The organism is Paenibacillus lactis, assembly GCF_017873605.1.
Taxonomy (GTDB): domain Bacteria; phylum Bacillota; class Bacilli; order Paenibacillales; family Paenibacillaceae; genus Paenibacillus_AQ; species Paenibacillus_AQ lactis.
The window spans coordinates 57,672-115,342 of the sequence record NZ_JAGGKI010000012.1 but is presented as its reverse complement, the minus strand read 5'-3'; the positions used below and the strand labels follow the sequence as shown (position 1 = coordinate 115,342).

The window sequence follows — 57,671 nt, the reverse complement described above, 5'->3', positions numbered from 1 at the left end:
CAGGACTGGAGCTTCGACAGCCGGTCGCTTTCGCTCTGGAGCTCTGCCCGTTTGGCCTCAAGCTCCATATAGCGGATATGGCGCTTACTAAGATCCTCCAGATCCCGCTCTGCCCTCGCTTTCGCCTGAAGGGCCTCCTCGTCGGCCGAACGGGCAGACGCAAGCTCCGAGCTGCACAGCTGCCAGTCCTCCTCATTGTAGGGGCTCGCTCCAAGCTTCTGCATAACATCGCCGAGCCGGACCGTCCATTCCCGCTGTCCCTCGCGATGCGCTTTGACGGCTCCGGAGATCCGTTCGATTTCTTCGCCAGTCAGACAAGCGTCCCGAACGTCGCCCTCCGTGGCGAACGGCGAAGCGCCAAGCTGCTTCTCCCAAGTCAGCTTCGCTGCCTCATGGTGCTCCTCCGCGGAGCGGGCGGCCTGCCCGGCGATGGCTGCCTCTTTAGCGGCTTGCTGCGCCGCTTCCTCGGTCTTCCGGCGCTGCATTCTGGCCTGCTCGGCGGCTTCTCTGAGCTGCTTCAGCCTGGAGCGGCACTCCTGGATCAGCTCCTCGGCCGAGCGGTCTCCGATCCATACGGACAGCCGCTCTTCTTTCTCCTTCAGCACTTCCGCCTTGCCTTCCCGCTGGGTGTCCGCCAGAATGAGGTTTTTCTCGAGCTCGCGCAGCTTGCCCTCGAGCTCTTGCACGGCCTGCTGCTTCTGCTCCAGAAACGGAACGCTTCGCTCAAGTCCCTCCTTGATCTTCTCGGCTTCGGCATCGCTGGCCTGCATATGCTTGAAGCGGATTTCAGCCTCCTCAAGCGGCAAATCCGGGCGGGTGCCGGACCACGCCTTGACGATTTCGGCGGCTTCAGCTTCCAGTCCGGCAAGCTTATCCCGAAGCTGCCGGACGGACAGGGCTCTGCTGTCCACGGCCGCCCCCTGCTTCGCCAGCTCTTGCCGGCACTGCAGCAGCTGCTGCTGCAGCTTCGAAGCATCGTTACGGCACTGCGCCATCGCAGCCGCTTGTGAATCGGCGGCCTGCTCAAGCCGCTTGGTCTCTTCTGCAAGCTGCATCAAGTCATACGGCGGGCGGGTATCCGGCACGGCGGCTACAGCCGCTTCGAGCATGCTGCTGCCTGCCTCGTCGTGGACGGCCTCCAAAGCGGCCGCCCCGCCCCCTTGACGGGCTGCCGCTTCGGCACCGATTTGCCGGAGCAGCGCCTCGCTCTCGCTCAGCTGCTGCCTTAATTGCATGCGAGTCTCCTGAATTCGATGCATGACATCATTCAGCTGCTCCATCGCCTCATCATCGGAAGCCTCGCCTTCAGCAGGCCGCGCGGCCGGATGGGGATGGTCCTTGCTGCCGCATACGGGACAAGGTTCGCCCTCCCGCAGCTCGGCAGCCAATGAGAGCGACAGCGCATGAAGCTCCCTCTCGCGCCGGGCTCCCTCCATCGACTTGCCCAGCGCGGATGCGGCCGCCGCGATACGCTCTGCCGCTGCGGAAGCTTCAGCGGCGCTGCTCTTTACATGATCAGCGTGGCCTGCCAATCGAGCATGGTGCTGCAGCAGCTCCTGCTCCTGAGACTCTAATTCTGCCAGCTTCAGGCGCAGCTCCTGCTCGGAGCCCTCCTGCTCCTTCAGTTCCTGTCCGGCCTGGGCCTTCAGCTTCTCCACGGCACGCAGCGATTGAAGCTGCTGCATCGCTTCATGCAGCGCCTGCCGGTCCCCAGAGCGCGTCTCAAGCCCCTTCAGCTGCTCCTGAAGCTCATCCCTGCGGCTCCGTCCGCGAAGAAGCAGCTCCTGCTCCTTCTGGAGCTGGGCATTCACTTCCTCCAGCTCCTTCCGGAGCGCTGCCCGAAGCTCGTCCAGCCTCTTCAGCTCTTCGCGCAGGGAATCCCGCTCCCGCTGCAGCAGAACGGCCTGGCCCAGCTGCTCCTCACGCTGCAGCAGCTTCGGTTCTTCAGCCGCAAGCGCGGCCTGGGCCGCTTCATCAGCCTCGGCGGCCTGGGCGGCTGTCTTTTGCATAACGTCCGCCTGGGCCGCTTGCGCTTCGGCCGTACGCCGACGCTGCTCCCACTGTCTGCCGGTCTCGCGCCAGGCCTCAAGCGCAGGAAGCACCGCCGCTGCCGCTCCGGTCAGCTCCAGCTTGCGCTCAAGCAGCCGAATTTCTTCTTCATGCGCCGCAAGCTCATCCAGCTTGCTCTGAAGCCGCTGTCGCTCCAAGTCCAATTCCCGGAGCTTGGACAGCGACTCGTGACGCTCCTGGATCGACTGAAGCCGCCGTCTCGATGCCTCGGCGTGCTTCTTGGCATGCTCCAGGGCCAGCTCTGCCTCCGCAAGCGCCTCCTTGCCTGCACTTCCAAGTCCCTGCTGCTCGGCCTCCACGGATTTCAAAACACCTTCCGTTTCCTTGACCCTTCGACTCAGCTTGATCGCAAGCTGATCGCCGTACCGTTCAAGGTGAAACAGGCGCTGCAGCATTTGTCTGCGCTCGCTTCCCTTCAGCGACAGAAATTCCGCAAACTTGCCTTGAGGCAGAACGACCGCGCGGGTAAAGTCATCCATTTTCAGGCCGATTTTTTCCTCAACGCAGCGCGTGACTTCCGCCAGTTTGTCCGCCATGACCTGTTCGCCGTCTGCGGTGACGTGTATGAACCGGCTGACCGTATTGCTGATCGACAGCTCATTAACCCGCTTAAACCGCCGTTCTACCCGGTAACGCTCCGACCCGGCCGGCGAGCTGAGCTCAAACGTAAAGGACACAAACAAGCTGTCCTCCGAATAATTCATGATGCCCTGCGTGCCGTTGACCGCACGCTCCACCTTGCCGTACATGGCAAGCGTGATGGCATCGAGCAGCGTCGATTTCCCGCTGCCCGTCGGGCCGAATATGCCGAACAGCCCCATTTCGCACAGCGCTTCAAAATTAATCTCCTGCGGGCTGCGGTAGCTCTGCAGACCCGACAGCTTCAACAAAACCGGCTTCATGCGCCGCTCACCTCCGCCGCATCCTGATCTTCCTCTTCGACCAGCTCCAGAAACAGCTGAACCAGTTGATCCTCCGGTTCTGCCCCGCCGGTCTGCCTCTGGTAGAACTTGCGGAACAGATCGGGCAGCGGAATACGCGAGCGCTCGATCTCAAGCTCCAGCGCCTCCATCTCCGGATAGACCGGCCGGATATGTACGATACCGTCCCTGCTTTTGCGCAGACGCTGAATATCCGCAAGCCCCATCGCCTCCGTCAACGTAATTTCCAGATCGATGAAAGCATTGGCGTCCCGGTCCTCATCCAGCCACCGGTACACTTCCTCCAGCCCGCCCTTCGCTTTCCATCTGACTAAAGGCCTGCCGCTCGTAAGGAACACTTCCTCGATGACAGGGCTGCCTCCGGGCGCAACGTCGATCATCGTGACGGACTTCGCCTGCCCGGCTTCCGAGAAGCTGTAGGCCAGCGGTGAGCCGCTGTAGCGGATCACCCCTTCCCCTTTTACAGCCTGGGCCCTGTGAAGATGTCCGAGCGCGGTATAGGACGCTCCCACGGCCAATGCCGACGGATCGACCGTATATGCGCCGCCGACTTGAATCGGACGCTCCGAATCGCATTCCACACCGCCAAGCACATAGATATGGCTCATCGCAAGGTTTACCGTGCCCGGCGTAAACGCATGGGCCAACCGCTTCATGAGCATGCCGACCCGCTCGCTGTATGCGCGGCGCAGCTGATCCTCATCCCCGTCCAAGGCGAGCAGCTCATTGAGCCTCGCTTCCGACGGATAGGGCAGAGCGGCGATTTTGGCGGTTTCCCCTGTTCGTGCAGACACGGTGGTGACAACATCGGAGACGGGCATGCCGATCAGCGTGATCCCCCGGTTCGATACGAGCGGCGTAATCGAAGATACGCGCTCCGGCTGGTCATGATTGCCGGCGATGACGACCATGGGTCGGCCGCCTTCCGTCAATCTCGCCGCCGCATCGTAGAACAGCTGCTCCGCCGCTGCGGGCGGATTGACCGAATCATACACATCGCCGGCCATCAAAATCAGATCGGCCTGTTGATCATCCGCAAGCTGAACCAGCTCCTCCAGAAACCGCTCCTGCTCCGCGAGCCGGCTCCGGCCCTCCAGCGTCTTGCCCAGATGCCAGTCCCCCGTATGCAAAATGCGCATCGCTGCATCTCTCCTCCCCCGATATAAACATTCTTTTTTGGTACCGTCAAAAGGGTTTAAAGCCCTTAAGCAAACCATAAAATCATTGCTTTATAAAATAATAAATAATTCCTTCACCGTGCAAAGCTCGGCTCGATCATACGCAGACCGATACCGCTAGATAAGTCTCGGCGCAGCCCCAGCACCTTCGACATTTTAAAACAAACAATCAGTAATGGCTCAGTATCGCTTTCGTTCGGTCAACCGGTGCATGGACCATGACCATATCCGAAAGGGCTGACGCCGTGTAGACTGAATTTCAGGAAACCGCATAGCCGCCAAAAAGTTTATATCCTAACCGCATGGCCCCCGTCAAAAAAGTACAGCCACTTCTCATGCACAGGCTCGCCCAAAATATCCTCCAGCGCCTTCGCATACAGCTCCAATTGAAAACGGTACTGTTCCGCAAGCGCCTGAAGGCCTCCCCGGTGCTCCAGCACCCGGTCCGTTTTGTAATCAAGCAGCACCAGCCTGCCTTCGCGGCGGAACATGCAGTCGACGACCCCTTGAACCAGCACCGTCTCATCCTGGAGCAGCCGGACATCCGGCCGGTCCGAAGCGCCCTGCGGGGACAGCTCCTCGAGAAAGGCAAGCCCCTGATAAGCATCCGCAGCAGGCAGCGCATAGGAAAACGGCATCTCCCGCCATACCTCCTCGGCTGCCAGCAGCTGCTGCCCCACCTCGCTTTCAAACAAGCGGCTGATATCGGATGGTTCCACGGCTGCAGCCTGCTCAGGAGTAATAATCTTTCGCTGAACCAGATCAGCGATCAGAGCTTCGGATTCGTGAAGCCGTCGGCCGGTCGGTTCTTGCGCTTCCACATCCGCAGCTCCGGCCTCTCTTTCTTGGAAATTGCCAAGAGGCAGATGCTGCATCAATGTATGATAGACCGTCCCGCGTTCGGCAGGGGTCAGCTTTTGCGCCTCCATAAATTTCGGGCGGCGAAGGTTCAAAGTAAAGGCGGCCGATGGATAGCCGTTATGGTCTGAATCCGGCGAATACGCTGAAATGCCCGCAAACAGCCCCTCCTGCGCGCCGCGCCTAACCGCCCGCTCCTCAACCAAGTCGAGCGACGGCTCTTCCTGCATCGCCAGCAGCTTTTTCATCTCCGTGACGGACGTCTTCGCCGAGATACCGCTCACGGCTTCATAAGGGTAGACCCAAGACAGCTTTCGATTAACGGCTTCCCGGCTTTCTGCATCTTTGCCGCCTGAATCTGCATCAGCCTCCTCGATCGGCACCGGCTCAAGCCGCTGCACGGCCTTCATCCGTTCAAAACGCTCCTGTCCGCGATCCCCCTCTTCATCGATCACGATGCCCGGCGGCTCCAGCAATGACTCCGGCGTCTCGACGGCGAAGATCCAATCGGATGGATCCTTCGACAGAGCAGCGCCTTCGCTGTTCACCGGCAAACCTGCAAGCTCGCGAAGCTGGCCTGCGGACGGGTGGCGGATGACCGCCGGACCGATCCAATCCAAGTAGCTCCGGCCTCTAGCCAGCAAGTAGTCGGGCAGCAGGAGCTCCGGATGGCTGTCGGCCTGGGCCCAAGCCCCTGCCCGTTTCGACAAATCCTTCACCGTGCCGACCAGAATCATTTTCTCCTTCGGACGGGTAAGGGCCACATACAGCACCCGCATCTCTTCGGCCAGCAGCTCCAGCTGGGATCGGCGTCGGATCGCCAGATTCGGCAGGGTCGGATAGGTGACCCGCATGTCTTCGTCCACGAATTTCGGACCAAAGCCCAGCTCCTTGTGCATCAGAAAAGGCGCGTTCAAATCCTGCTGATTGAAATTTTTGGACACCCCGGCAACGAACACGACCGGGAACTCCAGTCCCTTGCTCTTATGGATCGTCATCAGCCGTACCGCATTGCCATGACTCTCTGCCGAGCTCGCTGCCCCCAGATCGCAGCCTCGCTCCCGCAGACGGGAGATAAAGGTCAGAAAGCGGAACAATCCCCTCGAGGAGGTATCCTGCTCATACCGAACCGCCCGGTCATACAATGCCGTTAAATTCCCCTGGCGCTGCTTGCCTCCGGGAAGGCCGGAAATCCAGTCCAAATACCCTGTCTCGCTGTATATACGCCAGATGAGGTCGCTTAGCCCGCCCTGACGAGCCTCCTCCCGCCAGCGCTGCAGCCGTCCCATGAACAGGTCCAGCTTAAGGCCGAGCTCCGGAGAAATGTCAGCCACGGCTTCTGGATCAGCGGATGCATTTAGGGCGCTTACCCCGGTCACGAGCTCATGTCCGGCAGCCGCCTCGGCCAGCCCCTCCAGCTCCTCTCCCAGGCTCCATGCGCCGTCCACCAGCCCCGATGCCGGGGATGCCGCTGCGGACGGTGTTCTGCGGACCGCGCAGGCAGCCTTCAGCGCGTCATAATAAGTTCCTTTGGCGCAGAGGCGGACCTGGGCCAGCTCCTCCTCGGTCAATCCGACCAGCGGCGAGCGCAGCACGGAAGCGAGCGGGATGTCCTGCCTGGGGTTATCGATGACCGCAAGCAGCGAGAGCATGATCTCGACTTCCGTTGCCTGAAAATATCCTTTATTCTGCTCTCCGACGGCGGGAATGCCCGCCAGGCGGAGCTCTTCCATCATTAAAGGCGCCCAGATCATGGCCGAGCGAAGCAGGATGACCATATCGCCATACTCCACCGGACGCATCGATTTGAGCGATTTATCATAAATCATGAGCGGCTTGCCGGTTTCCCCGATCATCTGGCGGATTCTGCCGATGATCGCCCTTGCTTCAAGCTGGGCCGTCTCCATCTCGGCGGCCTCAAGCTCAAGACCTGCGCTTTCGTCGTCATCAGCCGACTCCCCGCTCTCCGGATCGGCGCTGCTTCCGCTTCGGTCAATCAGCAGCAGCTCCGGTTTATAAGGGCTGCCGCCCTCGCCTTCCTGTTCCGGAAACGAGGCGCCGCAAACAAGCTCGGCCCGCGAATCATAGGCGATCTCAGCCACGGACTCGTTCATGATCTGCCTGAACAGCATGTTCACGGCATCCACGACCTCCATGCGGCTGCGGAAGTTGCGGGCCAGATCGATCCGGATTCCCGCGAGGCTTGTTTCCTCGCCGGCATCGCCTGCGCCGTAGCTTTTGTATTTATCCAGGAACAGTCCCGGCTCCGCGAGGCGGAAACGGTAAATGCTCTGCTTGACGTCGCCGACCATAAACCGGTTCCCTGGCGCTTCGCGGGAAATGAGGCGGACGATGTCCTCCTGCACGCTGTTGGTATCCTGGTATTCGTCCAGGAGCACCTCGTCGAATTGCTGCCTGTATTCCATTGCAGCATCCGAAGGCAGCATGCGGCCCGGTTCGGAATCGGGATGCCGCAAGATATGAAGGCAGTAGTGCTCCAGATCATTAAAATCGACCATGCCTTTGGCCGCTTTCGCTTCGCGGTAGCGTTCGCCAAAGAGAATGACCGTCTCGGCAAGCTCCTTCATCAGCGGCGCGGCCGTTTGGAGCTCCCGCAGAAATTCGCGTGCCGGCCGGCCGAATAAGGCGCCCTTTAGCTCATTGACGGTTTTCTTCGCTTGCTCTCTCAGCTCCTTGACCTGCTCCTGGAGCTCGGGAATGATCTCGGCCTTGCGGATCGATTTCAGCTTGCCGAAGGAGGCGTCGCGGAAAGTTTCGTACAGCGATTCCCACGGAGAGTGTTGAACCGCCTCAAGCAGGGAGCCGACAAGCGCCGCGTCTTCCTCCAAATTGTCGGCGTACGCCGCCGGTCCGCCCGGCTGAAGCGCAATCGCCCGCGCTTGCTCCAGCAGCCCGGCTGCTCCGCTTAACGCGAGCCGGGCATCCGCCAGGATGCTGTGCACCCACGGCGTCCGGCCCAGCTGTTCCGTATCCTTCGCCTCGAAGCTGGCGGCCGTATCCCGCAGCCAGCGCTCCGGCCACGGATGGCTCCGTGAAAAATCGTAAAGCCGCTGAACAAGCCGGTACAGCGCATCATCCGTCCGTTCGCCGCTGAACCAGTCGGCCAGCCGCATGAAGTTGCTTCCGGGCTCACCTTCCGATTCCCCGTACTTTTCTTCGAACAGCTCCTCCAGCAGCTCCTGACGCATCAGATCGGCTTCATGCTCATTCAAAATCCGGAAGCCGGGGTCGAGCGGAATCAACTGGTAATATCGGCGGATGACCTCCATACAGAAGGAGTGCAGGGTCGTGATGGACGCCCTGCCGAGCAAAGCCAGCTGGCGCCGAATGTGCTCATTCTCGGGATCCAGGTCCAGCTCCCGTTCCAGCGCCTCTCTGATCCGCTGCCGCATTTCAGCCGCGGCGGCTTTGGTGAAGGTCGCGACAAGCAGGCGATCCACGCTGAATCCCGACGACTCGTCCAGGATTTTGCGAATGATCCGTTCGACGAGCACCGCCGTTTTGCCTGAGCCTGCCGCTGCCGCGACCAGAATATCGTCGCCGGAGCGCGCAATGGCTTTCCATTGATCGTCGCTCCACATGCTGCCCTCTGGCTTAGCCATCATGTTTGCCACCGGCTTCCTCTCCTTTCATTTGTCCGAGCAGATCCCATACTTGATCCCGTCCCGGCTTGCCGAGCAGCTGATATTGACTGCCCTCAATCGTATCGTCGAATTGGCACACCGGCCGATAGGCGCAGTATGTGCATGCTGTTTCCTGCTGGATCCGGTACGGCTCGATCGCCACATCTCCCCCGGTAATTCGCGAACCGATGGTCGTCATGTTGCGGCGAACCGCGGCTAACAGCGTCTCCCACTGTTCTGGGGTTGCGACGGCCGCGCTGCTGTAGAAGCTGCCGTCCGCCTTCACGGCAACCGGAAGAATCGCGGAATGACCCTTTTCCAAATAAGAGTCCATGAGGGATACCGCTTCGCGGTCTGCAAGCAGCAGCCCCTTCATCTTATACCGCTTCAGCAGCTCCTCCGCTGCCGCCTCCGGCGTCATGCCGTTAGCCGACTGCAGCACCGGATCATGGACGTGGAAATACAGCGTGCCTGCCGGCAGCGCCTGTTCCCCGATCCACAGCTCCGCATAGGTCAACAGCACGTCCAGATAAGTCAGCATCTGCAAGGATAGTCCGTAGTACACCTCGTGCAGACGGAGATCCTTCTGGCTCGATTTGTAGTCAATCACCCGAAGCATGACGCCATGCTCGCCCCGGGCCATGTCGACCCGGTCAATCCGTCCTACGACCTCCATTTTCACCCCGTTATCCAGCTCAAAGGTAAGGGGAGGCAGCGGCTTGCCGGGACCGAAATCAAGCTCAAGGCCGACCGGCTCGAACTTGCCGCGGCGCGCCTGCTCGCCCAGAATGACAGAAGCTCGGCCGACAATATTCTTCAGCTTTCGCGAGATGTAGCCGTAGCGTTTGGAGCTCAGCAAAATTTCGCCCTGAAGCATCGGAGCCAGCCGGTCCACGGTCTGTTCCGCTTCGCGCAAACACTCCTCGGCCGTCAGGTCGCCCCAGCTTCGATGCTCCGATTGAAACTTCACCGCCATCTGGCTTAAAGCTGCATGGAACAGCTGGCCGATGTCCGGAGCTTGCAGACGGTAAAGCTGCCGTTCCCGCAGCTTCAATCCGTGGGACGCAAAATGCGAAAACGGGCACGCAACGAAGCGTTCCATCCGGGATACGCTTGTCGCAAGCCTTACGCCGTACAGGCGCCGGCTTGTCTTCTCCGTCAGATTTCGCCCTTCATTGCGATAGGTTAAAGAGGACAGCATTACGCCGAGCCGCGTCTTCCATTCCGGCTGGCCGGCGAACCAATTATAAGCATGCCACCAGAGGTCTGGGAGCTCCTCTCCGTTTCGCCAATCCCGCAGCCGGCTGGTCAAATAAGCGATCGTCTTCCCGGGCCGGGTCACGTATCCCGCCTGCTCCTCAGGGGATTGCCCGGCATGCGGCCGAGATGCGAGCGGCCCCTCGCCGATCTGAAACATCAGCTTCAAATGGCGGATCACCTCGGATGGGAGCAGCGTCTTGCCCTCATCGTCCGCGGCGGGATAGCTGACCCACAGCTGCATGCTGGCCGTAGTCAAAGCATTATAGATCAGGAAGCGTTCGTCCAGAAGCCTCCTCGATATGGTCGGGGCAAGCTCCAATCCGCGCTCCGCCAGGCCGCTGCGCTCCTGTTCCGTCAATATCCCGTCATCCTCAAACTGCGCCGGGAGCACTCCGTCGTTCACCCCGAGCAAAAACGCATATTTAACGCCACCCGTCCGCGTCCGATCCATGCTGCCGATCAGCACCTGATCCAGCGACGGCGGGACGAGGGCCATCTTCAATTCCGTGAGCCCGGTATCCAATATACCGGCGAACAGCTCGGTGCTGAGCTTTTCATCCCCCATCATCTCCACGATCTGATCCAGCAGTCCCAGCACAGCCCCCCATACCTGGCGGTGCTCCCTCGCCTCTTCGGGACGGCCGGCCTCAAGCGCCGCTCTGCTCAGAAGCTCCAGCTTCTCCGGCACATCCGCTTCCTCCAACAAGCGGAAGACGGCCGTACATTGCTCGCGGGCGGTTGCCGCCTTCTTCAGACGCTTCTCAAATGGATGCAGGACTGACGCAACGGCAGCCCTGGCATATTCAATACGCTGCAGCTCTTCCGTACCGCGGGCTTTCGTTTCCCCTTCCTCCAGCGAGAGGCTGGGCGCACCCTTCCATGGGCGGCCATCCGTCCAGCGGGAGCCCTGAATGCCTGAAGCCAGCACGTGATTCTCGAGGCGGTCCATATCTTCCCGGGACAATGAACCGTCAAGCGGGAGCAAAAGATCGGTCTTGACGCAGCGGAAGACGTCCTCGTACCGCCAGCGGCGCAAGCTGACATCCAAAGCCGAGCGGACAAACTCCACCACCGGATGGTGAAGCTCGCTCCGTTTCTGATCAAGGAAATACGGAATGCCATACTCCCGGAACAACGGGCCGATCAGATGCTCATAATCGCCCAGGTTGCGGACGAATACCGCCATATCCCGGTACCGGGCCCCTTCTTCCTGCGCCAGGCGGAGCATCTCCCGGATCGCTCCCTCGATTTCGGCGCGGCGATTGGCGGCTGCATAGAGCCGCAAGCCATCCGCTTGCGTGCCCGCCTCTCCCCGCCAGCGCATTCTCCTGTCATAGCCGCGCTCCAGATGGGCCAGCACCGGTCGTTCACTGAAACGGGGAGGGACTTCCGGCGCAAGCATGCGGTGCTCGGTATCCGCGCCCAGCTCGTCCGCGATCCCTTTTAGCTTTATGTACGTGCTAGCCGTAGGATGGAACAGGTCCAGCTCATGGGGAATGCCCCCTGTTGGATAAGGCTTGTCCAAGGTAAGCGCAATCGTCACCTGTCTTGCATGGGCCAGCAGCTCGCGGATGACTCGATATTCCTGGGGAGTGAAGCCGTGGAAGCCGTCGATCCAAATATCCGCATGGCGAATATAGTCCGAATCCGCAATGCTTTCGGCCAGCGTCGCAAGCGTGTCCTCCTCGTCCATATAGAGTCTCGATATTTCCAGCTCGTAATCCCGAAAGATAAGGGCGATTTCCTTCAGCTTACGCTGAAGCATCGGAGGCCCCCCTGTATGGGAAGTCAGCAGCTCAAGCTGTTCCTCCACGCAAGCGGCGTCGATGCAATACCGCTTCATTTCGGTATACAGCTCGCTGAGCTTGCCGACAAAACCGAGCTGCTCGCCCGAAGGGCCGAATAGCTCCAGCTCCTCCTTGCGGCGGCGAAGGATTTTGTACAGCAGCATCCGCTTGCCTTCCTCGCTGATCGCCACCTTGGCTGCTCCGCCGGTCTCCTGCATGACCCGGTAAGCCAAGCGGCGCAGGCTGAGCACCTGGGCCCTAAATATGCCCTTGATGCCTCCTGTGTTCACCAGCGCATGCTCCGCCTCGAACGATCCCTGTTCGGGAACGATCAATATCATCGGGTTGCCCTGGGGCGATTCCTCCAGCCTCCGGCTCATCTCTTCACGAATGGCCGTGCTTTTTCCGCTGCCCGACCGGCCGATTATAAATTGCATCCTCATCTTCGCCTCAAGCCTCCTTCGCCTTTTCCGACAGTTTACATGCAGGGGAATTCCTATGGTTCTATGAATCTGCCTTCCATCATGAGAATCCGCGCCTGCTATCTATTGAAATTTCGTATACATTTGTTGGAGTTTCCAGTCTTATTGGGAATGATGTAATCCGGTTTTTACAGACTCTTTTCCCCTTACCTTGCATCCTTTCGTTTTCAGTTCATCGCCTCGCAATTTGCGAATCTATCACCAGGATGCTGATTAATAGTATAGCATAAGCGGCGGCGGAAGGAACATACGTTTGGATTGTATTCCCAGTGGAGACGGCAACGACAAAAGAGCCTGTTCCAGCACAGCTCCTCACTGCGCTAAAACAGGCCCCGGTTCCTCTATGTCAAGATCACCTACAGATTCGTCTTGCTCCGCACTTCAAATACCGCAAATTTCAGATAGTGTCCCTCATCGACGCCCAGAATTTGCGGATGATCCTTGCCCGCGGCGCGCCACTCCACCAGCCGCAGCACCTTGCCGGCATCCCTGGCCGCTTCCTGGATCGTCTCCAGGAACAGATCCGGACGCATATGATACGAGCAGCTTGCCGTCACCAGATAACCGCCCTCGTTAACCAGCTTCATGCCGTGCAGGTTAATGTCCTTATAACCCCGGCAGGCTCCCTTGACCGCTGATTTCGTTTTGGCAAAGGCCGGCGGATCGAGAATAACCACATCAAAGGTCCGTCCCCCACCTGCCGTTAGCGGCTTGGACGTGTCCACCTTCTGGTCCGCCTGGGCGCGCTGCTGCCGCTCCTCGACTCCCTTTACCTGATTGCGCAGGTATTGGAAGGCGTCATCCACCACGAATTCCACCCGGTCCTGGAACCCGTTGAGCTCGACGTTTTCCCTCGCGCTCTCAATCGCATGCTCCGAGATATCCAGGCAGGTCACTTTCTTGGCGCCATACTTACAGGCATGAAGGGTGAAGCTCCCGGTATGGGAAAAGCACTCCAGCACCGTCGCGCCGTCCCAATACGGGAAGCTGACCGCCTTCCCGCTCTTGTTAACCGGCACGGTCTTGGTCTCTCCGTTCTCCTCGATCGTTTGAAGCGAAATGCCGCTGCGAATGCCCCAGCCGGTCATCAGCGGCTTGATCGAAGCCCGGTTTTCACGCTGGTCGAAGAAATAGCCGGTCTTCTGCCCTTCCCAGGTATCCACCTTGATCGACAGCCCGTTCTCCGTAACGACGACGTGACGGGGACAGTCTCCATACAGCGGACCCTTGCGCTGCTCCAGCCCCTCAAGCTCGCGGACGGACACATCGCTGCGCTCATAAATTCCTCTCGGCTGCATGACCCGGACAAGCGCGCCGACGATCTGGTCGCGGCGCTTGTCCATGCCCAAGGTTAACAGCTGCACGACCAGCACGTCCGCAAAGCGGTCAACGATCAGCCCAGGGAGAAAGTCGGCTTCGCCATAAACGAGACGGTAGGCATTCTCGCCCTCGATAAACCGTTCCCTGTGTCTTTTGCATTCCTCAAACCGGGCGGCGAAGAAATCCTCGTCCATCCGTTCGATCGGCTGATGCGACACGATCCGCACCGTAATTTGCGATTGCGGGTTATAATAGCCGGCCGCCAAAAACCGCTCCTGATGATTCAGCACCGAAACCAAATCGCCCGGGGCAGGATCGCCCGTGACGGAGGCAATCTCACTCTTGTATACCCAGGGATGTCCCTGCTCCAATCTTTTCTTTCGACTGCGCTCCAAAATAACCGATGGCACTAGTAGTTCACTCCTTATGTGATATCCCTGGCGGCAATTCATTGGCATGCATGTCCGCCCGGGGTCATATACGTATTAACAAAAACCTCGATCCCCAATTCGAAAAAAAGGAGAATCGCATGCTATCCTCACTCTGGTTTCCCATCTGCTACGGCCTCGTTCTGTTCCTGTTCGGCATGAAGGTGATGGAAGCCGCGCTTTCACGCTGGGCCGGGCCGCTGCTGCACAAGTGGCTTCGCATCGCGACCTCTACGCCCGTTAAAGGCATGGCTGCCAGCACAGCCGTCACGGCTCTCCTTCAGAGCAGCACGGCGGTTACGGTGCTTGCGATCGGATTTGCGAATGCCGGATTATTAAGCTACGCCGGAACCCTCGGGATCATACTCGGCACCAATATCGGGACGACGGTGACAACCGAGCTCATCAGCCTTCAAATCGGACGGGCCGCCATGCCGCTGCTCGTGCTGTCGCTCATGCTATGGGTAGGGGCTGTGCTGTTCAGCCAGCGCGTTCCTTCCGGCCATGATAAATTGCAGATGTCGCTTGTCCGGGGCCAATATTTATGCCTTGCCGTGACCGGCTTTGCGCTGGTGCTGCTCGGTATCCAATTCATGCAATCCATCGGGCCTACCCTGCAGGAGCTGGGCCTGTTTCAATGGTTTCTTGACCATGCCTCGCGCAGCGTTTTTTGGGGTATTCTTGCCGGCGCTATTCTGTCTGCGCTCATGCACAGCAGCGCGGCTGTAATCGCAATGGCGATGGGTCTGGCCGTCGGCGGCTCGCTTCCGCCTGAGATCGGCGTTGCCATCGTGCTCGGCGCCAATGTCGGCACCTGCGTCACCGCTTTAATCGCTGCAATGGGCAGCACGCCCGCCGGCCGTTTTGTCGCATGGTCCCATATGGGGCTGAATATCGGCGGGGCGCTTCTGTTCGCGCCGTTCATCGGCTGGCTGACCGCCGTTTCCGGCTGGCTTGCGGTGGACCCTGCCGGACAAATCGCGCATGCCCAGACCTTATTCAACGTCCTCAGCTCGCTTCTTGCACTGCCTTTATGCTACCTGCCGTTCTGGACCAGGCGGCAATCTAAAACGTGATATCCTCCTCCGGTGGAATAGGAACGTTCAGCAGCTTCAGCGCCTTGCGCAGGATAATATCATTATTGTTATACCCGTTGCTGCGCTGTTTCCTCCACGCGGCAAGCGGTTCATACCAATCGACTCCGTTGATTTCCTCGATTTGCGGCTTGAGGCTGCCGCCTTCCGCCTTAACCAGATAATAATGAACCTCTTTATTGACTTGTCCATATACGGGATGATGATATTTATAAGCGATAATGTCCACTGGGGAGGTAATGGAGCCGACAATTCCCGTCTCCTCTCTGATTTCACGGAGAGCGGTCTCTTCGATCGTTTCGCCGGCTTCCATCTTGCCTTTGGGAAGCGAATGTTTCCCGTAGCGATCCAAAATGAGCTGGATTTGCAGCGCTCCCGCATGATAACGGTACACGACGCCGCCTGCAGAAAATTTCGTTCGTGCCATGTCCCTTTCCTCCTTCATGTACAACAAGGATTCCACTTCCCGATAGCTGGAAATGAAATCCTTGTCTGATATAGCGGCTATTGGAATTATTGGGCGGCAGCCTTAAGCTCGCTCTCCATGACGCTGACAAGCTCGCCCTCGCATTCGTTCACGCCGGCCTTCGTCAGCTTCACGCGGCACATTTTCCCTTCGAGGTCAGGCGTTCCATCAAATACAAGCTGCAAGTAGTTGTCGCTGTATCCCTGCATTTTACCGCCATTTGGCGCGCCTTTGTACTCGCGTTCAGGAATCACTTCAAGCACCTGGCCGACGAAACGCTCGGCATAAGCAAGCTGCAGCTGCTCCGAAAGGTCGATCAGATCGTGTACGCGGGCGTTCTTCACCTCTTCGTCCACCTGATCCTCCATCCGCGCTGCCGGCGTGCCCGTTCGCTTGGAATATGGGAACACATGCATTTCCGAGAACTGGATCGCCTTCATCAGGTCGTATCCGTTACGGAACATCTCATCGGTTTCACCAGGGAAGCCGACAATGACGTCGGTCGTAATGCCGACATCCGGCATCGCCTGACGGATCAGTCCCATCTTGTTATAGAATTCTTCTGTCGTGTATTTGCGGCGCATGCGCTTCAGCACCGTATCATCGCCCGCCTGAAGCGGAATATGCAGGTGCCGGCACATTTTGCTGGAACGGTTCAGCACATCCAGCATCTTGTCATCAATCTGGCTCGCTTCAATCGAGCTGATCCGGATGCGTTCCAGGCCGTCCACCCGGTCCAGATCCCAGAGCAGGTCGGACAACCGGTAATTCTCCAGATCGTCGCCGTATCCGCCAGTATGAATTCCTGTCAGGACAATCTCCTTGTAGCCTGCATCCACCAGCTGGTGCGCCTGCTTGATAATGCTCTTCGGATCACGGCTGCGGGAAAGCCCGCGGGACCAAGGGATAATGCAGAATGTGCAGAAGTTGTTGCACCCGTCCTGAATCTTCAGAAATGCACGCGTACGCTCGGCAAAATCCGGCACGTCCATTTCTTCAAATACTCTCGTCTTCATAATATTGCGCACGGCATTGATCGGCTGGCGCGTTTTTTCGATATCATGAATGAAATCCATAATTTTGTCACGGTCCTGGTTGCCGATGACAAGATCCACGCCCGGAATATCCAGAATTTCAGCGGGCGAGGTTTGGGCATAACAGCCCGTTACGGCAACAATCGCCTCGGGATTGCGGCGAACCGCACGCCGGATCATTTGCCGGCTCTTCTTATCCCCGGTATTCGTAACATGGCAGGTGTTAATCAAATAAACGTCAGCGGTTTGTTCGAAATCCACCTGCTCGTAGCCTTCGTTTTTAAAGTATTGCCAAATGGCTTCGGTATCGTAAAAATTGACTTTGCAACCCAACGTATAAAACGCTACGGATGGCATATTCAAACTCCCCCCATTTCTCCAGATTCATATAATGCGCAGACAAGCGCAGCCATGCCGGCCGTCTCGCAGCGAAGAATTCTGCGGCCCAATCCGACGGAAACAGCCCCTGCCGCCTCGGCCGCACGGGATTCCTCCTCGGTAAAGCCGCCCTCCGGTCCAACCACCAAAAGCAGGCTGGCCCGGGAAAGCGGCTCCTGCAGGGCCCGTTCTACAAAAGGCTTTAAGGCATCCCCGATCTGGGAGCCCTCCTCTTTCTCGTAGCAAAAGTATACCGCATCGTAGGCCGTAAACGTTGCAAGCAATTGTTTCCACGAAAGCGGCTGCTCCACGGAAGGAATCCGGTTGCGATGCGCCTGCTCGGCTGCTTCTTTAGCGATCTTGCGCCAACGCGCAAGCCGCTTCCCTTCCTTCTTGGCATCGTATTGAACGATCGTTCTCTCCGATAGGAAGGGGACGAAGGAAGCGGCGCCGATCTCCGTGCACTTTTGGATGACGGTTTCCATTTTGTCGCCTTTGGGAAGACTCTGGGCAATGGTTACGGCCAGACGCGGCTCGTTCTTCATCTCCAGTTCCTCGATAACGGCGGCATGCACACAGGCCCCGTCCATTTCTTCGATCCCGACCAGGGCCTCTCGCGACTCACCGTCGCTGACGATGAACTTGTCGCCAAGCTTGCCCCTCATAACCTTTGTAATATGGCGGGCGTCATCGCCCGTAATTTCCACCCGGTCTCCCGCAAACTGTGCAGGAGTCACAAAATATCGCTGCATCTTCTATCCTCACCTAACTGCAAAATCGCCAAACATCATGATACAACTTTTCATGGCAACTGACCAGAGCATTGTAAGAGGAATTAACCTCCGAACAATGTAATGAATATATTCAGAACGTCGATGGATAAGGCACGAGCCCCGAGATAAAGGGGCGCAATGGTATACTTCTGCAGCATTGGCAGCACGATAATGAGCAGAAATATGAGGATCGACCACTGCTCGAACCGCTGAATCTTGGCGCTGATCCGAGGCGGCAGCACATTCTCGACGATCCGATATCCGTCAAGCGGAGGCAGCGGAATCAGATTGAACAGGCATAAGAAGAAATTCAGCTGGATGAACACATTGAAAAAAATATGAATCGCCTGATCCGTCCGCGTAATGCCGATCGGATCGATCACGCCGGATATATAAAGCACCGCGTAAATCAGCGCACCGACAATGCCCAGAAGGAGGTTGCTGAGCGGACCGACGGCGGCCACGATGATGCTCATCCGCCGCGGATGGCTGAAGTTCTCCCGGTTGACCGGAACGGGTCTTGCCCAGCCGAATCCGGCAATCAGCAGCAGGACGATGCCCAGAAAATCAAAGTGCACCGCGGGATTCAGCGTTACCCGGCCCAGCAGCTTAGCGGTAGGGTCACCGAATTTATTCGCGAAATAAGCATGAGAAAATTCATGCACGGTAAAGGCGATCATTAACGCAATCAAATAGAACGGGAGTTGCTCCAACGGGAAATACAGCAGCTGATCCAAGAAATCCATAATCAGTTCTTCCTCGCTACGAAAGCAACCCAGTCGTCTTCGCGGTTGATATCCGCGATCTCAAAGCCGGCTTCAACAAGCGCCTTCCCGACGATCTCTTCCTTGTTCTTGAAGATCCCTGAAGCGATATAGATGCCGCCCGGCTTCAAGGCCTTGTAGACATCATTGATAAACAGCAGGATGACCTCAGCCAGAATGTTGGCGACGACCACCTGGACCGGCAGCTCCACACCGAGCTCGTCCTTCGATGAGCTGTCTGTCAGGACAGAGAGCAGATCGCTTTCCTTGATGGTGATCCGGTCCTCCAAGCCATTCAGGCGGACGTTCTCCGTGGCGCTGGATACAGCCACCGGATCCAAATCCAGCGCAAGAATGCGGGAGGCCCCCAAATAAGCAGCCCCGATCGACAAGATCCCGGAGCCGGTGCCGACGTCAACGACCTCTTCGCCGCCTGTAATCACCTTCTCGAGCGTGCGCAGGCACAAGGTTGTCGTCGGATGCGTGCCGGTCCCAAATGCCATGCCCGGGTCCAGCTCGATAATGCGCTCTTCCGGAGATTCGGGAGAATAGGACTCCCATGTCGGTTTAATCGTCAAGCGCTCCGACACCCGGATCGGCTTGAAATACTGCTTCCAGGCGGTAGCCCACTCTTCCTCGTTGACCGTCTTCATCTCATAACGCACATCGCCTGTATCTATTCCGAATTCCTTCAGTTCTTCTACCCGGGGGGCGATAAGCCCTTGGATCTCTTCCAGCATTACGGTCTCGTCAAAATAGCCTTTAATGACGGCGCACCCTTCCGGAATATCGTTAAAAGGGACGATCTCATCGAACCATTGTCCAAACGAAGTGTCCCGTTTTCTCTTCGTTGCGGCGGATTCCTCAATAGAAACGCCCCCGGCTCCCGCTTCATGCAGGAAGTTGGAAATCATCTCCACGGCTTCCTCCGTGGTATGTATCGTTAATTCACGCCATAGCATATACAGTTGTTCCTCCTCATTCGTACATAACTATCATTGTACTATATTGAGGACGCTCTATACAAAATTTGTGGATAAAATGTTGCCTCGGGAGATAGCGGTCCCTGATCATTCATAAGTCCTTTTGTTGTGATCATGAAAAAAAAGCCCTTCCTGCCGCTCGCTTTGCTAAGCAACGGGAGAGGGCTTTGGCTTTCTTGGCGAATCGGCATCCTCGGCAGCACTTGAAGAAAATATTGTACCCGAGCTGCAAGTTTGCCGATTATTCTTCTTCTAGGATCTTCTTAAGCTGGCGCTCGTCTGCGGCTTCGCTTCGGCGAAGCGCCTCCACATCGTCAAGATCGGCTGCCATCGCCGAAAACTCCACATCCTCATTTTTGGCGGATTGCAGCGCGATCATTTTTTCCGTCTTACTGGCGATTTTGCCCTTCTTCACACGTCTCATCATACGCGCATCTCTCCTTGTCACGTGTTGTTCTTTGCCTTACACCTTGTACGCTTCGGCTCACACCATCCCGCCGGACTCCTCAATCAGACGCATCGCCTGGTCAAAGATGCCTTCGTCGAGAACGACGGTTAGCAATATATCCCGTCCTTGCGTTCCGTCCTGCCCCCCATCGCTCATCCCGCTGGCGGAAGGATCAGCCGCGCCAAGGATGCCCGCAGACCTGTTCGACAGCGCCGAATTCTGCGTCATCGAGGTCAAGCTCGTAATATCCCCTGTCAAAGGGTGCATCGGGCCATTCAGCTCCCCGCCCGGATAGGCGCTGAAGCGGTCGATCGACATATCGGCAACGCGGAGCGACTGCAGCTTGCGCTGGGCATGCTGAGCTTCCTCCGGGCTTTTGAAATAAGCCAAAATATTTTTTTCAGCCATATGGTTTCACCTGCATTTCGTTTAGATACTATCCGCTGCTTCCGGAACGAACCTTCCCTAGGTTGCTTCGCGCCCGCCCCTTTTATTCCTTTTGAGGACAGCGCATGGTGATGAAGGGAGGAGAGCACAAAAAAACCGCCCTTTTTCGAGCAGGGGCCTCATGCCTCCACTCCAAAAAGGACGGTTTCTTATTACTTGCTCTGCTGCTAGCGTTTCGATACGGTAGTACCGAAGCGAAGAGGATAGTAGCCCTCTAAGCCGGCTCCCTAATGATCATTAGTCGCCGCGAAAGGCTTTTTTTACACGGTCAAAAAAGGATTGCTCCTGCTCATGGGTCTCTTCGCCTTCAAGCGACGCGAATTGACGCAGCAGCTCCTTCTGCTCCTCGCTCAGTTTGCTTGGGGTAACAACGACCACCTTGACGTGCTGGTCGCCCTGTCCCATGCCGCGCAGGCGAGGGACCCCTTTGCCTTTCAGGCGGAAGAAGGTTCCGGTTTGCGTTCCTGCCGGAATCTTCAGCCGGACTTTCTCCGTCAAGGTCGGGATCTCGATCTCATCGCCAAGGGCTGCTTGGGCAAACGTCAGCGGCACTTCGCAATAGATGTCGTCGCCCTCGCGCTCGAAGAAATCATGCGGCTTCACGCGAATGACGATGTACAAGTCGCCCGCCGGGCCGCCGCGCAGACCGCCTTCGCCCTCGCCGGTCATCCGAAGCTGGGCCCCGTCATCCACACCCGCCGGAATGCGGACATGAATTTTGCGCTGCTTCTTGACCTTGCCGCTTCCGGCGCAGGTGCCGCAGCGATCCTTGATGATTTTCCCGGTTCCGTTACAGTTCGAGCAGGCGCGCCGATTGACCATGCGGCCGAACGGCGTATTCTGCACGACCTCCTGCTGCCCCGTTCCGTGGCAGACGGAGCAGGTATGCGGCTTAGTCCCCGGCTTCGCTCCTGAACCGTGACAGGTATCGCATGTCTCTGTTCTAGGAATCGTAATATCCGTTTCCTTGCCGAATACCGCTTCCTTGAACTCCACCGTCATCGTGTACTGCAAATCGTTCCCCCGCTGAGGCGCATTCGGATCACGGCGTCCATTGCCGCCGAAGAACATATCGAATATATCTCCAAAACCGCCGAAGTCACCGGAGAAACCGCCTCCGCCCATTCCCTGGTTCGGATCAATATGACCATATTGGTCGTATCTCGCACGCTTTTGACTATCGCTCAATACATCGTAAGCCTCTTTCACTTCCTTGAATTTGGCTTCCGCGTCAGCCGCTTTGTTGACATCGGGATGATATTGGCGCGCGAGCTTCCGGTACGCCTTCTTGATCTCATCCTCCGATGCCTGCTTGCCGACACCTAGTACCTCATAATAATCACGCTTATCAGCCACGGTTTCACCCCCATCTCTTCTTGATTCCTAGGGCAAAAGGAAAGTCAAAGTGCGAAGATGCGCAGCTTTGACCTTCCCATGCAATCTATTCAGATTAACCTTTGTTTTTGTCTTCGTCAACAACCTCGTAGTCAGCGTCTACGACGTTATCCTTGTTCGCAGTGCCGGCATCTCCGCCTTCAGCGCCTTGCTGCGCTTGTGCGGCTTGCTCATACAGCTTCACGGACAGCTGCTGCACCACTTGGGTCAGCTCCTCGGTAGCGGCTTTGATCTCCTCCAGATTGTCGGATTCCAGCGCCTTCTTCACCTTGTCTTTCGCTTCGTTCGCCTTCTCCACTTCCGAAGCGTCGACTTTGTCGCCGAGGTCCTTAATGGTCTTCTCGGTTGTGTATACGAGCTGGTCGGCATTGTTGCGAGCCTCAACAAGCTCTTTGCGCTTCCGATCTTCCTCTGCGTGAAGCTCGGCATCCTTCATCATTTTTTCGACTTCCTCGTCGCTCAGGCCGCTGGAAGAAGTGATGGTGATTTTCTGGCTCTTGCCGGTTCCCTTGTCGGTTGCCGAAACGTTAACGATACCGTTCGCATCGATATCGAACGTAACTTCGATTTGCGGCACGCCGCGAGGTGCCGGAGGGATATCTCCCAGCATGAAGCGTCCAAGCGTCTTGTTGCCAGCCGCCATTTCGCGCTCGCCCTGCAGGACGTGAATTTCAACGCTAGGCTGGTTGTCGGCATACGTGGAGAAAATTTGGGATTTGCTTGTCGGGATCGTCGTGTTGCGTTCGATCATTTTCGTAAATACGCCGCCAGCCGTTTCGATACCGAGGGACAGCGGAGTTACGTCAAGCAGAACGACGTCTTTCACGTCGCCGGTCAATACGCCTGCTTGGACAGCAGCGCCGAGGGCTACGACCTCGTCCGGGTTAACGCCTTTGTGCGGCTCTTTGCCGGTCAGTCTCTTGATGGCTTCCTGTACGGCCGGAATCCGTGTGGAGCCGCCGACAAGAACGACCTTGTCGATATCGTTCGCCGTCAGGCCGGCATCGCTCAGTGCTTGGCGAGTCGGTCCAAGCGTACGCTCTACGAGATCCGCGGACAATTCCTCGAATTTAGCGCGGGTCAGGTTGATTTCAAGGTGCTGAGGCACGCCGTCAGCAACCGTGATGAACGGCAGGGAGATCGTTGTTGTCAGTACGCCGGACAGTTCCTTTTTCGCTTTTTCCGCAGCGTCCTTCAGACGTTGAACCGCCGCTTTGTCTTTGCTCAAATCGATGCCCTGCTCTTTCTTGAATTCAGCCACCAGATAGTCGATGATGACTTGGTCAAAGTCGTCGCCGCCCAGCTGGTTGTCACCGCTGGTTGCCTTTACTTCGAAGAAGCCGTCGCCGAGTTCCAGGATGGAAACGTCGAACGTACCGCCCCCGAGGTCATACACGAGGATCGTTTGATCTTCCGCTTTTTCCATACCGTACGCCAAAGCTGCAGCTGTCGGCTCGTTAACGATACGAAGCACTTCAAGACCGGCAATCTTGCCTGCGTCCTTGGTTGCTTGACGCTGGCTGTCATTAAAGTATGCAGGAACCGTGATAACCGCTTGGGTTACGGGTTGGCCCAGGTAAGCTTCCGCGTCGGATTTCAGCTTTTGCAGAATGATCGCGGAAATTTCTTGCGGCGTATACTCTTTGCCGTCAATCGTTTCTTTATGGTTGGTACCCATATGACGCTTGATCGAAATGATCGTGCGGTCCGGGTTCGTGATCGCTTGGCGCTTAGCCGTGTCGCCGACAATGCGCTCCCCGTCCTTTTTAAAGCCTACGACCGAAGGGGTCGTACGTCCGCCTTCCGGGTTAGGAATAACGACAGCCTCCCCGCCCTCCATAACAGCGACGCAGGAGTTTGTGGTTCCAAGGTCAATACCAATAACTTTACTCATGAAAAAAATCCTCCCTTATTTATTCACACGAAATCCGTATGAGATTCACAAGCTTGCTATATATGATAAACGGCCAAGCGAGTGGCCGCTTACATGCTCACTTTAACCATAGCAGGTCTAAGCACTTTATCTTTCAGCATGTAGCCCTTCTGCACTTCCTCGACAACGATGCCTTCCTCATGCTCATCGCTCTCCACCTGCATGATGGCCTGATGATACTCGGGATTGAACGGCTCGCCTACGCTGTTCATCGCCTTCAAGCCTTCATTTTCGAGAACGGATTCCAGCTGACGGAAAATCATGCTGATTCCCTTGGAGAACGATTCGAACTCCGGACTGCCCTCGGCAGCCTGAAAGGCGCGCTCGAAGTTGTCGATAACAGGCAGCAGCTCGACAATGAGCTTCGACGAAGCATACTTCGCCAGCTCCTCCTTCTCCTTCTGCGTACGTCTGCGGAAGTTATCAAAATCCGCTTGTGCACGCAGCGCACGCTGCTGATGCTCAGCAACTTCAGCCTGAAGCTTCGCAATCTCGGCCGCATGGGCATCGCTCTCGCCTTCCTCTGGCTGATCCGCAGGAGCGCCCTCCTGCTCGGCGCCGGCAACGGCCTCCTCGTTAACAACCTCTTCCTCCGTGCTCGGGGTTTCCTCCATATTGTGTTCCATCTCTTCAGTTACTGTATCTTGAACGGCATCCTTCTGCTCTTTATTCAAGACGCGTCCACCTCCTTCATATTGTAAGCCTGCTGTTGCATGCCCGCGGGCTGTGTTCCCATCGTATCTGGTCATCCGGTCCCTGATTCTAAGATGCCTATTCGTTGATTTCTTTCATTTTGATCACATGATGAATCCGGAGGACGGCCGCCGCCACTTCTCCCGCAGCCCGCAGGCCGTGAAGCTTCACCGGCGCGGGATCCAGCACCCCCAGCTCCTCATAGTCGACGACGGTGCCGGTGTCACAGTCAAGCCCCATGGAATCGGAGCCCGAACGGATTTGCGCGGCACGCACCTCCTCCATCTTCTCCAGCGGGTTGTAGCCCGCATTCAGCAGGATCTGCGACATCGGCTTGCGCAGCGCCGCAGACACGGCTTCGAATCCGAACGCTTCCATCCCCTTCTGCGCCTCGCGGATCCGCTCGAGCGCATAGGAAACGGCAAGCTCGCTCGTTCCGCCGCCCGGAAGCACGCCGCCGGTAATGGCGGCCTGCAGGGCGGAAGCCGCATCACCTGCTATTCTGGCGGACTCGCCGACCACTTCGGAGGTGCTCGCGCCTACGATCACCGTCACGATCCGTTCCCTGCGGCCGCTGGCCAGCCTGATTTTGCCGATCGTTTCATCATAAGAGACGCGCGGGCTGTCACCGAGAAGAGCAGCAAGCTGCTCCGAATCTTTATGTAACGCCTTTCGGCGTATAGGTGTCGCCCCCGTCATGTCACAGACTCGCTTCAAATCCGCGCGGGATACGCGCGGTACGACCATGATTCCGTGATCGAGGCAGAACTGCTCCGCATCAGGATGAATGCCTTTCTCCAGCAGGATCAGCTTCACCGACAATGCGGACAAGCGCTCCAGATCGGCAGCGAACCGATTCCGCAGATCCATATACTGCGCGAAGCCCGCTTCGGTTGTCAGCACTTCTTCATCCAGCTCGTCAGGCTCAAGCGCATCCAGCAGCACGAGCACCTTCGCATCGCTGTACTGAAGGTAGTCGCGGGTAAAGATCGGCTTCTGCCGAAGCAAGACACCTTCGAACACCTCATTGTCGGCATTCTCCAGCGCAATTATACTGTCCGCAAGCGAATAAGAAGGATCATGAAGGCGCTGCATGCCGGCCTTGCGGGCCGCTTCCATAACGAGCGCAACGATATCCTTTCGCTCACGCCCGGCTACATAGACCGTGCGTTCCAGAAGCGGGTCGTCCAACCCTTCAATGACACGGACGCGGCCGGACAGCAGTTCAAGCGCCCGATCGATCCCCTGGCGCATTCCTTCCACAACCTTGGAAGCCGGCACGCCGCGGATAATGCGCGAGACGCCTTCCTGAACCAGTGCCCCTGCAAGAATGGTAGCCGTCGTGGTGCCGTCCCCGATCTTCTCCTGCTGCGCGCGGGCCACCTGGATCAACAGGCGGGCCGCCGGGTGGCTTACGTCCATTTTGTCCAATATCGTCACGCCGTCGTTCGTAATGACCACTTCGCCGCGCGGGCCGACAAGCATTACATCGAGCCCCTTGGGCCCGAGCGTCCCTTCCACAGCGGATGTGACGGCCCGGACGGCATTGCTGTTGTTCAGCAGCGTTGAATAGCGTTCATCGCCGTCCACATGGCTGTGTTGTCCTTGGCTCATAAGGCTCGCTCCTTTATTTATACCAGTGTGACAGCAGCTTCGTCAGGTCATGGGACAACACGTTCAAGATGCCGATCACCCTTGCGTATTCCATTCGCGTTGGCCCCAGTATGCCGATGGAGCCGACGGCCTTGCCATCTATAGAATAAGTAGCCGTAATCAGGCTACAGTTGGATATCGCTTCATGCGTATTCTCCGTGCCGATTCGTACTTGCACACCGTGCTCTCCCGGTGCCGGTGCCATCAGCTTCATCAGTGCCGGCGTCTGCTCGAGAAGCTCGAAGATGTCCCGAACCTTGTCGACATCCTTGAATTCCGGCTGATTCAGCATATTGGTCGTACCGCTGAGATACACGTCGCGGTGGTCGGGCTCGTTCTCGAGCGCAATGTCCAGCACCTTCATAAGCTCTTCGTAATGCGCGATGTGGCGCTGCATCTCTGCCCCGAGCTCCGTGTAGAGCCGGGTCTTGAGCTTATACAAAGGAACGTTGACCAGCTTCTCGTTAAGGAGATTTACCACCTGCTCCAATTCCGAAACGGAAACCCCTTGCGGAATCGACACGATCTTATTCTCCACTTGGCCCGTGCTGGTCACGATGATGGCAACCGCCTGGCCTTCATTTAGAGGCAGAAGCTGGAAGTGGCGTAAGGACGTATGAAAAACTTCCGGTCCCAGCAGGATGGAAGTGTAATTGGTCATCTGCGACAAAATACCTGCAGCATGCTGAATCATCTGCTCCATGACGTTCAGTTTTTCCGCAAAAAACGATTTCATCATATGCAGTTCCTCAGGATTCAAGGAAAACGACGAGGTGAGATGATCGACATAATAACGGTATCCCTTATGAGACGGAATTCGCCCTGCCGACGTATGGGGCTGCTCAAGAAACCCGAGCTCCTCCAAATCAGCCATTTCATTGCGAATGGTTGCCGGGCTGTAGCCAACATCCCCGCGTTTAGAAATGCTTCTTGAACCAACCGGCTCCGCCGAACGGATGTAGTCATCCACAATAGCGTTCAAAATCAAGCGCTGACGATCAGTTAACATGTCGCTCCCCTCCTTATAGACTGCCTATCTTACAATCGTTAGCACTCATCGCCATCGAGTGCTAACCGATATAACAAAAATACCAAACCGACCTGAGGATTGTCAAGTCAGTTCAGTACTTTAAGCACAGCTATTTCGTCACAGGCGTGCTGCTTTTTGCAATGGATGCAATCGGTCCACACCTTCTCGGGAAAAATCTCCTTCTCGACGACGGCAAAGCCGTTTTTCATGAAAAAGGATACTTCGTACGTCAAGGCCATTACTTTCGGGATTTCCCGGCGCTTGGCTTCCTCCAGCAGCGAATCCACCAGCATGGAGCCGATGCCCTGCCCCTTGTAGCCTTCCGAGATCCCCAGCGAACGGATTTCTACGAGATCGTTCCCAAGCTGGCACAGTGAACCGCAGCCGATGACTTTCCCTTCCGCTTCAGCCACGACGAATTCCCCAATCTGCTTCTCGAGCACCGCTCTGGATCTTGGAAGCATAATTCCTTTCTCGGCGTAGCCTTGAATCATCTGATACAGCGGCTCAACATCCTCTAATCTGGCCTTTCTGCATACCGCCGGCATAATCCTCGTCTCCCCTTTGCACGCTCCGTCATATGTCTTGGATAAATATACAACAGAGCGCATAAAAGTTCAATAGATTAATTTGCCGACAGGGTGCCGATAAATTCGGCGAACACTTCATTGCCGAACAGGATGCCTTTAGAGCTCAGCCTGTACCCATCCTCCGTCGTTTCAAGCAAGCCCGCGCTCACCATTTTGCTCAGGGGACGCTTGAATACCTCGTCCAACGAAGCATCGAACTGCTGTTCGAATCGGGTCCGGGAAATACCGTCCAGGACGCGGAGTCCGACCATCAAGAAATCCTCCATCGCTTCCTCTCTTGATACCTCGAAGCTTTCCAGCCGCGGCAGCCCGGTTCTTGCCGCTTCATTATAAGGGTTCACTCCCTTAATATTTACGTGGCGCTGACGGTTGATATAACCGTGAGCTCCGGCGCCAAGCCCGTAGTAATCCTCATTGCGCCAGTACGTCATATTGTGGCGGCTCTCGTAACCAGGCTTCGCAAAGTTACTGATCTCATACTGCTTATAGCCTGCCGCCTTCATGCGCTCCATTAATAGAAGATACATGTTCAGCTCATCCTCTTCATCTGGAAGCGGGAGCTGATTTTTCTGGTACATGGTATGGAACAACGTATTCTCCTCCACCTTCAGGCTGTAGATGGAGTAATGGGGAAGCCTGAGCTCCAGCGCCTTATCCACGCTTTCCGCCAGCATCTCCAAGGTTTGATTCGGCAGGCCGAACATCAGGTCGATGGACATGTTGTCAAAACCTGCGGCTCTCGCGTTATCCAGGCTGCGGTACACATCATCCGTATCATGGATGCGACCGATTCCGGACAACAGGCTGTTCTGGAAGGCCTGAACGCCGAAGCTGATCCGGTTCACTCCGCCTTCGCGCATAACCTTAAGCTTCTCCAGATCCGTTGTCCCGGGATTCGCCTCCATCGAGAACTCGATATCGTCCGACCACACCGGAAAATGCCGCTTGACGCTATGCAGAAAGTACTCCATTTCATCCGGCTTTAGAACCGTCGGTGTTCCCCCGCCGACAAAGATGCTCTTGATTGCTCCCGGAGGATGGGCTTTGACCGTCAATTCCATTTCGTGATCCAGTGCCCGCAGATAGTCCATAACCGGCTGATCCTTCAAAACGTAGGAATTAAAATCGCAGTAAAAGCATTTATTCGTGCAGAACGGAATATGGATATACACCGCTTCCGTTCGTTGATTATTCGTCATTTCGTATTCGCCCCTTCTTTGCTTGCCCGACTGGAGACTTCTTCTACTATATCCCCTGGCACCTGTTCAATGAAAGAAAAGGAAAGCCATAAAACCGGCTTTCCCATCATTTGACTCCCAAAACAGGCATTATGAGGTTGAATGGCAGGCTGCAGCTTGGTCGTTCATGGCCTGCCGCCTCGCTTGTTCAAATCATTACTTGTCGTCGATTTTCAGCACCGCCATGAAGGCTTCCTGTGGCACCTCGACGTTGCCGACCTGCTTCATCCGCTTCTTCCCTTCCTTCTGCTTCTCCAGAAGCTTCCGTTTACGGGAAATATCGCCGCCGTAGCATTTCGCCAGGACGTTCTTGCGCATCGCCTTGACGGTTTCGCGGGCAACAACCTTCGTTCCGACCGATGCCTGGATTGGCACCTCGAACATCTGGCGCGGAATGAGCTCGCGCAGCTTCTCGCAGATCGCACGGCCCCGGTGGTAAGCGCGGTCCTTATGCACGATAAAGGACAAGGCGTCAACCTGCTCGCCGTTCAGCAGAATATCCATCTTAACAAGATTGGATCTGCGGTATCCGGAGATTTCGTAGTCAAACGAAGCATAGCCCTTCGTACTGGACTTCAGTTGATCGAAGAAATCATACACGATCTCGGACAGCGGAATTTCATACGTAATTGTGACGCGCGTCGTATCCAGATACTCCATGTTGATGAATTCCCCGCGTTTCGCCTGGCACAGCTCCATAATCGCTCCGACATAATCATTCGGGACGATAATGCCCGCCTTGACATACGGCTCTTCCACATAATCGATCTTGCCGATCTCCGGATAGTGGGACGGGTTATCGATCTGCATCTGATCGCCGTTGGTCAGCGTCACGCGGTAGATAACGCTCGGCGCCGTCGTAATCAGCGGAATGTTGAATTCCCGCTCGATCCGCTCCTGGATGACATCCATATGAAGCAGGCCTAAAAATCCGCATCGGAAGCCGAAGCCGAGCGCGCTCGAGGTTTCAGGCTCGAAGCTCAAGGACGCATCGTTAAGCTGCAGCTTCTCCAGCGCTTCGCGCAAATCGTTGTAATCCGACGTTTCGATCGGATACAGGCCGCAGAATACCATCGGGTTGATCTTCCGGTAGCCCGGAAGAGGCTCGGCCGTCGGACGCTTTGCATCGGTTACCGTATCGCCGACGCGGGTGTCTCCCACGCTCTTGATGCCGGCCACGATGAAGCCTACGTCGCCGACGTTGAGCTCGTCCACGATGCTCATGCGCGGCTTGAACGCGCCGACCTCGATGACCTCGAAGGTCTTGCCTGTCGCCATCATTTTGATCATCGAACCGGCCTTGATGCTGCCGTCGATGACGCGGACATACACGATGACGCCCCGATAAGGGTCGTAATGCGAGTCAAAGATCAACGCCTTCAGCGGCTCCTCGGGACTGCCCGTAGGTGCAGGAACCTTCTGCACGACCTGCTCCAAAATCTCTTTGATTCCGATGCCGGCCTTGGCGGAAGCATGCACCGCTTCGCTCGCGTCCAGACCGATCACGTCCTCGATCTCCTGCTTGACCCGGTCCGGGTCGGCGCTAGGCAGATCGATTTTGTTGATAACCGGCAAAATTTCAAGATCGTTATCCAGCGCCAAATATACGTTGGCCAGTGTCTGCGCTTCAATTCCTTGAGCAGCGTCGACGACGAGCAGCGCGCCTTCGCAGGCAGCCAGGCTTCGGGAGACCTCATACGTGAAGTCGACGTGTCCTGGAGTATCAATCAGGTTCAAGATGTACTCCTCGCCGTCGTCGGCCTTATAAGTAAGGCGTACAGCCTGCAGCTTGATGGTGATGCCGCGCTCTCTCTCCAGATCCATCTGATCAAGGACCTGCTCCTGCATTTCGCGCGAGGTCAGCGCGCCCGTAAACTCCAGAATGCGGTCCGCAAGCGTCGATTTACCATGGTCTATATGTGCAATAATACAAAAGTTACGAATTTTTTGTTGTCTTACTTGTACGTCCGTCATGCTAACCCCCAACAACCACCAGATGTTTGAATCAATTTATTATACCAGTTGAGGGGATGCACAGCAATGGCTAAGGCGCGGCTGCCCGAGATTCGGCTGCCGAAACGGCGCATCATTCCACGATGGATCCGAACATCGATACGACCCAGCGGATGCTCTGGTCCGACAGCTCTTGGAGCAGACCTGCCGTTTTGTCCGCCAGCACATCGGCCGGCGGGCTTGAGCGTTCAGGAAGGAGGATGTCCCGCGGCAGCGGTTCGAACTCGGGCCGGATCTCCGTCTCCTCGTTCGGGCCGGAAGCCGGAGGCGACTTCCGTACGCCGCCCCAGCCGCTGCCTTCAGCCGCCGTTCCTGCTTCGGACTGCCCGGCAGCAGGCTCCTGCTGCACTTGCTGCACCGTTTGAACGCCGCCAGCCGGGGGCGATGCTTTTTCCCCGCCGAGCTGCATGCCGATCAATATGCCGATGCCTGTCCATATGAGCAGAGCCACGAATCGTTTCCCCGTTCTTGACATCAGAGTCCCCTCCTCCAGTATTTACCCGGCTTTCCGTTCGTCGTTCCGGGAAGCTTCCGTACCGTCCTTCCGGCCTGCCGAGGCCGACAGCTTATCGGCCTTGGCGTCCTTCTTCACGCTGGCTTTCTTCGCTTCCTGCTCTTGCCAGTACACTTCGGCAATAATATCGGCCAGCACCTCGGCCGTTCGCTGCAGCTCTTCCTTCGTATTGTCGATTCCGCCGATCTCGATCAGGATGCTGTTTGGCGACAGGGACTGATTATATTCCCCGTTCCCCTGGTCGGCCGATTTGCCCCACACGCCGCGTGAAATGCCCGGGTACGACGCTTCCAGCTTCGCATTGATTTTGCTGGCGAACGCCTCGTTTTTTCTCCAGTTCTCGTTGGCATGTCCAATAATGAAGTACACCTTGGCGTAATTGACCCCGTTTACGGTAGCGGTCGTTTTGCTGTAGCGCTGGGAATCCCGGTGGATATCGATCAGATAGGTCAAATCATCGTGACGGCCCATCGCTTCGAGCACCGTCTGCCTGGAATATTTATAGGAATAATTATAGTTATAGCCTTCTACGGTCGATTGATAGTCGCTTTTGTCGTGCAGGGTCCCGATCCCGTTGGCCTCGAGGCGTTTTGCCATGAAGCTGCCGACCAGCATGACATTTTTGCTCGGCGACACGGCGCCGGGATTGTCCGAAGGATGGGTGAGGAGCGGATTGTAGGCTTCCTGCGGATGGGAATGATAGATCAGCACCGCCTTCTTGCCGTCGGTCGTTTGTCCGTTCTTGGATGTGCCTCCGGGCTCGTTCTTGCTGTCCGTTCCTTGGCCCTCGCCTTCGCCCGGTCCGTCTTCGCCGTTCTGCTGCTCCTGCCCGTTATCCTCGCCCGCCTCTGGCGGCTGCTCGCCGTTATCCGGATTCTCGCCCGGATTTCCTACGGGGTTCTCTCCCGGGTCCGCCGCCCCCTCGGCGGTGTCCGGCCGATAATCCGCGGGCGCTTCCCCGTCTTCATTGCCGGAGCCGCTATGCAGCTGAACCGGCTGATTGGCTCTCATCCCCGGCAGCTCTCCGGCGAGCAGACTCTTCGGATCTCTCGGATTCACGCTCGTCAACAGCTGAAACACGAAGGTCGACATCTTCTCCCCGGAGAAGCTGGAATCTTCCTTGGAAGCGGCCATATGCGGCATCTCCATCCCGATCATATCAATAAAAAAGTGACTTGATAGGGAAGCGGCCAGCCCCTTCATCGAAGACACAGGCGAGCTGTTCAGCCGCTGCTCGGCCATCCCCCCAAGCCCCAGCAAAATAAAAAAGATGAGAGAGCCCAGCATCAGAACGATCAGCGTTTTGCCCATGCTCAAACCTTCCATCACATTTCGTCTCAGTCTGGCAATATTCCAGATGCGAAACTTACGGTTGTTCATATCGGAGTCCTCCTCGGCTTCAGCGGGGAAGCGGCACACTCGAAGCTCATGTCCCCGCTCTCTGTGATCTCTTATACTCCCAATCTATGAACCGGATGGAATCGATAGAACTAGAAAAGTTGAATCATTGAAAAGATGGTAGGGCAAGTATGTAAAATGTTCCTATAATCGCTGTTGGTTTCAGACTTCATGATTTATAGAACCTGGCACAGTAGAAATCCGAAGCCAAAGGCGGCCTCAAGCGTATGCTTTCGATGCAGCTTTTTCCTTCAGAAAGCTTTCGATTTTTTCGAATCTTTCACTTCCTTGCCAGCATCGTATACTTAATTCAACTTATACAAATAAAAGAATAGGGGAGAAATATAAAAGCTCCGATAGATTCGGAGCTTAGGAGCTTTATTCGGTATAACCCGCTTGCTAGTGGGTGTACGCGCCCGTATTGCCGGGATCCACCGCCTCGTGCAGCGCTGCGTTCAAACCTGACGCTACGATATTAGCGATGTCTTCGATAAATTCATCGATCTCTTTCGGGGTGACAATCAAATCATGCCCCAAAGGCTCGAGCACTTCCTTAACGAGGGCAAGCCGCTCGCCTTCGGACAAATTTTGCAGCATCCCCATGATCTTGCCCGTCTCCGGCGCCTTCTCGCCGAAATGGGATTTCATGAGCTCAATGGCATTGTTGACGATCGTCGACGCATAGCAAACGGTTGGCACTCCAATCGCAATGCAGGGCACCCCGAGCACTTCCTTGGTCAAGCCTTTCCGTTTATTGCCGATGCCCGAGCCGGGATGAATGCCGATATCCGCAATTTGGATCGTCGTATTCACCCGCTCCAGCGATCGGGATGCCAGCGCATCGATCGCGATGATGAAATCCGGACGGGTTCGCTCCACGATCCCTTGAACCGTCTCGCTGGATTCTATTCCCGTAAGGCCGAGGACGCCCGGCGCTATGGCGCTCACTTGGCGGTAGCCGGGGGCTACACGGTCCGGCATCAGTTCAAAGTATTGGCGCGTAACCATGACATTTTCCACCACCAGCGGCCCCAGGGAATCCGGAGTCACATTCCAGTTGCCGAGCCCGACGATGAGCGCGCTCGCTTTCGGACCTATGCCGATCCGCTCCATGAACGCTTCGAACTCACGCGCGAATACGACGGATACCTGTTCCTGAAGCCCGGTATCCCCCTTCCGAAGATCGGGAACCTCGAGCGTGACGTAGTGCCCCTTCACTCTTCCGATTTGCTGGGAGGCCGCGTCGTTCTCCACATCGAGCCTTGTAATTTTAATACCGTCCTCCTGAACGACATCCTCCATCAAGCCCGGAATGGGCGGGCTGCCGGCCCCTCCGGCAAGCTCCCTTGATTCCACGGCAAGGTCGGTTCGGACGGAATATTTCTGAAGATCCAGATCCATCTAAATTCACACTCCTCCTCATATTGCTACTAGTGTGTGAGAGGAGGGAAGAGATTATGCAGAAGTCTTGTTTAGTATTGCTTTTTGTCTACCTCCATGCTAAAATATTTTAAGTTGTGAACCATTTCGCTCTATTGAAATGCCTTACAGGAGGTGAATGTAATGCCAAACATCAAATCCGCGATTAAACGTGTTAAGACTAACGACAAACGCCATGCGCTTAACATTTCTCAAAAATCCGCGCTTCGCACAGCAGTTAAAAATGCTGACGTCGCGTTGAACGGTACAGAAATCGAGGCTGCTAAAGCTGCTTTCCAAGCCGCTTCCAAGAAGCTCGATAAAGCTGTTACAAAGGGCCTGATCCATAAGAATGCAGCTGCCCGCAAGAAATCCCGTCTGGCGAAAAGACTGAACGCTCTTACGTCCCAAGCGTAATCGTTTGTTGAATAAGACATTGGAAAAAGCCCTGACCTTCGGTTTATACCGGGTCAGGGCTTTTTGAATTGTTGCCTGGTCGCCACAGCTATGTGATCAAGCGCCCAGTCTCAGCAAAAACAGCTCGATCCCCAGCACCTTGTCCACCGCTCCGGTCTTCATCTGATAATCCAGATTCGCCAGATGGTTCAAAATGCCTTCAAGCCGGGCCGATTCGAATTTACGCGCCTGCTCTCCCGCGATTTTCACCGCATAGGGATGCAGCCCAAGCTGGGAAGCGATCTGCTGCTGCGAATAGCTCTGCGCCGACAACGTCTTCACCTGCAAAATAATCCGGAACTGCCTGGTGATCAGGGCCGCGATTTTGATCGGCTCCTCCCGCTGCTTCAGCAGCTCATAGTAGATGCCGAGCGCCTTATCCAGCCTCAGGTTGGCAATATCCTCCACCAAGGCAAATACATTCTGCTCCGTACTGCGGGCTACCAGCATATCGACCGTGGAGGTATCGATCGTTCCCCCATCGCCTGCATACAGGCACAGCTTCTCGATCTCGCCGGCCAATGTCTGAAGGCTCGTCCCGGCATTGCGGACGATGGCCTCAGCCGCTCCCTCGCGCAGGGAGCATCCCCTATTACGCACCTGCTTGTCCACCCAGCGAAGCAGATCCTCGCCGCCGAGCGGAGCAAAGGAAAGCGAGACTCCTGCTTTTTTAACCGCTTTGACCACCTTTTTGCGTTCATCGAGCTTCTCCGCTCCCACCATAAACACAATGACGCTGTAATCGGCTGGATTGTTCAAATATTCAAGCAAGGCCTCCGGTTTGTGCTCTACCTTCCCATTGTCCTTGGCCGCAGTAAAAAACGATGTATCTCGTACGAAAACAAGCTTTTTCTGAACCATAAAAGGAACGGTCTCGGCTTCTTCGACCACGGCCTGAATCGGAGTCTCCCCCAAATCCATATGGACGATGGCAAAGTCGCGATCTTCCTTGGGAATCAGCTGGGTCTCCAGAAATTCGGCAAACTCCCTCATCTGAAACTTTTCGCTGCCGTACAGCAAATATACGGAAGACACATCCCCCTGCTTGACCGCCTTGGCCGCCGCTTTGGCATCCATCGGCGTCCCCCCCTTTCTCTCTGTACACTATACCAAAAAAGACGACCCGAAAGCGATAGCGAATGAAGAGCCGCTGCAAAAACAAAGAGACCTCGGCTATGACAGCGGCAAGGTCCCTTCGTCCCAACACATCTATATAAACGCCGGACAGGATGCTCTAGAAACATCCCGCCGCCGGTCATACGACGGTGGTTGGTATAATGCTCTCTCTAATTTATCTTATTCATATCTCCTGGTAATTGTGCGAGCAATACGCTCTTTTCTATAAGTTCACATCGGAAAATATGCGGGTGCCCCGGCTTATGGCTTAGCCGGCGGTTCCTTGGAAGACGGCTGCCCGGACTGCGGCGGGGCCGTTTCTTCCACGGTGTAAACCGATTCGATCAGTTCAGCGTTGACTTTGACTTTGTACTTGAAGGTCAAGCTGTCTGGGGACCATTGTCCGGACACCAAGCTTCCACCCAGTGGAAGCCTTCCGATCTCTTCCATCGACTGCTGCTGTTCAGCTTCGCTGTTTGCAGCCGGAACCCGATAGATCACAAGCTGATCTCCCTCCGAGGAAGCCATGTATCGCGCATTCGGCGATGTCCATTGTTCCGGAGCTCTCATGATGCCCATCATCTGATCCGCCGGCTCTGTCGATTCCAGCGCTGCCGCGCTGCCGCCCTCATCCGCTGCCGGATCCTGGGCCGGCGGCTGCGTATCCGCATTCGGAGTGGCAGGTTCCTGCGGCGGAGACACGGCGTCCGAGCTGCCGCCGTTGGCTGGCTCGCTTTGATCGGATGGCGGTTCTGCCGATCCGGGATTATACGAATTGGCGTTGGCCGAATGGGTTGAGGTTTTATCATTCGATTCGACCGGGGCTCTCATGCCAGCCGCCGGATTCGATTCGCTCGCGTTCGGGTCACCGGAGTCCTTCGGCTGTCCGTTTCCTTCACCCGACGCGTTTGGCGGATCCGATTGTTCCTTGGCCGTCTCATCGCTTCCGGTTTCCTTCGAAGGCTCGTCTTCGGAAGGAGTGGCCTCGTTCATCGGAGCGTAGCCTTCGGCCGAGCCCGAACCGGCATCCTTGTTCATGATTCTCGGCTCCTCGGATGGATGCTCCGCTTCAGGTGCGGCATCCGGCAGCCCTGCACTTGTCGTGCTTGCTTCCTCGTTATAAGGAAGCTCGGCATCCGACAGCATTTTCGGCTGATAGTTGAATATCGCCACTCCCAAGATAACGGCCGCGGCGGCAGCGCCGATTGCGGTTCTGCCTGCGATGGTGCCCCACCAGCTGCCGGCTCGCTTCGTCCGGCCAAGCTCCGGCGTCATCTCGGAAGACTTCTCATTTTTCGCTGCCTGCTCATCCATGAGGCTGCCGCGTTCAAGGTCGATGGCAACCAGTTTGGGCATAATCGCATCCACCAAACTGACAGGCGGAGACACGGCCGGCAGATCCTCAAGCTCACGATTCAATGCTTTCAATATTTGAAAGGTTTCCGCACACTCCTTGCAAACAGCCACATGCTGAAACATCTCAGCCGTCTCCTCCGGAGTCAGATCCCGGTCCAAATACCGGTGCATGCGTTCCACCACCTCTTGGCAATTCATCCTGATACACCACCTTTCTGATGCTCATGCAGCATGTTCTGCAGCTGCTGCCTGGCCCTGAACAAATACGATTTGACCGTGTTCAGCGGCAAATTCAGGCAGTCTGCGATTTCGTTGTAGGATAAGTCCTGCAAATACCTAAGGACGATGACCGTACGGTGATGATCCGGCAGCTGATTGATGGCCTGCTGAATATCCTGGGCAATGTAGCCCGACATGACTTCTCTTTCGACATCCTGGCTGTCCTGAAACACCAGATCATGCTCGTCAATGGACACCGTCGGCTTGTTCCTGCGGAATTTATCGATGCAAATGTTGGTTACGATCCGCTGAACCCAGGTCTTGAACTGCGCTTTCTCTTCATAGGAATTGATCTTGGTGTACACGCGGATCAATGCCTCCTGAGCAGCATCCATCGCATCCTGTTCATTGTTCAGAATATAATAGGCCGTTCGGTAAACATGTTGCTCGATTTCTCGCAATAGGGTGATTAGAGCGTCGCGATCGCCCGATTGAGCGGCTCTGATGAGTCCCTGCTCCACCACAGTGGATCCCCCTCTCCCTGCATACATACAGACGGAAATGATGACAAAAATGTTGCAGTATGTAACCTATGAATTTTTAAGAAACTTCATCTAACTATACCAAATATATAGAGCAACGTCATCCGCCTGTTATTTCATACCACATCGATCATACTACGATTCAGGCTATTCAGGACAGACCCTCTAAGGATTTAGTCTGGATCGCACTTTTATGGCTCCGTCCTTTACGATCATTTGAATTTCGCCATGCCGATTGGTCTGGTATATCACCGATCGGTACTGCTCCAATCGGGCGACCACATCCGGGTGGGGATGCCCGTACCTATTGTTAACGCCGGCGGAGATGACTGCAGCCCTCGGCTGCCAGGCGTCCATCCACCGGACTGACGTGGAGGTTTTGCTCCCGTGGTGGGCAACCTTCATCACATCGATCGGTTCATTTAATAACGGCAGGCCGCCTCCATCCGTACGCTCTTCCATATGAAGCAATATTTTTTGCTCTGCCGCTTCGTCCGTATCGCCGGTGAATAAAAACCGGCATCCGTTCATGTGAAGCACGAATACGAGCGAGGCATGATTTTGCTCCTTGACCAGGGATAATGCCTGGCCGCTCTCGCCGGACGGTGACGTGACCGGGGACAAAAACCGGATTTCCGTGTCCTTGCCAAGCTTCCATTCCATAAGATCCGCTCCGGCGCGATATACGGGAATATTCTTCCGAAGGGCGATCGCCATGCTTTGGCGAAAGGCGTCCGAATCGGTCAAGCTGCCATTAAAGACGATGGAATCCACAGGAATTTCACGGAGCACGGCTTGGAGTCCGCCGATATGATCCTGGTCTCCATGGGACATGATTACAGCGTCCAGCCGGTGCACGCCCCTTTTTTTCAACAAGGGAACGACGACCTTCTCCCCGACTTCGTATGGAGACTTTCGCTCCTTCCATGCATCCGAAGGCTTTCGGAAGCTGAGTGTCCCGCCGCCGTCAATAAGGATATGCTTGCCTTCCGGCGTTGTGACCAGGATCGAATCGCCCTGTCCCACATCCAAAAACTGCACCAAGCCCGCCCCGTGCAGGGACGAGGGGCGATAGCCATCGAACAGAAGCAGGCACAGCGCAAACGCTAATACCGCAGCAGCTGTCCTTCCCCCGAATCGAACGATATAATCGCTCATCCGCCAATAACCTCTCCACCGAAGCGCGCCGGACAACCGGTCCAGCAGGGGAAATATCCCCGCCGCCTCAACATGATTCAGGCGGTCTCTTATCAAGGCTTCCTTCCGTGCGCCATCCAGGGGCACCGTATCATCGGTTGGCTGTTCCCTGAACTGGCGGATCGCCTCGGCTCTCTTGCTTAATATATGCAGCAGGCCGTACAAGAGCGCAAAATATACAATGATCCACAGCAAGTCCGGCGAAGGCCAGATCGTCATCAATGCCGAGCCGTTCATCCAGCCGACCAGCCGGAACGTCAAATCGTTCAACCATTCGGTCAGACCGGCGATCCAGCCTGCTCCCCGCATCCAGACCCAGCTTAACAGCAGAGACGTCATCCCCAAAGGGAGCACGATCAAGCTGATAACTGGCACCAACAACAAGTTCGCGGCGACGGATACGAGCGAGAATTGATTGAAGTAATAGATGGTCAGCGGAAAGGATACCCACTGGGCAACGAGGGTAACGCCGGCCGTCCCCGCCAGCCAGCGGGGCATAAAGGACAACAGCGGCATTATCTTTGGCACAAAGATCATGAGCCCGGCCGTGACGATAAAGGATAACTGAAAGCTGACGTCGACCAGAAAATATGGATTGTACATCAGCATCGCCAAGGCGGCAGCGCTTAATATATGCAAGCCGTCCTTAAGGAGACCCCGCCTTGCCGCATACAGTCCGATCATTCCCATAATGCCCGCCCGGACAATCGATGGACTGGCCCCTGTCAAGAGGACGTACGCAGGGAGTAGGCACATCACCACCGTAAGCGAGGCTTCGCGCGTCAGCCGGAGCGTAGAGCAAATAAACAGCAGGCATCCTACAATAACGGCTACATGCATGCCGGAGATCGCGAGGATATGCGTCAGACCGAGCCTTGAAAATTCCGAGAATGTATCAGGATCCAAATCATCCCGATTGCCGATGACAAGTCCCTTCATATACCCTGCATGAACACCGCCGTACAATTGTTCCAGCCGATCCCCGAGCGCTCCGCGCAAGGAATCATTCCAGCGCAGGATATGGGAGGCGCGCCATCCGTCCGGTGCCGAAGCCTTTACCTGGTCAGCCCCTTTTACCTTCACGATCCAATGAATCTTCTGCGTGCGCAAATAGCGGCGATAATCGAAGCCGTCAAAATTACGCGCGATCCCCGGCTGCTGCAGCTCGCCTGACACATGAACGGAATCTCCGCGCTTCCAGCCTGCCGCGATATTCTGTTCCGCCTGCTCCAGCAGCCGGACCTGAACCATGACGGTGTCTGCCGTCTCCATCGAATTGCCCGGCAGCTTAGCTGGATCCCGATTCACTGCATCCGGCGGCAGTATTCCTTCGATCTCCGCATGGCGCAGCGATACCGTAAAATCCGCGCGATCCCCGTCAATCGCCACCTCCGAAGAGATAACACCGACTCCTGAAATCGGAATCGACTCGGCTTCCCCGCGTTCTAGGGCCGGGACATGCAAATCGGACACGTTCATCGCGTCATGCCACTCCCAGTAAGCAGCGGAACAACACAAGGAGAATATCATGCATATCGTATAGATTTTTCCGACCCGCTCCCATTGACAAACCACAAGCAGCAGAAGCAGAATACCGGCCGCAGCCAGCGCCATCCTCCATCCGGAGGTCAGGCAGGCGATACTGCTTCCGATTACCCATAGCACCGTAAAGACTAGCAGCGGCCTACGCCTCATCATTCCGACCTTCCTTTCCCGAATGCATCATCCCGTTAATTACAATAGAAAAAGAACCCCTGCCTGCAATCCACTGCAAACAAAGGTTCTTCCCCGCATCGCGATTATTCGTTTGTTCAAGAACGTCTCTATTCCTTCACCGCCATCATCGTCTCCCGCGGCGGCTCATACCCCGATAGCTGCCGGAACAGGATCCCCTTCTGCTTCATCATGTTCGATACTTTCTCCGTATCCTTCGGATACGGGCGGTGGAATACCACCTCGACGATTCCGCTGTTGGCCAGCATGTTGGCACAGGTCCAGCAAGGCTCGTCGGTTACGTAAACCGTGCTTCCTTCCCTGTCGATCCGGTCGGTAAACAGCAGCAAATTTTGTTCTGCATGAATGGTTCGAATGCACCGCTGCTTCTTCACTACCGTTTCCTTCCCGTCCTGAACAACAAGCTCATAGTCCTCGGCGATCATGCAGCCCGCCTCCGAGCAATCCGGAACCCCCATCGGAGCTCCGTTATAAGCGGTTCCGAGAAGCTTCTTGCCCTGCACGAGCACGGCCCCGACATGGCGCCGCGAGCATTGGGATCGGGTGGATACCATATAAGCAATATCCATGAAGTATGTGTCCCAATCTTTCCGTCGATCCGTATTCATCCGTCATTCACCTGTTCCTTATCAATGTCTCCTTTATTGTAGCACACAGCTAAAGTTCAACGTAAGGCTTCATCTTCTCCAGCATTTTGGGACCGATGCCCTTCACGTTCATTAAATCGGCCACGCTGCGAAACGCCCCGTGCTGGTTCCGGTAATCGATAATGGCCTTTGCTTTAGCCTGCCCTATGCCGGGCAGCTCCATCAGCCCGGCGGCATCCGCCGTATTCACGTTAATGAGGCCGGACCTCGCGCCGGCCGCAGGCAGCGAAGATGAGCTTTCTGTAGGAGTTGCCGCCTCGGCGGGAGGTGCTGCCGCCTCGGTGCCCAAGCCTGCCGGAGGCGCACCGGAGGAAGCTGCAGCGGGGGGCGTCGCCGCGTCCGCATCTGCTTGCGCAGGAGCTTCTCCTTCGGAATGAGCTTCATTCTTGCTGGACTGGGCGGCGACAGGCGCACCCTCCGTTGCCGCCTTCGCCTCAAGGGCTTGCCCGCCGGACCCTGCTTCACCTCGGCTCGCCTCAGTACGGGTTCCAGCACCTCCGGCCGGCGGGGCTTCCCCTTCCGGATGATTCGCGGCAATCGCCTGCTTAAGCTGATCATTTAGAGGCTGCCAGCCCTGAATTCCTTTCTCCGGACCGCCGGCAAATAGGATCAGTACGCAGCCCAAGGCCGCGGCCGATACACTCCATCCCACTGGAATACGCCTCATCTCTTAAATCCTCCTTTTCATGATAAACATGATTTGCTCATCCAGACTGTGAAGATTTTTCGATCTCAAACCGCAAATTCGTATCCGAACCCGTCATGAATCGCCATCCTTGCCGCATACATTAAACGTAGTAACGGTACATTTCTGCCGTAAAGCGCGAAAGGAGGGGACGTACACATGAAGGTTGGTTTTATCGGTACGGGCAGTATGGGCAGTCTATTGATCGATGCCTTCATTCGATCGGGCGCACTCCTGCCCGAGCAAATTCGGGTCAGCAACCGTACGCCCGAGAAAGCCCAGCAGCTGTCCAAGAGACATCCCGGTCTTACCGTGTGCAGCTGCAATAAGGAAACGGCTTCGGAAAGCGATCTGTTCTTCATCTGTGTCAAGCCGCTCGAATTCAAATCCGTCATCAGTGAAATCAGGGACCGGCTTTCGGAGCACCAAATTGCGGTATCGATTACAAGCCCTGTCCAGCTGATTCACCTGGAATCGGCGCTGCCGTGCAAGGTGGCAAAAATCATACCCAGCATTACCAATATCACCGGAGGCGGAGCTTCGTTATGTATGTATGGTTCCCGAATAAAAGAAGAAGACAGGCAGCTTATTCAAAGCCTCCTGTCTTATATCAGCAGGCCCGTTGAGATTCTGGAATCGCACACGCGAATCACTTCCGATTTCTCCAGCTGCGGGCCTGCTTTTTTAAGTTTGTTCTTGGAAAAATGGATTGACGCTGCCGTCGAAATGACAGGGATCGACCGCGGCACGCTCAATGCCCTGGCCGGCGAAATGCTGGTCGGCACAGGGAAGCTGCTAACGGAGGAGGGCTTCTCCCCCGAACAGCTTCAGGAAAGGGTCGCGGTACCCGGCGGCATCACCGCTCAGGCGCTCATTTTACTGAACTCGCACCTGAACGGCTTGTTCTACCAATTGATCGAAACCACACACGACAAGTATGAGGAGGATCTGGCAAAACTGGACGCCGCATTCGGCTTCTCGGTTAACCGGCCACGATATTGACCAGTTTTCCCGGAACGGCAATGACTTTGCGAATGCTCTTGCCTTCCAGCGCCTGCTTGACATTTGGAAGGGAGAGGCTATGCTGCTGCATGGCTTCTTGATCGAAGTCTTTAGCAATTTTGGTGCGGTCCACGATTTTTCCGTTCACCTGGACGACGATTTCCACCTCGGCTTCTACGGTCCAAGCCTCATCGTATTCCGGCCAAGGAACATACGTGATGCTCTCGGTGTGTCCCAGACGGCTCCACAGCTCTTCAGCCAGATGAGGCGCGAGCGGGGACAGCATTTGAACGAAATTCTCCATCGCCTTCCGCGGGAGCTCATCCGCCTTGTAGCCCTCGTTGATGAAGATCATCAACTGGCTGATTGCGGTGTTGAAGCGCATATGCTCGATATCCTCGGTAACCTTCTTAATCGTTTTGTGCAGGATCCGTTTCCATTCGTCGGAACCTTCCCCGTCCACGATTTTTGGATTCAGTTGGCCGTCATCGCCAATGAACAGACGCCATACGCGGGAGAGGAAACGATGCGTGCCTTCAACACCGTTCGTGTTCCATGGCTTGGTCGCTTCCAGCGGCCCCATGAACATCTCGTATACCCGAAGCGTATCGGCTCCATATTCGTTCACGATATCATCAGGGTTGATGACATTGCCGCGGGATTTGCTCATTTTCTCATTATTGTTGCCGAGAATCATGCCTTGGTTCACGAGCTTCTGGAACGGCTCCTTCGTATCGACGACTCCGAGATCATAGAGCACCTTATGCCAGAATCTTGCGTACAGCAGGTGAAGCACCGCATGCTCGACGCCGCCGATATACAGGTCTACCGGGAGCCATTCCTTCTGCTTCTCCTTCGAGCACAGCTCATCCGGGTTATGCGGATCGATGTAACGGAGATAGTACCAGCAGCTGCCTGCCCATTGTGGCATCGTGTTGGTCTCGCGGCGGGCTTTCATGCCCGTCTCCGGATCAACCGTCTCCACCCATTCCGTCACATTCGCCAGCGGAGATTCGCCGGTGCCGGACGGTCTGATCTGATCCACGTCCGGCAGCAGCAGCGGCAGCTGGTCTTCCGGAACGGTCTTCATCGTTCCGTCCTCCAGGTGGAGAATCGGGATCGGCTCGCCCCAGTAGCGCTGACGGCTGAACAGCCAGTCGCGCAGCCGGTACGTGACCTTCTTCTTACCCTTGCCTTCTTTCTCAAGCCACTCGTTCATGGCCTGAATAGCAGCCTCATTGTCCATTCCGTTGAGGAAGCCGGAATTGACGTGCTCGCCGCTTCCGGTGTAAGCTTCTTCCTCCACGTTGCCGCCCTTCACCACTTCAATGATCGGAAGCCCGAATTGCTTCGCAAACTCCCAGTCGCGGGTATCGTGGCCCGGAACGGCCATGATCGCGCCGGTTCCGTAGCCGGCGAGGACGTAATCGGCGATCCAGATCGGCAGCTTGGCGCCGCTGGCAGGGTTGATGGCATAAGCCCCGGTAAAGACCCCGGTCTTGTCTTTTGCCAGATCCGTACGCTCCAGGTCGCTCTTGCGGGCTGCCTGATCCTGATAAGCCTTCACCGCTTCCCGCTGCTCTGGGGTCGTAATTTTGTCCACCAGCTCATGCTCCGGTGCCAGCACGCAGTAGCTTGCGCCGAAGAGGGTGTCCGGACGGGTCGTGAACACTTCCAGCTTGGCGTCATGCCCATCGATATCAAACCGCACCTCGGCGCCGACCGATTTGCCGATCCAGTTGCGCTGCATGTCCTTCAGGCTTTCGCTCCAATCCAGCTCATCCAGATCCTCAAGCAGCCGGTCCGCATACTCGGTAATTTTCAGAATCCACTGCCGCATCGGCTTGCGGACGACCGGGTGGCCGCCGCGCTCGCTCTTGCCGTCAATGACTTCCTCGTTCGCAAGAACCGTACCCAGCGCTTCGCACCAGTTCACCGGCACCTCGGCTACATAAGCAAGGCCCCGTTTGTACAGCTGGATGAAGATCCATTGCGTCCATTTATAATAGTCCGGATCCGTCGTACTGATCTCCCGGTCCCAATCGTAAGAAAATCCGAGCGACTTGATCTGGCGGCGGAAGTTATTGATGTTCTGGATGGTGAATTCGCGTGGATGCTTGCCTGTATCCATCGCATATTGCTCTGCCGGAAGGCCAAACGCGTCCCAGCCCATCGGATGAAGCACGTTGTACCCGCGCATCCGCTTATAGCGGGAAATGATGTCGGTGGCCGTGTAGCCCTCCGGGTGCCCGACGTGAAGACCCGCTCCGGAAGGATACGGGAACATGTCGAGTGCATAAAATTTCGGTTTGGACGAGTTGTCCTCGGTTTTAAAGGTTTTGTTCTCTTCCCAATACTTCTGCCATTTCGGTTCAATGACCTGCGGCTTATAGCCGTGGCCGGCTGATTGTTGATCCGTCATACTACATAGCTCCTCCTTCACTGTCGAACGGACAAGGCTGTTAATGCCGCTGTCCTGAAAACAAAAAAAACCTCATCATCCATAGCGCTGACGCTAGGGACGAGAGGTTTGATTCCCGTGGTACCACCCTAGTTAGTGCAAGGCATGCTTTGCCTTTCACTCCCTTTGCATCCTTATCGCGGATGAGACGGCGACGTTTCATCGACCGACGGATAAATAAGCATTCTTAAGATCCGAAAGCCGGGTTCGCGCCGCTGCTCAGAGGCGAGTTCATCCCTTGCGTCAACCGGCTTCCACCAAATGCACCGGCTCTCTGCATGATCGCATACGGAACTACTAGTCCCCTTCATTGCATTACTATGATTTCCATTTTAATGTGGCTATTATACCCAAAAAGCCGCGCCAAGTCAACGGAGTTCGCCCTGGGACTTGCGGTAATGCTCCGGCGCCGTTCCGACCATCGTCTTGAACATCCGGCTGAAATGGGCCAAATGCTTGAAGCCGGCCGCCCGGCTGACGTCCGTAATGCTCATATGGGGGTGCAGTCTCAGCAGGATTTTGGCCTGGTTAATTCTTCGGTGGTATACATATTTGAATACGGTCGTTCCGGTGACCTCCTTGAACAAAGAGGACAAGTAATGCTTCGTAAGATGCATGTCCCTGGCAATTCGGTCCAGCGTCAAATCCTCCATGTAATGCTCTTCCACAAACGAGACGACGTGCTGTACATGGCGCTCCTTATCAGAGATCGAATCCTGCTGCTGCACTTCGCTTTGACACCAGCCCGCAATGACGTACAGCATTTCCTGAAGCCGAAGCTTCAATCGCTCCTGCTTGAAAGCAGCTTCCGCCCCCCGCAGCCGGTTCATATCCTCCAGCAGCCGCTCAAACTCTTCCCTCCTCTGCCCAGTCAGCGTCATCCGGTGATTGCGCAGCGTTTCGAAGGGATCCAGCAGGACCGATCTTGCCGATTCGGGCAGCTCCCTGCACACCCAGGCGGGATCGAAATGGATAATGCTCCGGACATAGCGCGAACCCGGCTCCACATTCGGGCAATGCAGCGTCAACCCGTTCATCAGGAGCAGGTCCCCGGGCTTCAGCGCAAAAACGGAGTCTCCGATCAGATACGTGCAGCGTCCTTCATGAAAATAATAAATTTCGTAAAAAGCGTGGGAGTGGAAAGTCCCGCCGGATAAAGGCCGGTCATTATAGCAGCCGAGTTCAATCGGTTCCCTCAGCAGCATCCGGTCAAAGCCCGGCATCCAGGATGGTGGAGTCGTCAACCGCGAAGACATGTGGGAATCCCCCTTATCGAGGTTATGAATCAATTCCCCGGGAATTTTGGCGGGGTCTCCCTTTATTATAATGGATTTATCCGATCCGCACGGCTAAGTTTTGGGCCTTGACGCACAGCTCTCCCGCTTTGAAGGCATGCTCCTGGGTCATGGCGCGCTCCGTCCGCTCCAGGCAATCGAGAATCAGCTCACCGAAGAACGGATAGCCGACCTTCCCCTTCAGCTCCATATGGAACTCCCCGTCCTTGTTCACCAAGTACAGATGATCACCATGCGGGTGTCTGGCAATGTCGATATACTTGCGAAGCTCAATATATCCGTCCGTGCCCAGGATGAAGGTTCTGCCGTCACCCCATGTCCCGAGTCCCTCCGGCGTCAGCCAGTCGACCCTGAAATAATTCGTCGCCCCGTTGTCGCCAAGCAGCGTGGCATCCCCGAAATCCTCGAGCTCCGGATACATCGGATTCGCATAATTGCCGACCTTGCTGCTCAGCACCTGGGCATCCCTGCAGCCTGCATAAAATAAAAACTGCTCGATCTGGTGGGAGCCGATATCGCATAAAATGCCCCCGTACTGCTCATGGCGGAAAAACCAATCGGGACGCGATGCCGCATTCAACCGATGCGGGCCTGTGCCGAGCACCTGAACCACCCTGCCGATCGCTCCATCCTGAATCAAGCGTCCGGCATGAACCGCGCTCTCCACATGAAGTCGTTCGCTGTAGTAAACCATGTATTTTCTGCCGGTTTCCGCCGCTTTCGCCCTGGCGGCCTCTACCTGCTCCAGCGTCGTAAACGGCGTTTTGTCGGTAAAATAATCCTTGCCATGCGACATCACCTTGAGCCCAAGCCCGCAGCGTTCCGAAGGGATCGCCGCAGCCGCGACCAGCTTTACCTCCGGATCCTCCAATATTTGCGCTTCGGAGGAAGCCGGCCGTACGCCGGGGTATGCCTCGCAGAATGCTTTTACCTTCCCAGGGTCCGGGTCGTACACCCATTTCAGCGTGGCCCCCGCTTCGATAAGACCGTTGCACATGCCGTAAATATGTCCATGCTCCAATGACATGGCCGCGATCGTGAATTCCCCGGGCTTGCAGACCGGCTGGGCTTTGCCTACCGGCGCATATCGCATTCCATCACTCCGGTTCATATTGCTGCCTCCCCTATTTCTTGTATTTAGTAGGTTCCGAATGTTTTGCTCATATCGACGGGGCCGATCTCCCGCACCGTCTTCTCTCCGGTCGAGGCGGCGATCCGCTCCTGCAGAAGGTTATAGTACAGATCCTCATCCAGCGGCAGATCCACCCAGTTATCCGTCCACGTGGACAGATGCATTGCATTCGACAAGGTAAGTCCATGGATTCCCTCTTCGCCCGGAGCGATTAACGGGGTGCCGTGCAGAATGGCATCCGTAAAATTTTGAATAATGCCGTTATGCTGCGGATTGTCTCCCACGATCGGAACGTCGCACTTCCAGCATTCCGGTTCGCCGAAGCCGCCGGTATACTGACGGTTGAATTCCGGCTCCGGCACCCGAAGTCTCCAAAAAGTAAGATTGCCGTTTTCGATGACGATTTTCCCGCGGTCTCCCGTCACTTCAAACCGGTTCGTGCCCGGCGCTTCGCCGGTGGTCGTGATGAATACGGCGGTTGCGCCGTTTTCGTATTCCGCGTAAGCGGTCACGTCGTCCTCGACCTCGATGTTGCGATACTTGCCGAACGCGCAGAATGCCCGAATTCTCTTCGGCATCATGCCTGTCGTCCATTGCCATAAATCGAGCTGGTGCGGAGATTGATTGATCAACACGCCGCCGCCTTCGCCGGACCAGGTCGCACGCCAGCCTCCCGAATCGTAATAGCTCTGGGAACGGTACCAGTTCGTCACGATCCAGTTCATGCGCCGGATTTCGCCGAGCTCTCCATCCGCAATCAGCTCCCGCAGCTTCTTATAAAGCGGATTGCAGCGCTGATTGTACATGATGGAGAACACTTTGCCGCTTGCAGCCGCTGCGTTATTCATCTCGCGGACCTGCTTGGTATAGACGCCGGCCGGTTTCTCGATCAGCACATGCAGCCCCCGGTTCAGCGCTTGAATCGCTTCCTGCGGATGCCCGTAATGCGGAGTTGCAATAATGACCGCGTCCACCTCTCCTGAAGCCATCATCGCATCCACGTCGCTAAAGATCCGCACATCCGAAGGCAGCGTCTCTTTGGCTATCTCCTGCTTGGCCGGATTAAAATCGCATACGGCGCTAAGACGTGCTCCCGCGATCCGTCCAGCCGCGAGCGACTTGGCATGCGAGAAGCCCATTCCGAGACCGATTACACCTATACGAACTTGTTCCATACTGCAATCCTCCCTCATACATTTCATATCTTCCGTTACGCATCTATAAAAATAAATCCAATTATTCGTTACGCGAATTGTTTATCTTCGCTCCACTGCTTCATCTGCTCGGCAAAGCGAAGCAGCATCTCGGTCGAATCGTACGTGCCGCTAAAATCCTCGATGCCGAAATAGCCGTCATAACCAACAGACTTCAAATCCTGGATAACCTGACGCCACGGAACGGCGCCTTGAGCAAGCGGCGTCCATTCCCCGGTCCACGTTGCCTCGCTCCCGTCCTCCGACGGATGCTTGCGATAACCGCCATTTTTCACATGAACATGGGCCAAGTAAGGACCGAGCAGCTCCAGTCCCATGCGATAATTTTCGTAGCCTTCATGAACCATATTTCCCGGATCGTACAATACGCCGACATGCTGAGGAGAGCAATGGGATACGAGCCGGTATGTAAGCCCGGCGCTCGGCGTAATGGTGTTATGGTGCGTCTCGACCAATGCCTTCACATCATAAGCGGCTGCCAAATCCTCCACTTCCAGCAGGTATTTTACAGCTTGCTCGTACAGCTCATTGTAGTTGACGCTGCGATTGTAAGCCGGAATGCCGGCGCGGATGAAAGAGGCTCCTACCAGCTTGGCTGCCCTCATCACTTTCTCCGTTTCCGCCAGATCGCCGCAGGTTAGATACGGAACGACCGCAATGCTCTGTCTGCCGTGCAGCTCCGCCGCCTGCTTGAATCGCAGCCAATCCTGCTCCGTCCCGCCGGGATCCATGGAGCATTGATTATGCCTCCAAAAGGAAGGCTGCTCCTCCTCGGCGCCGGGCGGGATTTCCTTAAAACGCCATTCAATCCCTTCGATACCGGCATCGGCTGCGGCCTTGGCCAGCTGTTCAGGCTGCAAGTCGGGGGTTGCAACCGTAAATACAGACATTTTCATGGTACGCTCATCCTCTCATGTCCCCTATCATCACCGGGGGAATTTAACTATCATTGGACTCTCGAAATCCCGCCTTCCAGAGGTTACAACATTAGATACATCTATGTAGACAGCGCTGTCATTATTGCAATGGCCGGATATGACCCATCGTAGCATAGTCCGATCTGCAAACCTATAGCTCCGTCTGTGTACCTTAACCACAATCAAATAATTAGCCTAAAAAGCGTTTCAGATTATAATGGGTGCGCCGACCGCCTGTCAGTGGTCCCTGCAGCAATTTGGCTTGTCGTCCGAGCGTCGCTGATCATCGTGCAGCAGCCATCATTACCCCGCGTGCTGGGAGAGGCAAGTCGGATGCCTTTGCAAACGCAAAAAAGTCCTTCATGCATAAAGAGACTGCCCCAAAGTCAAATGACCTTGAGGCAGTCTCAACATGATATAAGGTTTTCCCGTAATCTTATTTTATGGCTACAAAGAACAGACGGGCAGCGTCGTCGCCGGCTTCAACCCATTCGAAATCGGCGTAGCATTTGACATCACGGAAGCCTGCTTTGATAAGCTCTACCTTCATCCATTCCGGATCATATCCTCGCTGGATATGCGTTTCTTCAAAGCGGCGGTAGACGGCAGGGTCCTGATGATCCCGTGCAAAAATGGTCAAATGATGCTCGATTTCACATCGGGGCTCATCCAGATCGCAGGTCCATATGTAAGAGACCTCCCGCTCATCCAACACGAATGGCTGCTCCGCATCATACCGGATCAACGTGTTCGGATGGTGCACGTCAAACAAAAACGTTCCGCCTTCCTTGAGCCCTTGGTACGTGCGGACAAAGGCGGAACGAATATCCTTCTCCTCCAGCAAATAGTTGAAGCAATCGCAAAACGAGATCACGGAATCAACGGGCTCCGGCAGCTCCCAGGAACGCATGTCCTGCTGAACCCAGCGGACGCTCCCTTCGCGGAACAGCCGGCTGCCCTGCGGCGATCCTTCCAGCTTCCGCCTGGCAACAGACAGCATATCGGCCGACAAATCAATGCCCGTCACCTCAAAACCGGAGTTGACCAGCGGTATCGTAATGCTTCCGGTTCCGCAGCCGAGCTCCGCGATGCTTCTCGGCATGCCATGCTTGTCCCAAGCCGTTCTCGCAAAGCGGATCCAGTCGGGGTATGGCATATCTTCCATAAGCTGATCATATACGTAAGCAAACTTTCGGTAAGACAACATGCTGACACCACTTTCCCAGAAGCTTCTTCTTCGGTCGCTATTCAGCCGAACCGGAATTCTCCTCTTTTTTCACCAAATACGTCCAGCTTTCCTTCTGTGTGACAAGGCCATCCTTCATCAATTTCCCGAGCGCACGCTTAAATGCAGATTTGCTGATGCCAAAGCGCTGCTTGATAATTTCGGGCGGTGTTTCATCGGAATAGGGCATTGCGCCGCCCGGCCGTTCCTTCAGGAACGCCAGCAGCCGGTCTGCATCATCGTTTCGTCCGATCTCTTTGCGCGGAACCATCGACAGATTCACCCGGCCGTCCTCGCGAATATGGCTCACCCGTACGCGCACCTCTTCACCTAGACGAAGAAGCCGCGTCCGCTCTGAGGCGTGGATCATGCCGATCGCTCCAAAGCCGACCACACCTCCGTCGACGATCACGAAGGTTCCCATCTGCAGCGGCTTGTATACCAGCGCCGTAAACCATTCGCCCATCCACGATTTCGGCGCGTGGAAGGCGAGTGGAGCGAGCTCCTGCTCACCCGCCAGCTTGGCGCGCAGCCTGCCTTGCTTATCATGCTCCATCGTTACGAATACATGATCACCCACCTGAGGATGCAGCTCTTTCATTTCGGGCAGCTCCCGGATCGGTAGCAGCAGCTGCCTTCCGAGTCCCATTTCCAGAAAACAGCCGAGCCGGGGATGAACGTCCGCCACCTCCAGCTTTGCCGTTTCACCAAGGGTAAGCAGCGGCTTTTTCATCGTTGCTGCCAAACGGTCTTCGGTATCGAAGAAGATGAATACCTCGACGGTATCCCCAGGAGCAATGCTCCCGGTCACTTCCGAATAGTGCAGCAGGACATCCCGGTCGCCGCCATCAAGAAAGTAGCCATAAGGCGAAACCTCCCTGGAAACCGTAAGCTGGACGATCGTGCCCGCGATCAAGCTCATACGTTCTCCACCACTTTGGCATCCGACCACAAGCGCTCAATGTTGTAATACTCGCGCTCGTCCCGGTGGAAGATATGGACGACAACATCCCCGATGTCCATCAGCACCCAGCGGGCAGCATCCATGCCTTCCAGTCCCCGAAGAGCTACGCCTTTATCATGGATCCGTTTGCGGATTTCCGTTGCAATTGCCTGAACCTGCGTATCCGAATTCCCGTGGCAAATAACAAAATAATCCGCCACAAGCGAGATGCCTCTCAGATCCAGAACGACCAAATCGTTCGCTTTCTTATCCTCTGCGGCCTCAACCGCTATATTTAACAATTCTTCCGGTTTTATCGTCATGAATTCGCCTCCAATTGCTTAATGAGATCGTTGCGGGCTAGCACCGTCAACGGAAAAATAATCTGTCTGCGTGACAGCAGATGTCCAATCGTCGAATCAAACCCGGCTGCGAGCGCCTCTTCAAGGCTATGGTTGGCCAGTTCCCGAATATTATTCACACCGGGGAAATCCCTCCCCGGCTCCACATAATCGGCCAGGCACACCACCTTGTCCAGCAGGCTCATCCCGACTCGGCCCGACGTGTGATAGCGGATAGCATCCAGCACCTCGGTGTCCGTTACCCCATAATCCCGCTCTGCGACGATCGCGCCCACTTCGGCATGCCACAGCTGCTTGTCATATTGGAGTAGCTCCGAGGACTCTCCCTGCTCCTCGAGCACCTCCCGAAGCTTCTCAACCGGCCAGTACTTGGCTACATCATGTAAAATCGCTGCCAAATCCGCTTTCTGGGGATCGGCCCCGAACCGGTTCGCCAAAATAACGGCCGTCTCCATAACGCCCTTCGTATGCTCCCAGCGCTTGGCCGGCATCTGGGAGGAGACGGCTTCGATCAAATCTTCACGGCTGTACACCATATATACCGCTCCTAACAATATAATCGTACACGCGATCCGGCACCATGTAGCGGATGGATCCGCCGGCGGCCGCCCGCTCCCGGATCATCGTGGATGAAATCTCGATCAGCGGCATTTCCGCGATCCTTACCACCCGTCTAAGAAAATCCGGCAGCGACTCTACGTTCAGCTTCGTCCCCGGACGGTTGACCCCGATGAACGTCAGCATTCCCGCTAGCTCCTCGATCCGGTTCCACTTCGGGAGATACTCCACCATATCCGCTCCGATGATAAACGAAAAATCGTGCTCGGGATACATCTCGCGAAGGGCCTTGATCGTATCGACCGTATAGGAAATGCCGCCGCGCTTGATTTCAAGGTCCAGCGTGCGGAAGGACGGGTGGCCGGCAACCGCCTCGGCTGTCATCTCCAGCCGCATCATCCCGGTGACGCCCGCATCCTCCTTATGCGGAGGAATATGGCTCGGCATGAACCACACTTCCTCCAGGCCATAAGCGACGCGCGCCGCCTCAGCCGCCAGCATATGTCCGATATGAACAGGGTCGAAGGTTCCCCCCATGATCCCCACTTTCATTCGGCTCACCTCCCCTAGTCAGAGGACTATGATACTCTGAACACCGATCTTGCTTTAAGGCAGTTCGATCGTCTTATGATCCTTCGATTCCTTATAGAGAACAATCGTCTTTCCGATGACTTGGACCAATTCGGCCCCGGCACCTTCGGCCAGCTCCTCAGCGATGTCGCGAGGATCCTCCAGGCAATTGTTGAGCACCGAGATTTTCAGCAGCTCCCGCTTCTCAATCGCTTCTTCGATGTGGCGGATCAAATGCTCATTGCTGCCGCCTTTGCCTACCTGGAACAGCGGGTCCAAATGATGGGCAAGCGAACGTAAGTGTCGTTTTTGCTTTCCTGTTAACATGCTTGGTCATTACCCCTTAATCATCATCTATACAAGCCTATCGCTTGTTTAAAAACTATATTGTAGCTTTAGCTTACCCATTAATCAATAAACAAAAGAATGAATCCTTATAGCAAGCTTGCGAGTACCGCTTCCTTCATCGCCTCCACCGGCGCCCTGAGGCCGGTCCAATATTCCAGGGCATAAGCCCCCTGATTAATGAACATGCCCAGTCCCCCGTGCACGGTGCAATTCCTCTGCTCGCTCTGCAGCAGCAGCTCGGTCTTCAGCGGATTATAGATCAGGTCGCTGACGACCGCCCCCTCAGGAATCCATTCCGGATGAACCGGCATTTCTGAAATTCGGGGGTGCATGCCGACTGAGGTCGTATTAATAATAACCTCAGCTCGCGAAAGCACTTCCTTCGCATGCTCTTCGCCGCAGCCGTGAAGCTCGGCCATCGTTCCCCATTCCTGCGCAAGCGCCTTGGCCTTGTCTTCGGTCCGGTTAATGATGGAGATCGATTCCGGCTGTTCGCCGATCAAGGCATAAATGATGCCTCGGGCAGCGCCGCCGGCGCCGAGCACCGCGATGCGCTTGCCCTTAAGATCCGGGCAAGCCTCCTCCTTCAGGGAGCGCACATACCCGATTCCGTCTGTATTGTAACCCGTCAGCCTGCCGTTATCGTTCACGATCGTGTTTACGGCGCCGATCCGGGCAGCGCCCTCGTCGATGGCATCCAAATACCGCATGACTTCCACCTTATGGGGAATCGTTACGTTCACTCCGCGAAATCCGAGCGTCTTGACCGACTCGATCGCATCCCCCAATCTTTCAGGCCGAATATGGAGCGGAATGTACGCCCCTTGGAGGTTTAATGCGGCAAGCGCCGCGTTATGCATGGCCGGCGATTTGGAATGGCCGATGGGATCCCCCATGACGCCGAGCTTCAAATAATCGGTGCCGGCTTGAGTTTCCTTCATTGTATTTCCCCCGTCTCTCCCGTGAGTAAACCGTCTTCAGTCATGAAGACGCGTTGACGACGCAATTAAATCAGCGAAGGACGAGCCAGCACCTTGACTCCCTTCGGCGCATGAACGGCCACTAGCGCTCCCTGGTCGCCATTGACCTTGATCCAGCCAAGGCCGGAAATGAACACATCGGTCCGGGAGCCTTTCGGGATCCGGATTTCATGCCTTGTCCATTCCGGCAGCTCGGCCAGCCTCTCGCGGGTCGGCGGAGAGAGCAGCTCGCCCGCATGCTCTTCGAACAACGTGTCCGCCCGTTCAAGCTTCGTCCGGTGAATGTTGAGCCTTCCGCTGATAAAACACGTGAACGATTGATGGACTCCCTGCACGAAATCAAAGCGGGCAAAGCCGCCGAAGAACAGGGTTTGGCCTTCATTCAGCTGGTAAACGGCCGGCTTCAGCGGATTTTCCGGCATGACCTCGCGCAGATCCTCCCGGCTCACGATTTCACTGTAACGCCAAGGGTACACGATGCCCGGAGTATCGATAATATCTCGTCCGTCATCCAGCGGAATATGGACCATATCCAGCGTGGTCCCCGGGTAGCGGGAGGTTGTCAGCTCCTGCTCCAAGTCGCTGTAGTCGCGTATTAAGCGGTTGATCAGACTGGACTTTCCGACATTGGTGGCACCGACGACATATACGTCCCGGTCTCCTCTGTGATAGGCAACCGTTTCAAGCAGCCGTTCAAAGCCCTGATTTTTCTTTGCGCTGCACAGAACGATGTCCTCCGTCTTTAACCCATGTTCCTTACATTGCTTCTGGACCCAATTCAGAACCTTATTCCAGTTGGTCACCTTCGGTAAAAGATCGGTTTTATTGACAGCCAGTATAACCGGATTATTTCCGACAAAACGCTGCAGTCCCGAAATCAGGCTCCCTTCGAAATCAAAAAGGTCCACAATATGAATGACAAGGGCATTCTTTCCGCCGATCTGCCCCAGCAAACGTAAAAATTCGTCCTGATCGACGGCAACCGAGGACGCTTCATTATAATTTTTGATTCGGAAGCAGCGCTGGCAGATGACCGGATCGCGCTCCCATGCCTTCTCCGGCAAATACCCCGGCTGATCCTGGGCCTCGCTTTGAAGCCGGATTCCGCAGCCGCTGCATTTCTTGATGTCTTCGCCTGTTGGCAAGGTCATGATTTCGGTTCCTCCTCAAGCCATAGTCCTTTTTTGCGCAGCCGGGTTAACGCGATCCGCTCCACCCGGCGGTTCACCATACGCGTAAACCAGCCCTCGTCGTTAATGGCGATGGGCATCACCAGAACCGTATATAGACCGAGCCGGTTTCCGCCGTATACGTCGGTCAGCATTTGATCGCCGACGACAATCGTTTTGTCCGCGGTCAGCTCCATCATCTTCATCGCCTTGCGGAACGGGGCATTGCTCGGCTTCCGGGCTTCATGCACATATTGGATATCGAGCGGTGTTGCGAATTTCGACACCCGTTCGAGCTGGTTGTTTGAAACGATGATCAGCTGGAAGCCGATCTCCTTCACTTTCTTAAACCAGTCCACGAGCTCCGGCGTGGCGAGCGGCGCTTTCGCACCGACGAGCGTATTGTCGAGATCCGTAATGATTCCGCGATATCCTTGCTCGTACAGCTCTTCCAGATCAATATCGAAAACCGTATTGACACGGAGCTTCGGAATTAGCATTTCAAACAATTTCGTCACCTCAATTTCATACGAAAAACTATACCATAATCCGGTTCCGTAGTAAAAATAATCACGAACAAAAGCACTTGAATCGCTGATGCCGAAATGTTCAGCAAAAGACCACCGTCATCCCACTAAAAAGGACTCGGGCGGCCTATGCATTTACCGTTGCCGGTTAAGATCAGAATAAGACCGTCTTCCGGGATCAAGCCCGTTGAAGGCAGGCATCCCTCTTCACATGGATAAGAACTGCCGAGCTCCTCTTTAAGCCAGACGAACCTTCCGAATCATTTTCTTGAGGACTTCCGCATCGGCTTGGACAAGACGCCACTGCTCCTCCGATACCTCTGCCGGACTATAGCGGGCTGTTTCGAACTGCTGCAGCAGCGGCTTCAGCTGCGGCTCCAGCAATGGATTGGCCTCGCTCCAGCGGCGAACCGACTCGCGCAGCGTCTCGCTGTCCTGACGGACCAATCCTTTCCGCTGCACCGACCGCAGCCATCGCTCGGTCTCCGCAATGACCTTGTCCGCAGCGGACAGCGGCTTCCCTGCACGGAGCCGCGCCCCGGCAAAGCGCAGATTAATGCGCATTCTCCACAGAATGTAAAAGATCCACAGCGCAATCACAACAGCTGCCGCAATGCCGATGCCTTTCCACCATCCGGAAGATTGATCATCCGATGCAGCGGCAGGTGTCGTCTCCGCCTCTTCCTGTTCCTCTTCTTCAACCTCTTCTTGAACCACTGGCTCAGCTTCAGGCTGACCTGTAAGGAGCGGCATACTAAAGCCAGGTGTCGCCTCAATCGGAATCC

General features: G+C 55.9%; 47 protein-coding genes and 1 other annotated feature (2 of these 48 cut by a window edge). Of the genes, 3 read left to right on the top strand and 44 right to left on the bottom strand.

What is annotated here, in order from left to right; genetic code table 11:
• From J2Z18_RS20715 to J2Z18_RS20695, 5 genes are all read right to left on the bottom strand, one after another.
• Positions 1-2,972, bottom strand: the 5' portion of a protein-coding gene (locus J2Z18_RS20715; RefSeq protein ID WP_210095258.1) for an AAA family ATPase. Its footprint begins 481 nt before the window's first position; the window shows 2,972 of its 3,453 coding nt (coding positions 1-2,972); it begins with the start codon at positions 2,970-2,972; its stop codon lies off the left edge, out of view.
• Positions 2,969-4,150, bottom strand: a complete 1,182-nt coding sequence (locus J2Z18_RS20710) for an exonuclease SbcCD subunit D (RefSeq protein WP_210095257.1) — start codon at positions 4,148-4,150, stop codon at positions 2,969-2,971. The genes J2Z18_RS20715 and J2Z18_RS20710 overlap by 4 nt, the downstream gene beginning before the upstream one ends.
• A gap of 326 nt (positions 4,151-4,476) precedes the next feature.
• Positions 4,477-8,673: a helicase-exonuclease AddAB subunit AddA gene (gene addA, locus J2Z18_RS20705; protein ID WP_245256108.1), complete on the bottom strand. Its 4,197-nt coding sequence runs from the start codon at positions 8,671-8,673 to the stop codon at positions 4,477-4,479.
• On the bottom strand, positions 8,663-12,181 hold the full coding sequence (gene addB / locus J2Z18_RS20700; RefSeq protein ID WP_210095255.1) for a helicase-exonuclease AddAB subunit AddB: 3,519 nt from the start codon (positions 12,179-12,181) through the stop codon (positions 8,663-8,665). Before addB ends, addA begins: the two co-directional genes overlap by 11 nt.
• A gap of 395 nt (positions 12,182-12,576) precedes the next feature.
• Positions 12,577-13,950 (bottom strand): class I SAM-dependent rRNA methyltransferase, encoded by a 1,374-nt coding sequence (locus J2Z18_RS20695; protein ID WP_210095254.1) that lies wholly within the window; start codon positions 13,948-13,950, stop codon positions 12,577-12,579.
• A 119-nt stretch (positions 13,951-14,069) separates the two neighbouring features.
• On the opposite strand from J2Z18_RS20695, the gene J2Z18_RS20690 reads away from it, so the two are divergent.
• A complete protein-coding gene (locus J2Z18_RS20690; RefSeq protein WP_028404336.1) occupies positions 14,070-15,044 on the top strand; it encodes a Na/Pi cotransporter family protein in 975 nt (324 codons plus the stop codon).
• On the opposite strand, the gene J2Z18_RS20685 is transcribed toward J2Z18_RS20690, so the two are convergent.
• The 18 genes from J2Z18_RS20685 to gpr form a co-directional block, all read right to left on the bottom strand.
• Positions 15,034-15,489, bottom strand: coding sequence for an NUDIX hydrolase (locus tag J2Z18_RS20685; protein ID WP_007129397.1), 456 nt, complete (start codon positions 15,487-15,489; stop codon positions 15,034-15,036). The two genes, J2Z18_RS20690 and J2Z18_RS20685, sit on opposite strands and share 11 nt — an antisense overlap.
• Before the next feature lie 86 nt (positions 15,490-15,575).
• Complete coding sequence (gene mtaB, locus J2Z18_RS20680; protein WP_144866985.1) at positions 15,576-16,919, bottom strand: tRNA (N(6)-L-threonylcarbamoyladenosine(37)-C(2))-methylthiotransferase MtaB; 1,344 nt, start codon at positions 16,917-16,919, stop codon at positions 15,576-15,578.
• A 2-nt stretch (positions 16,920-16,921) separates the two neighbouring features.
• A complete protein-coding gene (locus tag J2Z18_RS20675) occupies positions 16,922-17,692 on the bottom strand; it encodes an RsmE family RNA methyltransferase (protein ID WP_007129395.1) in 771 nt (256 codons plus the stop codon).
• 83 nt (positions 17,693-17,775) lie between these two features.
• On the bottom strand, positions 17,776-18,459 hold the full coding sequence (locus J2Z18_RS20670; protein ID WP_210095253.1) for a site-2 protease family protein: 684 nt from the start codon (positions 18,457-18,459) through the stop codon (positions 17,776-17,778).
• Positions 18,460-18,461: 2 nt separating this feature from the next.
• Positions 18,462-19,439 carry a 50S ribosomal protein L11 methyltransferase gene (prmA, locus tag J2Z18_RS20665; protein ID WP_210095252.1) on the bottom strand — a complete coding sequence of 326 codons (978 nt, stop codon included), beginning with the start codon at positions 19,437-19,439 and terminating at the stop codon, positions 18,462-18,464.
• A 262-nt stretch (positions 19,440-19,701) separates the two neighbouring features.
• On the bottom strand, positions 19,702-19,887 hold the full coding sequence (locus J2Z18_RS20660; RefSeq protein ID WP_007129392.1) for a YfhD family protein: 186 nt from the start codon (positions 19,885-19,887) through the stop codon (positions 19,702-19,704).
• A 57-nt stretch (positions 19,888-19,944) separates the two neighbouring features.
• Positions 19,945-20,316 (bottom strand): hypothetical protein, encoded by a 372-nt coding sequence (locus tag J2Z18_RS20655; RefSeq protein WP_007129391.1) that lies wholly within the window; start codon positions 20,314-20,316, stop codon positions 19,945-19,947.
• 276 nt (positions 20,317-20,592) lie between these two features.
• The gene (gene dnaJ, locus J2Z18_RS20650; RefSeq protein WP_007129390.1) at positions 20,593-21,711 is read right to left on the bottom strand and encodes a molecular chaperone DnaJ; all 1,119 of its coding nucleotides are present in this window, start codon (positions 21,709-21,711) and stop codon (positions 20,593-20,595) included.
• A 94-nt stretch (positions 21,712-21,805) separates the two neighbouring features.
• On the bottom strand, positions 21,806-23,644 hold the full coding sequence (dnaK, locus tag J2Z18_RS20645) for a molecular chaperone DnaK (RefSeq protein ID WP_007129389.1): 1,839 nt from the start codon (positions 23,642-23,644) through the stop codon (positions 21,806-21,808).
• Between the two features lie 89 nt (positions 23,645-23,733).
• The gene (grpE, locus tag J2Z18_RS20640) at positions 23,734-24,309 is read right to left on the bottom strand and encodes a nucleotide exchange factor GrpE (RefSeq protein WP_373872036.1); all 576 of its coding nucleotides are present in this window, start codon (positions 24,307-24,309) and stop codon (positions 23,734-23,736) included.
• 145 nt (positions 24,310-24,454) lie between these two features.
• Positions 24,455-25,990, bottom strand: a complete 1,536-nt coding sequence (locus tag J2Z18_RS20635; protein WP_028404341.1) for a TCP-1/cpn60 chaperonin family protein — start codon at positions 25,988-25,990, stop codon at positions 24,455-24,457.
• Between the two features lie 13 nt (positions 25,991-26,003).
• The gene (gene hrcA / locus J2Z18_RS20630; RefSeq protein ID WP_007129386.1) at positions 26,004-27,038 is read right to left on the bottom strand and encodes a heat-inducible transcriptional repressor HrcA; all 1,035 of its coding nucleotides are present in this window, start codon (positions 27,036-27,038) and stop codon (positions 26,004-26,006) included.
• A 107-nt stretch (positions 27,039-27,145) separates the two neighbouring features.
• The gene (locus J2Z18_RS20625; protein ID WP_007129385.1) at positions 27,146-27,607 is read right to left on the bottom strand and encodes an N-acetyltransferase; all 462 of its coding nucleotides are present in this window, start codon (positions 27,605-27,607) and stop codon (positions 27,146-27,148) included.
• Between the two features lie 77 nt (positions 27,608-27,684).
• A complete protein-coding gene (gene hemW / locus J2Z18_RS20620) occupies positions 27,685-28,848 on the bottom strand; it encodes a radical SAM family heme chaperone HemW (RefSeq protein ID WP_007129384.1) in 1,164 nt (387 codons plus the stop codon).
• Between the two features lie 195 nt (positions 28,849-29,043).
• Positions 29,044-30,861 carry a translation elongation factor 4 gene (gene lepA, locus J2Z18_RS20615; protein WP_007129383.1) on the bottom strand — a complete coding sequence of 606 codons (1,818 nt, stop codon included), beginning with the start codon at positions 30,859-30,861 and terminating at the stop codon, positions 29,044-29,046.
• Between the two features lie 112 nt (positions 30,862-30,973).
• The gene (locus J2Z18_RS20610; protein ID WP_007129382.1) at positions 30,974-31,375 is read right to left on the bottom strand and encodes a hypothetical protein; all 402 of its coding nucleotides are present in this window, start codon (positions 31,373-31,375) and stop codon (positions 30,974-30,976) included.
• Between the two features lie 21 nt (positions 31,376-31,396).
• Positions 31,397-32,794 (bottom strand): stage II sporulation protein P, encoded by a 1,398-nt coding sequence (locus J2Z18_RS20605; RefSeq protein WP_007129381.1) that lies wholly within the window; start codon positions 32,792-32,794, stop codon positions 31,397-31,399.
• Positions 32,795-33,211: 417 nt separating this feature from the next.
• A complete protein-coding gene (gene gpr, locus J2Z18_RS20600; protein ID WP_007129380.1) occupies positions 33,212-34,213 on the bottom strand; it encodes a GPR endopeptidase in 1,002 nt (333 codons plus the stop codon).
• A 162-nt stretch (positions 34,214-34,375) separates the two neighbouring features.
• On the opposite strand from gpr, the gene rpsT reads away from it, so the two are divergent.
• Positions 34,376-34,648, top strand: coding sequence for a 30S ribosomal protein S20 (rpsT, locus tag J2Z18_RS20595; protein ID WP_007129379.1), 273 nt, complete (start codon positions 34,376-34,378; stop codon positions 34,646-34,648).
• A 96-nt stretch (positions 34,649-34,744) separates the two neighbouring features.
• Here the strand turns inward: rpsT and holA are convergent, their stop codons facing one another.
• The 6 genes from holA to J2Z18_RS20565 all read right to left on the bottom strand — a co-directional run bounded on the left by holA (position 34,745) and on the right by J2Z18_RS20565 (position 42,165).
• Complete coding sequence (holA, locus tag J2Z18_RS20590) at positions 34,745-35,764, bottom strand: DNA polymerase III subunit delta (protein ID WP_007129378.1); 1,020 nt, start codon at positions 35,762-35,764, stop codon at positions 34,745-34,747.
• 300 nt (positions 35,765-36,064) lie between these two features.
• Positions 36,065-37,357 carry an anti-sigma factor family protein gene (locus J2Z18_RS20585; RefSeq protein ID WP_007129377.1) on the bottom strand — a complete coding sequence of 431 codons (1,293 nt, stop codon included), beginning with the start codon at positions 37,355-37,357 and terminating at the stop codon, positions 36,065-36,067.
• Positions 37,354-37,902 (bottom strand): RNA polymerase sigma factor, encoded by a 549-nt coding sequence (locus J2Z18_RS20580; RefSeq protein ID WP_007129376.1) that lies wholly within the window; start codon positions 37,900-37,902, stop codon positions 37,354-37,356. The genes J2Z18_RS20585 and J2Z18_RS20580 overlap by 4 nt, the downstream gene beginning before the upstream one ends.
• 183 nt (positions 37,903-38,085) lie before the next feature.
• Positions 38,086-40,815, bottom strand: coding sequence for a ComEC/Rec2 family competence protein (locus J2Z18_RS20575; RefSeq protein ID WP_210095251.1), 2,730 nt, complete (start codon positions 40,813-40,815; stop codon positions 38,086-38,088).
• Between the two features lie 125 nt (positions 40,816-40,940).
• A complete protein-coding gene (locus tag J2Z18_RS20570; protein WP_210095250.1) occupies positions 40,941-41,459 on the bottom strand; it encodes a deoxycytidylate deaminase in 519 nt (172 codons plus the stop codon).
• A 49-nt stretch (positions 41,460-41,508) separates the two neighbouring features.
• Positions 41,509-42,165, bottom strand: coding sequence for a ComEA family DNA-binding protein (locus tag J2Z18_RS20565; protein WP_210095249.1), 657 nt, complete (start codon positions 42,163-42,165; stop codon positions 41,509-41,511).
• Between the two features lie 177 nt (positions 42,166-42,342).
• Here J2Z18_RS20565 and comER point away from each other — a divergent pair, with 177 nt between their 5' ends.
• A complete protein-coding gene (comER, locus tag J2Z18_RS20560) occupies positions 42,343-43,185 on the top strand; it encodes a late competence protein ComER (RefSeq protein WP_007129372.1) in 843 nt (280 codons plus the stop codon).
• Here the strand turns inward: comER and leuS are convergent.
• From leuS to J2Z18_RS20485, 15 genes are all read right to left on the bottom strand, one after another.
• Positions 43,166-45,607: a leucine--tRNA ligase gene (gene leuS, locus J2Z18_RS20555; protein WP_007129371.1), complete on the bottom strand. Its 2,442-nt coding sequence runs from the start codon at positions 45,605-45,607 to the stop codon at positions 43,166-43,168. The genes comER and leuS overlap by 20 nt on opposite strands.
• A 92-nt stretch (positions 45,608-45,699) precedes the next feature.
• Positions 45,700-45,966, bottom strand: a binding site (T-box leader).
• 48 nt (positions 45,967-46,014) lie between these two features.
• Positions 46,015-46,902, bottom strand: a complete 888-nt coding sequence (locus tag J2Z18_RS20550) for an AraC family transcriptional regulator (RefSeq protein WP_007129370.1) — start codon at positions 46,900-46,902, stop codon at positions 46,015-46,017.
• A 76-nt stretch (positions 46,903-46,978) separates the two neighbouring features.
• Positions 46,979-48,052 carry a Gfo/Idh/MocA family protein gene (locus J2Z18_RS20545; RefSeq protein WP_007129369.1) on the bottom strand — a complete coding sequence of 358 codons (1,074 nt, stop codon included), beginning with the start codon at positions 48,050-48,052 and terminating at the stop codon, positions 46,979-46,981.
• A 26-nt stretch (positions 48,053-48,078) separates the two neighbouring features.
• Positions 48,079-49,248, bottom strand: coding sequence for a Gfo/Idh/MocA family protein (locus tag J2Z18_RS20540; RefSeq protein WP_007129368.1), 1,170 nt, complete (start codon positions 49,246-49,248; stop codon positions 48,079-48,081).
• Positions 49,249-49,316: 68 nt separating this feature from the next.
• Positions 49,317-50,183, bottom strand: a complete 867-nt coding sequence (locus J2Z18_RS20535) for a sugar phosphate isomerase/epimerase family protein (protein ID WP_210095248.1) — start codon at positions 50,181-50,183, stop codon at positions 49,317-49,319.
• Between the two features lie 457 nt (positions 50,184-50,640).
• A complete protein-coding gene (locus tag J2Z18_RS20530) occupies positions 50,641-51,411 on the bottom strand; it encodes a class I SAM-dependent DNA methyltransferase (protein WP_007129366.1) in 771 nt (256 codons plus the stop codon).
• 37 nt (positions 51,412-51,448) lie between these two features.
• Positions 51,449-52,351: a CvfB family protein gene (locus J2Z18_RS20525; RefSeq protein ID WP_210095247.1), complete on the bottom strand. Its 903-nt coding sequence runs from the start codon at positions 52,349-52,351 to the stop codon at positions 51,449-51,451.
• Entirely contained in the window at positions 52,348-52,695 is a 348-nt protein-coding gene (gene rsfS / locus J2Z18_RS20520; protein ID WP_007129364.1) for a ribosome silencing factor, read from the bottom strand. The genes J2Z18_RS20525 and rsfS overlap by 4 nt, the downstream gene beginning before the upstream one ends.
• Positions 52,692-53,270: a bis(5'-nucleosyl)-tetraphosphatase (symmetrical) YqeK gene (gene yqeK, locus J2Z18_RS20515; RefSeq protein WP_210095246.1), complete on the bottom strand. Its 579-nt coding sequence runs from the start codon at positions 53,268-53,270 to the stop codon at positions 52,692-52,694. The genes rsfS and yqeK overlap by 4 nt, the downstream gene beginning before the upstream one ends.
• Positions 53,254-53,844: a nicotinate-nucleotide adenylyltransferase gene (locus J2Z18_RS20510; protein ID WP_007129362.1), complete on the bottom strand. Its 591-nt coding sequence runs from the start codon at positions 53,842-53,844 to the stop codon at positions 53,254-53,256. Before J2Z18_RS20510 ends, yqeK begins: the two co-directional genes overlap by 17 nt.
• A gap of 54 nt (positions 53,845-53,898) precedes the next feature.
• Positions 53,899-54,189 carry a ribosome assembly RNA-binding protein YhbY gene (gene yhbY, locus J2Z18_RS20505; protein ID WP_007129361.1) on the bottom strand — a complete coding sequence of 97 codons (291 nt, stop codon included), beginning with the start codon at positions 54,187-54,189 and terminating at the stop codon, positions 53,899-53,901.
• 107 nt (positions 54,190-54,296) lie between these two features.
• Positions 54,297-55,151, bottom strand: coding sequence for a shikimate dehydrogenase (aroE, locus tag J2Z18_RS20500; protein ID WP_007129360.1), 855 nt, complete (start codon positions 55,149-55,151; stop codon positions 54,297-54,299).
• A 65-nt stretch (positions 55,152-55,216) separates the two neighbouring features.
• The gene (yqeH, locus tag J2Z18_RS20495) at positions 55,217-56,341 is read right to left on the bottom strand and encodes a ribosome biogenesis GTPase YqeH (RefSeq protein WP_210095245.1); all 1,125 of its coding nucleotides are present in this window, start codon (positions 56,339-56,341) and stop codon (positions 55,217-55,219) included.
• On the bottom strand, positions 56,338-56,868 hold the full coding sequence (locus J2Z18_RS20490; protein ID WP_007129358.1) for a YqeG family HAD IIIA-type phosphatase: 531 nt from the start codon (positions 56,866-56,868) through the stop codon (positions 56,338-56,340). The genes yqeH and J2Z18_RS20490 overlap by 4 nt, the downstream gene beginning before the upstream one ends.
• Positions 56,869-57,123: 255 nt before the next feature.
• Positions 57,124-57,671, bottom strand: the end of a protein-coding gene (locus J2Z18_RS20485) for a transglutaminase TgpA family protein (protein ID WP_210095244.1). 1,666 nt of this gene lie beyond the right edge of the window; 548 of the gene's 2,214 nt are visible here — the last part of the coding sequence; its start codon lies off the right edge, out of view; it ends in the stop codon at positions 57,124-57,126.

Excerpts from the sequence above, each read along its gene's own strand:
- J2Z18_RS20635 (WP_028404341.1), bottom strand. The coding sequence starts at position 25,990 with ATGAGCCAAGGACAACACAGCCATGTGGACGGCGATGAACGCTATTCA.
- J2Z18_RS20545 (WP_007129369.1), bottom strand. The coding sequence starts at position 48,052 with ATGAACCGGAGTGATGGAATGCGATATGCGCCGGTAGGCAAAGCCCAG.
- J2Z18_RS20525 (WP_210095247.1), bottom strand. The coding sequence starts at position 52,351 with ATGAGCTTGATCGCGGGCACGATCGTCCAGCTTACGGTTTCCAGGGAG.
- holA (WP_007129378.1), bottom strand. The coding sequence starts at position 35,764 with ATGGATGCCAAAGCGGCGGCCAAGGCGGTCAAGCAGGGGGATGTGTCT.
- hrcA (WP_007129386.1), bottom strand. The coding sequence starts at position 27,038 with ATGTTAACTGATCGTCAGCGCTTGATTTTGAACGCTATTGTGGATGAC.
- J2Z18_RS20670 (WP_210095253.1), bottom strand. The coding sequence starts at position 18,459 with ATGGATTTCTTGGATCAGCTGCTGTATTTCCCGTTGGAGCAACTCCCG.
- J2Z18_RS20685 (WP_007129397.1), bottom strand. The coding sequence starts at position 15,489 with ATGGCACGAACGAAATTTTCTGCAGGCGGCGTCGTGTACCGTTATCAT.
- grpE (WP_373872036.1), bottom strand. The coding sequence starts at position 24,309 with ATGGAACACAATATGGAGGAAACCCCGAGCACGGAGGAAGAGGTTGTT.
- yqeH (WP_210095245.1), bottom strand. The coding sequence starts at position 56,341 with ATGACCTTGCCAACAGGCGAAGACATCAAGAAATGCAGCGGCTGCGGA.
- J2Z18_RS20605 (WP_007129381.1), bottom strand. The coding sequence starts at position 32,794 with ATGAACAACCGTAAGTTTCGCATCTGGAATATTGCCAGACTGAGACGA.
- hemW (WP_007129384.1), bottom strand. The coding sequence starts at position 28,848 with ATGACGAATAATCAACGAACGGAAGCGGTGTATATCCATATTCCGTTC.
- addB (WP_210095255.1), bottom strand. The coding sequence starts at position 12,181 with ATGAGGATGCAATTTATAATCGGCCGGTCGGGCAGCGGAAAAAGCACG.
- addA (WP_245256108.1), bottom strand. The coding sequence starts at position 8,673 with ATGATGGCTAAGCCAGAGGGCAGCATGTGGAGCGACGATCAATGGAAA.
- J2Z18_RS20710 (WP_210095257.1), bottom strand. The coding sequence starts at position 4,150 with ATGCGCATTTTGCATACGGGGGACTGGCATCTGGGCAAGACGCTGGAG.
- J2Z18_RS20690 (WP_028404336.1), top strand. The coding sequence starts at position 14,070 with ATGCTATCCTCACTCTGGTTTCCCATCTGCTACGGCCTCGTTCTGTTC.
- J2Z18_RS20660 (WP_007129392.1), bottom strand. The coding sequence starts at position 19,887 with ATGATGAGACGTGTGAAGAAGGGCAAAATCGCCAGTAAGACGGAAAAA.
- J2Z18_RS20610 (WP_007129382.1), bottom strand. The coding sequence starts at position 31,375 with ATGTCAAGAACGGGGAAACGATTCGTGGCTCTGCTCATATGGACAGGC.
- prmA (WP_210095252.1), bottom strand. The coding sequence starts at position 19,439 with ATGCTATGGCGTGAATTAACGATACATACCACGGAGGAAGCCGTGGAG.
- rsfS (WP_007129364.1), bottom strand. The coding sequence starts at position 52,695 with ATGACGATAAAACCGGAAGAATTGTTAAATATAGCGGTTGAGGCCGCA.
- J2Z18_RS20535 (WP_210095248.1), bottom strand. The coding sequence starts at position 50,183 with ATGAAAATGTCTGTATTTACGGTTGCAACCCCCGACTTGCAGCCTGAA.
- comER (WP_007129372.1), top strand. The coding sequence starts at position 42,343 with ATGAAGGTTGGTTTTATCGGTACGGGCAGTATGGGCAGTCTATTGATC.
- J2Z18_RS20510 (WP_007129362.1), bottom strand. The coding sequence starts at position 53,844 with ATGAAAGTGGGGATCATGGGGGGAACCTTCGACCCTGTTCATATCGGA.
- J2Z18_RS20530 (WP_007129366.1), bottom strand. The coding sequence starts at position 51,411 with ATGTTGTCTTACCGAAAGTTTGCTTACGTATATGATCAGCTTATGGAA.
- J2Z18_RS20575 (WP_210095251.1), bottom strand. The coding sequence starts at position 40,815 with ATGATGAGGCGTAGGCCGCTGCTAGTCTTTACGGTGCTATGGGTAATC.
- dnaK (WP_007129389.1), bottom strand. The coding sequence starts at position 23,644 with ATGAGTAAAGTTATTGGTATTGACCTTGGAACCACAAACTCCTGCGTC.
- aroE (WP_007129360.1), bottom strand. The coding sequence starts at position 55,151 with ATGAAGGAAACTCAAGCCGGCACCGATTATTTGAAGCTCGGCGTCATG.
- J2Z18_RS20585 (WP_007129377.1), bottom strand. The coding sequence starts at position 37,357 with ATGAATTGCCAAGAGGTGGTGGAACGCATGCACCGGTATTTGGACCGG.
- leuS (WP_007129371.1), bottom strand. The coding sequence starts at position 45,607 with ATGACGGATCAACAATCAGCCGGCCACGGCTATAAGCCGCAGGTCATT.
- gpr (WP_007129380.1), bottom strand. The coding sequence starts at position 34,213 with ATGGATCTGGATCTTCAGAAATATTCCGTCCGAACCGACCTTGCCGTG.
- J2Z18_RS20540 (WP_007129368.1), bottom strand. The coding sequence starts at position 49,248 with ATGGAACAAGTTCGTATAGGTGTAATCGGTCTCGGAATGGGCTTCTCG.
- lepA (WP_007129383.1), bottom strand. The coding sequence starts at position 30,861 with ATGACGGACGTACAAGTAAGACAACAAAAAATTCGTAACTTTTGTATT.
- J2Z18_RS20570 (WP_210095250.1), bottom strand. The coding sequence starts at position 41,459 with ATGAATACGGATCGACGGAAAGATTGGGACACATACTTCATGGATATT.
- yhbY (WP_007129361.1), bottom strand. The coding sequence starts at position 54,189 with ATGTTAACAGGAAAGCAAAAACGACACTTACGTTCGCTTGCCCATCAT.
- J2Z18_RS20675 (WP_007129395.1), bottom strand. The coding sequence starts at position 17,692 with ATGCAGCGATATTTTGTGACTCCTGCACAGTTTGCGGGAGACCGGGTG.
- rpsT (WP_007129379.1), top strand. The coding sequence starts at position 34,376 with ATGCCAAACATCAAATCCGCGATTAAACGTGTTAAGACTAACGACAAA.
- yqeK (WP_210095246.1), bottom strand. The coding sequence starts at position 53,270 with ATGGTGTACAGCCGTGAAGATTTGATCGAAGCCGTCTCCTCCCAGATG.
- J2Z18_RS20655 (WP_007129391.1), bottom strand. The coding sequence starts at position 20,316 with ATGGCTGAAAAAAATATTTTGGCTTATTTCAAAAGCCCGGAGGAAGCT.
- J2Z18_RS20625 (WP_007129385.1), bottom strand. The coding sequence starts at position 27,607 with ATGCCGGCGGTATGCAGAAAGGCCAGATTAGAGGATGTTGAGCCGCTG.
- J2Z18_RS20550 (WP_007129370.1), bottom strand. The coding sequence starts at position 46,902 with ATGTCTTCGCGGTTGACGACTCCACCATCCTGGATGCCGGGCTTTGAC.
- J2Z18_RS20565 (WP_210095249.1), bottom strand. The coding sequence starts at position 42,165 with ATGAGGCGTATTCCAGTGGGATGGAGTGTATCGGCCGCGGCCTTGGGC.
- mtaB (WP_144866985.1), bottom strand. The coding sequence starts at position 16,919 with ATGCCATCCGTAGCGTTTTATACGTTGGGTTGCAAAGTCAATTTTTAC.